Below are 57671 nucleotides of genomic sequence, written 5' to 3' on the forward strand. Positions count from 1 at the left end.
AGACGCCTCCCTATCCCTTGGCGAGCGTGCCGCACAGCTGTAGCCGCTCGCCGCTGATGTCGATGTCGAAGACCTCCGCGATTACCTGTGTCCAGCCGTGGATGAAGTAGATCCAGCCGTCCTCGATGACCAGGTTGCGCTCGGCCTTCTGCGCCTCGGCCTGGCGCATGAACTCGAGCGTGCCGCGGTAGTTGAATTCCCACGCGATGCCGCCGGTTGGGAAGCGGCAGCCGTCGGTCAGCGGCGAGCCGGGCCGATCCTTGCCGAGGCCGGTGGCGTTGACCACCAGCGAGCCCGCGGGCAGCGATCCGACGATCCGATCGTTGAGCTCGGGCGACGGGCACAGGTGGAAGCTCAGCGGCACGCGCGAATCTTTCAGCACATTGACCGCCTCCGAAAGCCGGGGCGCGCTGCGGTTGGTCAGGTGGAGGCGCGCCGGGATGTTCTCCCCGTGCTTATGCTCGGATACGTACGCGCCGATCGACAGCGCGCTGCCGCCCGCGCCCAGCACGCACACCTCGGCCTGCGGGTGGTCGAGCCAGTAGTTCTTCGGCAAAAACGCGTCGAGCGCCAGCCCCGCGGTGATCGGGTCCTTGGCATGGCCGCAGAGCCGGCCGTCGCGCTTTGAGATCGACGACAGCTCGCCGAACATTCGCGCGTAGGGATCGAGGTAGTCGAACATGTCCCGGCAGGCGGCGTACAGGTCGATCTTGTGCGTCGTGACCAGCGTGCCCAGGCTCAGCGGATCGCCCTTGATGAAGGAGACCACCGCGCGATAGTCCTCGGCCGGGGCGTGGATCGCGATATCGATGCCCACGATGCGGGCGTCGAGCCCAAGCGCCTCGGCCCACTTGGGAAACACCCTCATGATCGAGGACTGGCCGGTGGTGACGCCGATAAAGTACATCGTGGGGTGTTCGGCCTTGGGGGGGAGTTTGACCATGATAATCACTCCTAGTTGTATGATTCATGAACGCCTAGGTCAAGCCTCGAACAGGCGGCGCGCGTTGCCGGTCGTCATCAAATCGATGTCCTCCGCCCGGATGCCGCCTGCGCGCAGCAGCGGCAGAAAGGTTTCAAGCAGGTACGTCAGGCCGATCGAGCCACCGTAGCTCGACAGCCGCTCGCGCGTGGTGTCGAGTGACAGCAGCAGGCGGCCCGCGTAGCCCAAGCCGATCATGTGGCGGATCAGCGTAAGCTCCGCCGCGTCACCGTGGTACTTGAACCGGCCGATCGTGTCGTAGCCGAGCATCGCGCCGGCGCGCGCAATCGCCTCGTGCGGGGCGCGGTCTCCCGCCTGGCGGTCGGCGTGACACACCACCACCCGGCGCTCCGGCAGGCCGCACGCCGCGCACAGCGTAAGCGCCTCGGGCGCGCCCGCGCCCCTGTCGGTGTGCAAAATCAGCGGCACGCCCTTATGTGCGGCCGCCGCGCGCGCCGCCGCGCGCAGCAACACAGCCGTCCGCCCCGCGCAGCCCTTGGCGCCGAGCGCCGCCTTCACCGCGCCCGCGCGCACCTTTTCCGAACCCGGCTCGTCTTGGATGCCCTCGTTCAGCTCGCGCGCAAACCGCTCATACAGCGCGTCTTCATCCGCCTGAAAGAAGAAGCTGTCCGCGCGGTAGAACATCGGCAAATGAAAGCCGGTGACTGCGATGATCTTGACGCACGACGCCGCGCTCATCCGCCGAAGCGCCTGGGCATTGCGGCCGGCGCCGCCCGGCTGCGCGTCGAGCAGGGCATCCCCGCCCGCCGCGCGGTAGCGCGCAAGCTCCGCGGTCGATCGGGCCTCGTCGTCGATCAGCAGCGCGGGAAAGGCGTCGGTGGCCGGGCCGCGCGACACGAACAGGTGCTCGTGCAGCTGGCAGTGGCCGAGCGCCTCCGCGCCGATCGCTCCGGTAACGGTCATAACCCGCGCCATGTCGGTCCTCCTCGCGCTTATGGTATCTACATACGATTGTCGTAACATTTATGGATAAAAACCCCCACGGGACGGCCCTTCCCATTCCCCTCCTTGGAGGGGAATAGAAAGGGGCCCTTTGGCGGGACGATCCCTACCGCCCGCCGACGCCGGTGTCGATCAGCAGATCGACCTCGAAGCGGTTGCGGTCGCCGCGGTAGCGGGCGATCGAGTACTCGATCGGCTGGTCGTGCCGGTTATAGCCCACGGTGGTGGCCAGTTGGATGGGCTTGCCGCGCGCAATGTTCAGGTATTCGACGTCCTTGCCCACGGCAGCCACCGCTTCCAGGATGCGGGTTACGCGGCAGATACGGGTGGCGTCGCGGGTGGCCAGCGCGTTGTAGAGCGACTCGCGTTCGAAGTCGCGGTTCAGGATGAACGAGCACAGTTCGTAGGGCAGCCAGGTCTCGACCGTGACGATCGGATCGGCGTCGGCAAAGCGACGCCGGGCCAGGAAGATGTACTCGCCGCCCGCCGGGATGTTGAAGTGCGCGGCGGCCTGCTCGCTCAGGCGCACCTTCTCGAATGTGAGCAGTTGGGTGCTGGGCTTGCAGCCGGTGCGCGCGATCTGCTCGTCAAACGTCTCCAGCCGCTTGATGAAGTCCTGCTTGAGTTTGATACGGGCGACAAAGGTGCCCTTGCTCTTGACGCGATACAGCCAACCCTCCTGCACCAATTCGCTGATCGCCTGGCGCACGGTGGTCCGGCTGATCTCAAACATCTTGGAGAGCTCTTTTTCGGTCGGGATCAGCGCGTCCACCTCGTAGTTGCCGCTCTTGATCTCTTCGAGCAGCATGGTCTTGAGCTGAAAATACAGCGGAATGGGCACCCGCTTGTCCAGCTTTGTCGGATCGAGCATCACCGTCACTCCTTGTCGCATGGGCGCTTGTGTAACCACAGCGCTTCTATGTCCCAATGTCATTATATCATACTTTTCAAAATATGCAACCAGAGCCGTGCCGTTTTACGCACAAAATAATTTTGTCGCCAAGTTGACAAAGCGTGTACGGTCGATTACACTGCACTTGGTCATAACATTGGTATATTGTAATTTCATTGCATGAGAGGGCATACGAAGGGCACATGTTTCCGCGCCGGTACGCGCCTGGGGTTCGCCCAGCCGCTACATTCAGGGGCCGAATCTGCTTCGAGACATCGAGAAGTACACCCGGGCCTACGGCAAACGCGTTGCCGCGGTCATCGACCAGTTCTTCTTTGACTCGCTGACCCGAGAGCTCGGCACATGTTACGCGGACACCGGCTCGGCGTTTACGTCGGTGGTGTTCAACTCCGAGGTCACGCTCGCCCGGATTGAGGCGACGACCGAGTCGCTGCGCGCGTTTGCGCCCGACGTCGTCGTCGGCATCGGCGCCGGCAAGACGCTCGACACCGCCAAGGCGGTGGCCGACAACTTCTCAGTGCCGGTGGTGATCTGCCCGACGCCGGCGTCCACCGACGCGCTGTCGGTGATTTACAAGGACAACGGCGAGCACGCTCACGCCCGCAATTACCTGAGCAACCCCAACCTCGTGCTGATGGACAGCGCGATCATCGCCAAGGCCCCGATCCGGTTCCCGGTGTCGGGCATGGGCGACGCGCTGGCGACCGTGTTCGAGGCGAAGGCAAACGAGCTGTCCGACCACGGCAACTACATCAACGAAAAGCAGGGCCCGTTCCGGCGGCCGCGCACGGCGATGATCGTCTCCGAGGCCTGCTACGAGACGCTGCTCGAGTACGGCTTGCAGGCCAAGCTCGCGGCCGAGCGCGGCCTCGTCACCGAGGCGGTCGAGCACATCATCGAGTGCAACACGCTGATGAGCGGCCTGGGCTTTGAGAACACCGGCTGCGCGGGCGCGCACTACAAGTCTCTGCGCGGCTAAAGGCCCCCGACCCAAGGGGCTGCGGCGCCTTGCAGGCGTCACAGCCCCTCGCACAAGATGCCCGATCGCGCCGCCATCGCTTTCCGGCCATGATTGAGATCGATGGCGGCGTTCATCCTGATTTCAACCATGGTCATCGGCATCCCCGTCATCTGTGTCTGAAACGACGCCCGTCAACGCGCGGCGAGGAGGAAGGCCCGCCTCGTCGCTTGCCAGACAGATGATCTCCTTTGTCTTCTCCAGCGGGTACGGCGTATCGTCCCAACGGCAAAACTCCACCGTCTCGACGGTTGCCTTCCGTTCGTGATTGTTTTCCCCGACAGGCACAATAACCTCGTCGCCCACGTCAATGCGCAAATCGGTGGTACGGTAGTGATAGACCTTGCCGCCGTCCGAAAATTCGACGCCGCAGTATTTGACTTCGCCCTTTTTCAAGGCAAACGCAAAACCGGAAAGTCCGACGATACCGCCGAACCCGTAAGTCTGGATGATGACGCGGACGGTTTCTATGAACATCCCGAACTGCTTCTCGGGGATATGGGCGCGGTCGAAAACACCCCTGTGGACGATGGTGCTCCCATCCTCGCGTTCAGCTTCCAGTTCGTAAAGGTTGATCGCAAAGTCGATTTCCTGATAGAGCGGCGAATCATGCCAGCCATCCGCGTCAAGGCAGTCGGTCATCAAATCGAGGCAGGCTTCGCCAAGGCCGGAGACCGCCCCAATCTCATACTGGTGGGCGACGCTGCCGCCCTCAAGCGTACTGCTCCTTATCGTCACCTGATGCTCGGTCAGGAGCAATTCGCTCGTGTTGCCCTCGCGGAACGGTCTCAGACCAATCCTGACCCGCCTCAAGGCAGGTCTGTCCGGCTCCGGTTTGCGCTCGTCGTCTATCGCTTTCAGTCGAGCAAGCCATCTTTCAATGAAGCCTTTGGCGACGAATGTCTCAAATATGCCGTCCGTATAGTGTTCGGCGCGAAGCACACCGAGTATCAAGGCGAGCGCCGTCTGCTCATCGAGCGCATCCGCATCGGCGGCTTTCATGGACTCCTCGCTCCAATTCAAGCCGTGCTTTGCGAGAATCGCCTGATAGTCCTGCAAGCCGTATTTGGGATTCGACCAGGCAAAGGTGCAGAACTCCTGACAAAAGTCCCGCCAGTTAACCTTATCGGCCAGTTTGTCGAGGTGCTTCGTGATGAAGTCGAACTTGCGATTCGGCTTTCCCGCCTTCGCCGCCTTCTCCCATTCGCGGAAGATGCCGCGCAGTTCGCCGTCCAGGTAGGTCAATGCCTTGCGCTTTAGGGGGAGCGGAACGCCGTAGTAGGCTTCGGCCACGGCGCAAGCGATCGCGGCGAGCGTATCGCTGTCGCCGCCGATGCTGATGGCGTTTCGGACCGCGTCCTCGAAGGTTGTGGATTCGAGGAACGCCACGATCGCCTGGGGCACGGTTTCCTGGCAGGTCTCATTGAAGGCGTAAACGTCGCGTATGCCGTCGAGGGTGAAGCCGAGCTTGTAGTAATCCCGCTCGATCCGCTCGCGGATCTCCCGCTTCGTCGCGCCGCTGCGGGCCATGAAGATGGCAACCGCGGTTGCCTCCGCACCCTTCACGCCCTCCTCGTGGTTGTGCGTCACCTCTGTGACCTTTCGGGCGAGCGACCTTGCCTCTTCCTCGGTCTTGGCGATAAAGCCGCACGGCGACACGCGCATGGCGGCTCCGTTACCGAAGCTGTTATAGGGCCGCGGGTGGTCGCTGAATATCCACCGGTGGAACATGCCGCCGAATCCGCAGTCAGGGTGCTTGCGGCCGATGGCCTGCATATGCCGGACGGCCTGATCGCCCAGCCGTTCCCAGTCGCCCTCGCAAACGAGAATGGCCTTCGCTACGGCAAGGGTCATGATGCTGTCGTCGGTGGCGAAACAGCCTTCGGCGAACAGGTCAAACTCCTTGCTCCGGTGGTTATCGAATTCAAAACGCGAACCCACGATGTCGCCGATGATTGCGCCGAGCATAATTGAATCCCCCTGCCTTCATGATGTCGGCTGGACGCTTCGCAAAAGATAGGAGCGGGCGTCAAGGCCGCGGTGTGCCGTGCCGCCTATTGCGCCGATCCGGCGATCCGGATGGGATCAAGGATCAGCGCGCGGGGGAGGGCCGGTTCGCCTTTCAGGATGCGCAGCGCGTACTCGATCGCCTGTTCGCCGCCGGTGGGGCAGCTGAAGGTGGCGTCCAATAGGCCCTTTTGCACCATTTCGCGTCCGCCGCCCGGCCCGTCGAGGCCGTCCACGCCCACATAGCGCACGCCGGGCACGCGCAGCTTGTCGATGGCCAGGCGCGCGCCGTAGGCCATGGCGTCGTTTTGAGCGAACACCACGTCGATCTTGCCGGGGTGCTCCACCATGTATTCCTTGGTGCGGTCCTCGGCCTGATCCTGCATCCAGTTGCCGACCAGTTGCGCGGCCGACACCACGTCCCGCTTGCCCGCGAGCGCGTCCGCGAAGCCCTTGGAGCGCTCGGCCACCGGCGGGGAGCCGTGCACGCCCTGAATCTCGAGCACCCTGCCGCCGCCCTCGCCCAGCAGCCGCGCCACCTCCGCGCCCGCGAGCTGGCCGATCATGTAGTTGTTCGGCCCGATGAACAGCGTGTACTCCTCGCCGCGCACGCCGCGGTCGAGCACGATCACCGGAATCTGAGAAAATACCTCGCTGATTACGGGCATCAGCGCCTCGCCGTCGATCGGCGACACCACGAGCAGGTCGATGCCGTACCCCATCAGCCGCCGGATGTCCTGAATCTGGCGTCGGATGTCGTCCTGATGCCGCTCGTTGTCCTGGCGCTGTATCTCCTGGCTGGCGTTGGTGAAGATCACGCGCAGGTTGTCGTGGCGCGAAGCTTTGCGCTCGATGTCCTGGTTCATCGTGATGCGCCAGGGCTCGGTCAGGTTGGCCTGGCTCATGCCGATCAGAAACTCGATCTGCGCGGGCGATTCGCCGTTTCGGGGCCAAAAAAGCCAGGCGCAAACCGCCGCGCACAGCAGCGCCAGCGCGAGCGCGCCGCCGACGAACCATGCGCGCCGCCTCATGGGTTTTTCTCCTCGCCGCGGTATTCGATCGGCGGCGCGCCCAGCACCTTCTTGAACGCGGTGCTGAAGTAGTGCGGCGTACTGTAGCCCACTTTCTCGGCGATCAACTTGATCTTGGTCTCGCCGCGGCGCATCAGCGCGACGGCGGCGCCCAGCCGCACGGTGGTCAGGTATTTCGAGAAGGCCATGCCCAACTCCTGCTTCATCAGCCGGCTCAGATAGGACGGGTTCACGCCCACCGCCTCCGCCACGTCCATCAGCCCCAGGTCCACGCGGCCGTAATGCCGGGCGATGTAGGCGACGGCCTGATCCACGGCGGCGGGGCGCGCCGCGTCGCGCTCCAGGTCCTCCAGCAGTTGGTCGTAGGCTTCCTCCAGCCCCGCGAGGCCCGCGGCGGGCCGCGCACGAAGGCTCACGCCCACATTAAGCGCCGCGCCCGCCTGGCGCGCGGCCTGCGCGAGCGCCTCGTCCATGGCCTCGTCGGCGTCGTACAGCAGCATCACGTGGTCGCGTTCGTCGCCGAACACGCAGGAGAACCGGCAGCGCGCAAGCGCGTCTCTGAGCGCGTCCGAGAACGCGTATTGCAGCATCCGGGGCCGCCAGAGGGTCGCCTGGCGGTCGTCTGAACGCGCCCGGATCATCATCAGCACCGCCCGGCGCAGCGCCGGCAGCTTGAGGTGGCCCATCTGCTCCTCGATCTCGCCCGGCGACAGCCGCCCCTGAATCGCCTCCGACAGCAGCTCCTCGCGCAGCAATTCCGCCCGCTTGTCAAGCTGTGCGACCGCCCAGGCGAAATGCCGCCCGCGCTCGCGCTCGGCGTTAAGCGCCTGGATCGCGCCGTCGAGCGCAGAGCGCAATTCGCTGAGCTCCACCGGCTTGAGCAGGTAGGCGTGCACGCCCAAGTCCAGCGCGCGGCGGGCGTAGTCGAACGCTTCGAACCCGGTGATTATGATGATGCGCGCGTCGCTCCTCGTCTCGCGCAGCCGCTCGATAAAGTCGAGCCCGGTCAAAAACGGCATGTTGATGTCCACCAGCAGGATGTCCGGGCGGGTGGCTGTGGCCATCTCGAGCGCATGCTCGCCGTCATCGGCCTGCGCGACCACCTCGAGGTCCAGCCCCATGTGCTCGATCTGCGCGCGCAGCCCGCGCCGGATCTTGGGCTCGTCGTCCGCGATCAACAACTTCCACACGCTCATCCCACCCCTTCCTCGTCCCGGATGATCGGGTGCGCGATGGTGACGGTCACGCCGCCCGACTCGTTGATTGCGTAATGCAGAGCGTATTCGTCGCCGTGGCTGAGCCGGATGCGGTCGTTCACGTTGAAGATGCCGTAGCCGTGGCCCGCGTCCCGCGCGCCGCCGGGCGTGCGCAGCGCCGCGTTTAGCTGGTCGCACAGCTCGCCCGTCATGCCCGCGCCGTTGTCCCGCACGGTGAGGATCAGCTTGCCGTCCCGTTCGCATGCGCCCACCGCGATGTGCCCGGCGCCGCGCTTTTGCTTGATGCCGTGATAGATGGCATTCTCCACCAACGGCTGCAGGATCAGCTTGTTCACGCGATCCGACAGGCAATCTTCGTCCGCGTGGATTTCGTAATCCAGCTTGTCCTCATAGCGCACCTGCTGAATGAACAGGTAGCAGCGCACATGCTCGATCTCCTCGGAAAGCGGGATGACCTCCTTGCCGCGCGACAGCCCTATGCGGAACAGCTTGGTGAGCGCGCTCACCATCTGCACGATCTCGATCGCGCCGCGCTCCTCGGCCATCCAGCGGATCGTGTCCAGCGTGTTGTAGAGAAAGTGCGGTTTGATTTGCGCCTGCAGCGTCTTGACCTCGGCCTCGCGCTTGTTCTTCTGCTCGACGTATACGAGCTGCAAGAGCGAGCGGATCTTCTCCATCATGTTGTTGAAGCTGGCGGCCAACTGCGCGATCTCGCCGTGGTCGCGCCTGGGCGTGAAGCTCACGTCCAAATTGCCGCGCTCGGTCTCGGCCATCAGCATTCGCAGCTTCGAAATGGGCCTGGTAAACGAGGCGGAGAAGGTGATCGCCGTCAGCGACGCCACGAGCACCCCCAGCAGCGCGAGCATCAGCGTGTAGCCCCTGAGCTGCTGCACGGGGCCCAGCACCTCGCCGCTCTTGAACGCGCCCACCGTGCGCCAGCCGGCCAGCCGGGAACGTGTGCTGAACAGCTGGTAGCGCTCGCCCTTCAGCGTGTGGACGCTGCCCTCCGGCGACTCATCCTCCACCCAGTCGTGCTGGATGCGGTACACGGTGGGGTTGACGGGCGCGTACACCACCTGGCCCGCGTCGTCCATCACGAACACATAGCCCGACTTGCCCAGCGTCAAATCTTGGATGTGGTTCTCGATCGCGGACAGGCACATGTCCACCATGATGACGCCCAGCACCTCGCCAGTCTCGGGGCCCAATACCGCGCGGGCCACCGACACGATGTCGTCGGCGGACGGGTTGTGGATGTTGCGGATGTTGCGCCCGATGGGCTTGGAGAGCAGCACGCGCTCGCCGCCCCTTGCGCGCGCGGCCTGATACCAGCCGTCCTGCACCATCGGGTAGCGCGCGATGCGGAACATCTCGCTCGAGACGTAGAGGTTGCGCTCGTTGGCGATCAGGATGCCCGAGATCAGCCCCCGGTTCTCTTGGACGAACGGCTGCATCTTGAGCCGGGACGCGGTCTCGACTTCCACGCGGCTTGGGGCGTAGAAGTCGCTCAGGCACAAGAACTTAAGCACGTCTTCGTCGAGCGAGAGATACGTGATGATCTGATCGACCGCGCGCAGATTGGCATCGATGTTGGTCTGCACCTGTCGAAGCATCTGGCGCGCGTAGGAGGTGGCCTGCTCGTCAAACGCCTGCGCGTAGAAGTAGTTGCCGAAGAGGGTGATCGCGATCAGCGGAATGGTGATGAGCAGCACCATCGAAAAGAGCAGCTGCACGCGCAGGCTGCGGAAGACGCCGTGCCTAATCAAGCCGCGCATGATGCCGCCCTCCTTTTCATTCCCATGATAACCCCGCCGTCCGGCCGCGTCAAGCCAATGCGGGCCGCGGCGCCCAGGAGAATGCGTTGCGGTCCCGGGCCATTGACAAAGTAAGACGCAGACAACAACGCAGTCCGACGAGCTCACACGCCCACGGGCATGTACCGGGGGCGTGAATGCGATTCCGACAAAGGGCGGGTCCGCAGACCCGCCCTCAATTCGCAATAGTCGCCCCGGCTCTTCGAGACCGGTGCTCGTTTGCTCATTGGGCTGGCGCCCTCCCTTCCTCGCCCACTGAGCGCGGTCGGGCGCGCCCCGACTCATCGTTTCCCGTCCGCCTGCCGCCCGGGAGGCCCTCAGGCCGAGAGGCAGGCGGTCCCTCGGCTCGGAGCATTTTTGCCCGCAGGCAAAAAGGGTTCGAGCCTAATCTTACTTCCCGCCCATGCGCGCGTAGATTTCGGGCGCGGTCTCGGGCGTGATGGCTTCGGTGCCCAGCGTGACGATCTTTTCGAGTTCCTTGCCCTCGACCAGCAGCTTGTACGCGCTCTCGATGGCTTCCTTGCCGCCGGTCGGGTAGATCATCGACAGGCTCAGGCGGCCGTCCATGACCGACTTGATGCCGCCGTCCGGGGTGGGCAGGCCGTCCACGCCCACGAACAGGATGTCCTTCTCGCGGCCGGCATTTTTGGCGGCGATGTACGCGCCTTCGGCCATCGGGTCGTTGAGCGCGAAGAACAGGTCGATCTCGTCGTTGGACTGCAGCATCTGCTCGGCGACGGTAATCGCCTTTTCGCGCAGCCAGTCGGCGTTGTCGGCGGCGATGATTTCAAGCTTCGGGTTGTCTTTGATGCCCTCGCGAAAGCCGTTGTCGCGGTCGATGCCGCCGGACGTGCCCTCGAGGCCCTTGATCTCGCAGATCTTGCCGCCGTCCTTGAGCAGCACATTCGCCACGTACTTGCCGCACTCGCGGCCGATCAGCACGTTGTCCGCGCCGATGAACTGGGTGTAGCTGTCGCCCTCGATCTTGCGGTCGAGCAGGATGACCGGGATGCCCGCCTCGTAGGCCTTCTTGACCACGGCGGTCAGCGGCACCGCCTCGTTGGGCGAGGTAATCAAGAGGTCAACGCCCATCTGGATGAAGTTCTCGATGTCGGCGATCTGCTTGTTGTTGTCCTGCGCGGCGTCCGAATAGATGACCTCGAACATCGGGTAGTCCTTGGCGGCGGCGGCGATCTGGTCGTTCATGGCCACGCGCCAAGGCTCGCCCAGGTTGCACTGCGCCATGCCGATCACGTACTTATCCTTCTGCTCGGCCGCGCCCGCGACCGCGCAGACGCCGAGCGCCAGAACCAGAACCAACAGGATCGATAGAGCCTTCCTCATGTTGCTGCCTCCCTTTTTGATTATGAAAACCCCCGTACGCAGGGTCGTCATTCCTTTTTCCGGTCGGCCTGCGCGAATACGGCCACGATGATAAGTAGGCCCTTGACCACGAGCTGCAAGTTCGAATTCACGCCCTTGAGGCCCAGCATGTTGTCGAGCAGGCCCATGATCAGCGCGCCGACCAGCGTGCCGATGATCGTGCCCTTGCCGCCCGCGAGCGAGGTGCCGCCGATGGCGACCGCCGCGACGGCGTTCAGCTCGTAGCCGATGCCGTCGTTGGGCCCGCCCTGGTAGGTCTGCGCGGCGTGAATCATGCCGGCCAGTGCCGCCAGCATCCCGCACAGCATGAACGCGATGGTCTTGACGCGGTTTACGCTGATGCCAGACAGGTGAGCCGCGGTGGCGTTGCCGCCGATGGCGTAGATCTGCCGCCCGAAGCGCGTCTTGCCCATGACGATGTAGAACACGACGATCAGCACGAGGAAGATGACCGCCGGAACCGGCACCACGTCCCACAACCGGGCCTGCAACCACTCGAACTCAGGCGCGGCCCGGCCCTCGCCGTAGCCGTAGGACAGCGGGATGCCGATGCCGTTCGCCCAGAACCGCGCAAGCCCGCGCGCGATGTTCATCGAGGCCAGCGTCGCGATGAACGCCTGAATCTTCATGCGCGTGGTGACCGTGCCGTTGAAGAGGCCGTATACCGCGCCAATGCCGAGGCTTACAAGCACCGCGGGCACGAACGGCAATCCGTTCTGCACCAGCAGCGCGGCACTGCCGGTGCTGACCAGGCCCAGGACCGAACCCACCGACAGATCGATGTCGCCGAGCAGCACGATCATCGTCATGCCGATGGCGATGATGCCGTTTTCCGAGACCGCGCGCAGCACGTTCATGAAGTTGCTGATGTCCAGGAAGGTGTTGCGGCCCTTGTTGTTCACGCAGATGATCGACGCGATGACGAAGATCGCGATCAGCGCGATGTAGCTCTGGAACCGCTTCAGGAACTTGCCCATACGCGTCTAAGCACCTTCCTCTCTCCGGGTGGCGGCGCTGAGCAGCCTCTCCTGCGTCGCCTGGTTTTTCGTGAATTCGCCGGTGATCCGCCCTTCGCAGATCGTGAGGATCCGGTCGGAAATGCCGATCAGCTCGGGCAGTTCCGAGGAGATCACCACGATGCCCATGCCGCCCGCGGCCAGATGGTTGATTAGCTGGTAGATTTCCGCCTTCGCGCCCACGTCGATGCCGCGCGTGGGCTCGTCCAGCAGCAGCACCTTGGGATTCGTAATCAGCCAGCGCCCGAGCACCACCTTTTGCTGGTTGCCGCCGGACAGCGTCTCGCAGAGCGCGTTGTAGCCGGGCGCCTTGATGCGCATGCCCCGCATCTGCCCGTCCCAGTCCCGCTTCTCACTCGCATTGTCCATGAACCCGAGGATTGAATACCGCTTTAAGAGCGGCAGCGACATGTTCTCGCCGATCGAGCGCGGCAGCACCAGCCCCTTGCCCTTTCGGTCCTCGGTGGCGAACGAGATGCCCTGCGCGATGGCGTCCCTGGGCGAGCGCACGGCGGCCTTCCTGCCCTCGATGTACACCTCGCCCGTCATATCGGCGGGGTGCAGGCCGAACAGCGACTCGAACAGCTCGCTGCGGCCCGACCCTAACAGGCCCGCGATGCCCAGCACCTCGCCGCGCCTGAGCGCAAATGAGATGTCCTTCAGCGTGCGGCGGAACCCGCCGCCGTTTCTCAGGCACAGGTTCTCGACGCGCAGCACCTCATCGCCGAGGGCCGAGTGCTGCTTGGGGTACACGTCCTTGATCTCGCGCCCGACCATCATGGAAATGACCTGGTCGCGGCTCGCCGCCCGCGCGTCGACGGTGCCGATGAACCGGCCGTCGCGCAGCACGGTCAGCCGGTCGGCGACGGCGAATACCTCTTCCATGCGGTGGGTGATGTAGATGATGCCGACGCCCTCCGCGGTTAGGCGGCGGATCACGGAAAACAGTTTTTCGGACTCCTGCTCGGAGATGGCCGACGTCGGCTCGTCCATGATAAGAATCCGCGCGTTCAGCGACAGCGCCTTGGCGATCTCCACCATCTGCTGCTCGCCCACGCGCAGCGACATGACCTTTGCGCCGGGCCGTATGTCGAGATGCAGCATGTCCAGATAGGTTTGCGCCATCCGCTCCATGCGCCTTTTTTGGATGAAGCCCGCTTTATTCGTTACTTCCCGGCCGATGAACATGTTCTCGGCCACGCTCATCTCCCTGACCAACTGCAATTCCTGATGGATTTTGGCGATGCCCGCCTCGCGCGCCTGCAAGGGGCTTGAAAAGACCCTGCGCTCGCCGCCGATGCGTATCTCGCCGTCGTAGTGAAGCAGCGCGCCGCTGAGCACGTTCATCAGCGTGGACTTGCCCGCCCCGTTTTCGCCCATCAGCGCCAGCACTTCGCCCGCGCGCAGTTCGATGCTCACGTCCTCAAGCGCCCGCACCGCCCCGAAACGCTTGCCGATCCGCGTCATGCGCAGGAGCGGTTCCATAGCGCCACCTCCAATCTTGCCGTCATTATACCATTTCCCGAATGGGGAAGGACGTTCGATTTTCCTGAAAAACCTTTCAAATTTGGCACCAAAAAGGAAAAGGGTGCGACGGATGCCGCACCCTTCCCTGCAAACCCGCCTCTTTACGCCGCCCTGGGAAGCGCCGCCGGGATGATGTCCTGTTCGCGCAGGCCGTCGGCGTTGATGGACCGGATGTTGGGCGTGCGCACGCCCTCGCCCGGATCCTGCACGTACACGCGGATCGGGTCGCGCACGGCCGGGGTCGGCGGGATATCGGCGGCCGCGAATCTATCGCGGTTGTACGGCCGGCGAGACGGGGTACGCATGCCGATCCCTCCTTTTAGTTAAGCCGCGGTGCGCGTCGCGCGTTTGGCCGGCGATACCATGCCATTTTGCGCGGAGAAAATATGCGCAGGTTCACCTTATGTCGTAGACGCTTCGGACCGAGAACCGCGTGGGCGCGCCGCGCAGGATTTTCACGGTCCGGCTGTCGGCGTTCAGGTCGAAGAAGTTGTCGGAGAACAGGCAGTCGCCGTCGTCGCAGAGGATCTCGACGCCCTTCGCGTAGGCGCGGGCGGCGACCGTGATTTCGTCGCCGTTCACCGACAGGGTAAGCCGCGGGTCGAGAAACTCGAAGTGTTTGGGCGGGCAGAACAGCGCCGTGCCGCCCGAGACCCACGCCCCGTCCAGGAACAGGTCGTAGGAGACGTAGCCGGCCCTAAGCGGAGCTTCCGGGAACGCCCGCTCGTCGAGCCACCGGGCGGAAAGGGCGGGCACAAAGACCGCCTGCTCGCCCGACTCGATCACCGAGGCGTCCGGCGCGCGCAGCGCCCACCTAACGTGCGCGCGCACGGCGTCCATCGTCTCGTTGGAAACGTTCAGCCGCATGGACTTCACAACCTCGTTGGGCTCGGCGTTGACATTGGCGTTCTGGGTCGAAACGCCCTCCTCCTGGCAGGACAGGAGCACCGGCGCGAAGAAGCGCTTCGCCGCGTAGTGCAGCGCCTTCCAGCGGCCGAAGTAGTCGATCGACGCCCAGGAAGCCACCGGCCAGCAGTCGTTGAGCTGCCAGTAGATCGCGCCCATGCAGCGGCCGCGGTGCCGCCGCCAGTGCTCGACGCCGCAGCGGATCGCTTCCATTTGTAAAAGCTGCGAGGCGTACGAAAGCAGATCCAGCGTGCCCGGGTACAGGAAGGTCTGCGCAAGGTAGGCGAGGATCTTGCCGTTGGCGGCGTCGTTGCGCTGATGCTTCTCCATCACGTAGGAGAAGGCGTTGCGGTCTCCGGGCAGCGTGAAGGACTCGATCGTCTTCATCGAAGGGAACGACTGGAAGCCGAACTCCGACGCGTAGCGGAAGAAGAACTTGCGGTACTCGGTGAACGGCTTGCCGCCGTGCCACACGTCCCAGTAGTGCACGTCGCCCCGGTTCTCGTCGTTGGGATTGTCGAAGCCGCCGCCCGAGGAGGGCGAGGCCGGCCAGTAGAAGGTGTCGGGGTCGACCGTCCGGAGCGCCTTCGGGATGATGTACTCGAACATGCGGATATAGTCGGCCTTTTGCTTCGGGGTATTGACCCATAGGCCCTGGGCTACGAATTGCTCCATCTCGTTGTTGCCGCACCACAGCCCCAGCGAGGCGTGGTGGCGCAGCCGGCGCGCATTATCGAACACCTCATGGCGGATGTTGTCCTCAAACGCGTCGGTCAGCTCGTACACGGCGCAGGCGAACATAAAGTCCTGCCAGACGACGAGGCCCAGCTCGTCGCAGATGTCGTAGAACCAGTCGTCCGGATAGTAGCCGCCGCCCCACACGCGAATGGCGTTGAAGTGGGCGAGCGCCGCGTCCGTAAGCAGCAGCCGGGTGCGCTCCGGCGTCACGCGGCCGAGCAGGTTGTCCTCGGGGATGTAGTCCGCGCCCATCGCGAAGATTTGCACCCCGTTGACCTCGGTGGCAAACGATTCGCCCCATTGATCCTTCTCGCGGCGCATGGTCAGGGTGCGCAGGCCGATGCGCCCTCTCCAGCGATCCACTTCCCGCCCGCCCGCGCAGAGCGCCGCCGACACCTCGTACAGCGGCTGCGCGCCATAGCCGTTCGGCCACCAAAGCGCGGGTTCGTCGATCAGGATGGGGGAGCCGTCGGAAACGTAGGCGCGCCCGTCCGGCGCGGTCACGCTGATCTTGACGGAGAAATCGTCCTCGCCGCAGGCGCACAGCCCGGTGAAGCTGTTGATTTCCGGCGTGAAGTCAAGCGTCACCCGCCCGTCCGCGTGCGCCTGATGGACCCGTACCGATGAAAGCCGGGCCCGGTCCACCACATGCACCTTCACGCCGCGGAAGATGCCCGCGTCGGGCAGCCGCGCTCCCCAGTCCCAGCCGAACATGTAGTGGGCCTTGCGCAGGTGCGGGAAACCCTCGGTCGCGTCCGAGGAGCCGTCGGCCCTGACCTGCCGGTAGGCCTCGCGGATATACTTGAGCGGCGAAGAGAGCCGAACCTCGAGCGTGTTGGGGCCCTCCTTCGCCAGGTGCTTAACGTCGAAGGTCCAACTGCGGTGCATGTTGTCGCACCGGCCCACGAATGCTTCGTTCAGCGTGACGGCGGCCAGCGTGTCCAGGCCCTCGAACTCGAGCAGCAGCGCGTCGCCCCGCAAATCCTCGGCCGTAAGCGGAAAGTGCCTGCGGTAAATGTAGTCGTCGTTCATCAACTCGAACGCGTTCAACTCGTTGTCCCGGTAAAACGGGTCGTCCATCCGGCCTTCATTCATCAGCGTCTGGTAGACGGTGCCGGGTACGACGGCATGGAACCAGCCGTCGCCTTGGGCGGCGCGCATCGTCCACGCGCCGTTTAATGAGATCGTCCTCATGCTTTTCTCCTTTTACGCGTTGCTGCCTTTCAGTTTACCACTTTACCCCCCCTTTTGTCACCTGCCCGCACAAATGTCCTGAAAATCTGGTAAAAAACGTTGACAGTAGTTGGGGACGGTGTTATACTGGGGTAAATAATCCTACAACGCGCTGTCGGCGCGAGATTTTTTGGCGGAACCGAAACCGTTTTCGCTCTGGCGGCGGCGCATTGGGCCCGGCTCGGCATTTGGATGGGTTTTTGGCCCGTTGGGTCATAAGATCATTTCATTGATGGAGGGATTGGATCATGAATACTCGCAGGCTCCTGGTTCTCCTGTTCGCGCTGATGTTGGCGCTGCCGATGGCGGCCGGCGCGCAGACGGTCGCGGAACTGCCCCGCAACGAGACGATGTACTTCGGCGGTCAGCAGTGGGGTTCGATCAACGGCTGGAATCCGTTGTCGGACGACATGAACAACGCCATGGCCCTTGCCCGCTCCGCCAGCGGCAGCCGCATCATCATGTACGAGGCGCTGTACATGTACAACATGCTGGACGCCTCGATGAGGCCGTTGATTGCGGACGGCGACTATGAGTGGAACGCCGACCAGACCCAGATGACCATCAAGATCAAGCCCGCCGCCAAGTGGTCGGACGGTACGCCGATCACCTCCGCCGACGTGGTCGCCACCTTTGATACCGGCGTTGCGGTCGGCAACGCCATGGGCAACACCTACAAGCCCTACATCGACGCCATCGTGCCGGTGGACGAGCATACCTTCATCATCAAGGCCAAGCTGAACGACGAAGGCAAGGCTGTCAACCCGCTGCAGCTGATCTGCTTTTTGGGCGACGCCTACATCGTGCAGAAGGCCTGGATTGACCAGCTGAGCGCGCGCACGGGCGGTGATCCCACCGCCATGAAGAACGACCCGGCCGACGACGTGGTCTGGAGCGGCCCCTACACCAAGTACTTCGCCGACGACCAGAAGGTCGTGTACGTGCGCGACGACAACTACTGGGGACAGGACGCCTCCATGTGGGGCAAGCTGCCGGTGCCCAAGTACCTGGCCCACGGCATCTACGCCGACAACCCCTCCGTCGCGACCGCGTTCAAGGCCGGGCAGATCGACGTCAACCAGCAGTTCATCTCCAACATCGAGGAATTGTGGCTGAAGGAGGGCCTGCCGATCTCCACCTACATGAACGAGGCGCCCTGGGGCATCTGCGTCAACATGCCCACCGCCTGGTATAACCTGGATGTCCCGGCGCTTAAAAACGTTGCCATCCGCAGGGCCATTGCGATGGCGGTGGACTACGACGCCATCAACCAGAACGCCATGACCGGCCAGAGCCCGACCTTTGTCGACGTGCCGCGCTCTTGCATGAACCCCACCGAGGGCGAGCAGGCCACGTTTGACCACGACGCGGTCAAGGATCTGCAGTGGGCCGGCAAGGACGTCGAAGGCGCCAAGAAGCTGCTGGACGAGGCCGGCATCGTCGACACCGACGGCGACGGCATCCGCGAGCTGGACGGCGAGAAGCTGTCCTTCAACTCCTGCTGCCCGAACGGCTGGACCGACTGGATGGCCGCGATGGAGATCGTCGCCGCCGCCGGCAAGGAGATCGGCATCGAGCTGACCACCGAGTTCCCCGAGTGGAGCGTGTACCAGACCGTGGTCACCGCCGCCAAGCAGACCGACTACGACATCTTCATGATGTGGACCTCCTCCGCCACCCCGGCGCAGCCCTGGGACCGCATCCGCTGGCTGATGTCCAGTGAATTCAACGGCGTGGAGGGCAACTGGTCGGGCAACTTCGGCCACTACGCCAACCCGGCGCTGGACGAGCTGGTCAAGCTCATCCCCTCCACCACCGACGCGGCCAAGCTCAAGGAGATGTACACCGAGGCGGTCAAGATCTACCTGACCGACGTGCCCTCCTTCTCGCTGATGTACCGCCCGGACAAGTTCCACGCCGTGAACGAGTCCGTGTGGACCAACTTCCCGGATTCCGAGGACGGCCGCAACATCCCGCCGATGGACTGCACCGACGGCTACGGCATTGCGGCGCTCTATGACGTGGAGCTGGTGAACCCCTAGGATAGGCTGACGAAGCGGCTGTAGCGTCAAGGATGATCCATTCCCCATTCCCCTCTTCGGAGGGGAATGGGAGGGGCCATCCCCTGACGGTACAGCTGCTTCCGATTGAGAGTAGGGGGGCGTATTATGAAGGGCTATCGCAGGTACTTCGGCAAGAAGATCCTCTGGTTTGCGATCACATTCATCGCGGCCGTGCTCGTGAACTTCATCCTGCCCCGACTGATGCCGGGCGATCCGGTGGCCGCGATCACGGGCAAGGTGGTGCGGGGCCTGTCCGACACCTCTGCCGTCAAGGCGATCTATGCGCAGTACGCCGAGGCCTTCGGCACGCAAAAGCCGATGGCCGAGCAGTTTGTCATCTACATTCGGAACGTGCTGCGCGGCGACTTCGGCCTGTCCTTCAGCCAATATCCGCGCCCGGTCGCGGACATCATCCGCTCAGCCGTCGGCTGGACGGTCGCGCTGCAGCTGCCGGCGATCATCATCGGCTGGCTGCTGGGCAACATCCTGGGCGCGCTGGCCGCCTACATCCGCAAGGGTTTTGACAAGTTCATCATGCCGGTCACGCTGTTTGTCAGCAACATTCCCGCCTTCGGCATGGCGGTGATTCTGCTGGTGGTGTTTGCCGTCAACCTGAAAATTGCGCCGGTTTCCGGCGGATACAGCTACGATATGCTCCCCAACCTGAGCTGGGATTTTGTCATATCGGTCATCCGGCACTATCAACTGCCCTTCTGGTCCATCGTGCTGGTGGCGATCGGCGGGCAGGCCGTCGGCATGCGCTCGATGTCCATCTACGAGCTGAACGCCGACTATGTCAAGTACGCAAGGTTCTTGGGGGTAAAGGATCGCAAGATCGCCTCTTACGTATTCCGAAACGCGATGCTGCCGCAGGTGACCGGCTTGGCGCTGTCGATCGGCACGATGATCGGCGGCGCGCTGGTCTCGGAGATCATCTTCAGCTATCCGGGCCTGGGTACGGCGATGCTGCACGGCGTCACCATGGCAGACTATCCGCTGATCTCCGCCACGACCTTGATCGTCAGCGTGATGGTGCTGATGGCCACGTTCGTGCTCGACATCGTCTACGGTTTCATCGACCCGCGCGTCAAGGCCGCGCAATTCGATTGAGGGGGGGAGGCACATGAAACACACCCTGCGTCAAATCTTCCGCTCCCCGAAATTCCTGGTAGGCTTTGTGATCCTTGCGTGCATCCTGCTGACGATGCTGATCTACCCGCTGATCGATCCCGGCGACCCGCTCAGGATGATTGGTCTGGGCACCTTCGCGAGGCCGGGCACCTACGTATCGCTGTACGACAGCGCGGGCGCCCCGGCCGCAACCTTCAAACTGCCGGGCGCCGACGCCAACCGCCTCGCCAAGACGCTGAGCGACGAGGACCGGGTCAGCATGGTCAATTGGTTCGCCGCCGCCGGCGTGGACGTGGGCGGGCTCGACTTTCAGGACACGGCGGCGCTGCTCAAGCTGTGGAAGGCCAACTATTCCCCCTCGGTCCGCCCCAAGGGCATGACCAAGGCCATGCGCAACTACTACGAGCGGCTGAACGGCGCGATCCAATCGGCCAACGATGCGGACGCGCTGGCCGTCTGCGAAAAGGACCCGGACACCGGGGAGTTTGTGCAAAAGCGCGCGATCACAAAGACCGACTACGTCCATGTAAACGACGTGGCCAACGTCAAGGTCTTGCCGCTGGGCACCGACAACTTCGGCCGCGACACGCTCAAGGAGCTGGTCTCCGCCTGCGGCACGTCGATCCGGATCGGCCTGCTCGCGGGCGCGATCGCCACGGCGATCGGCCTCGTCCTGGGCCTGCTCGCGGGGTACCTGGGCGGCATTGTGGACGAAGTCATCATGTTCTTCACCAACATCTTCACGGTCATACCCGCCTTCGTGCTGCTGATCCTGATTTCCTACTCGATCGGCCAGGAGCAGCGGGGATCGGAGACCGTGGCGCTGGTGATCGGCTTCACCTCCTGGAATTGGACGACGCGCTCGGTGCGCTCCCAGGTCATGTCGCTCAGGAACCGCGACCATGTGAACCTGTCGAAGCTGTCCGGGCACAGCCTCATTCGGATCATCATGACCGACATCCTGCCCTACATCGCCTCCTACGTGGTCATGGCGTTCATCCTTCAAATTTCGTCGGCCATCCTGGCGGAAGCGCAGCTGTCGCTGCTGGGCCTGGGCCCCAAGACCACCGAGATCCCGACGCTGGGCCTGATGATGAACTGGGCGATGCTGTACGCGGCGCACCTCAACGGCTCATGGTGGGCGTACTTCCCCGTGATCCTGACCATCGCGCTCATCTCGTTCTCGCTGAACCTGATGAACACGGGGCTCGATCAGGTGTTCAACCCCACCTTGAGGGATTAGGTCACGCGCATCCGGCTGCGGCCGTATGCGCGTGAGAGGGGCTACGGGGGACGGCACCTGAAAACTCTGCGGAGTTTTCCGGCGGGGGGCAACCTTTGCCCGGTGCCGGGATCGGGTGAGCATTTTGTCCGCAAAATGCCGCCCGCCCCGGCGTACACGCCGCCGGTACGATCGAACTTGGAGGGTCTCGACCCTCCAAACCTCCCGGGGCAGTTCGTAAGCGATTGACCTGGGCATTAGGAGGCGGGCTATGGCCACGATACTGGAAGTGAGGGACCTGACCACCAAGTACATCACCCGCTTCCGCGAGAACGTGTACGCGGTGGATCACGTGTCCCTGACGATCGAAGAGGGCAAGTCGCTGGGTATCGCGGGCGAGAGCGGCTGCGGCAAGTCCACGCTGGCGCTGAGCCTGATGGGCTACTACTTCCCGCCGCTGCACTACACAAGCGGCGAGATCATCCTGGACGGCAAGAAAATTTCGGGCATGAACCCGGACGATGTCCGCAGGTCCGTGCTCGGCACCGAGATCGCCTACATCCCGCAAGCGGCCATGAACGCGCTCAACCCCACCCGGCGCATCATCCGCTTCATCGAGGACGTGATCCGCGCCCACGACCCGAAGGTGGGCCGCAAGGAGATTTTCGAGCTGGCCCGAGACCGATTTCACGAGCTGGGGCTGCCGCCCGAGGTGCTGAACCGCCACCCGGTGGAGCTGTCCGGCGGTATGAAGCAGCGCACCGTCATCGCGATCTCCACGATCCTCAAGCCCAAGGTGCTGATTGCGGATGAGCCCTCGTCCGCGCTCGACGTGACCAGTCAGAAGATGGTCATCAAGATGCTCAAGAACCTGATGGAGAAGCAGTACATCAAGGGCATGATCTTCATCACCCACGAGCTGCCGCTGCTCTACAATGTGACGGACGACATCATGGTCATGTACGCGGGGCAGATCGTGGAGAAGGGCACCGCGAAGCAGATGGTGTTCGATCCGCTGCACCCCTATTCGAGGGGGCTGATGGGCTCGATCATCGTGCCCGAGGAGGGAACGCGCGGCCATGCGCTGACCGCCATACCGGGCACGCCGCCCAACCTCAAGAACCCGCCTTCGGGCTGCCGCTTCGCCGATCGCTGCAAGCACGTGGTGCCTGCCTGCCGGGTGCATGAAATCCCCATGATTAGCCTCGCCGGCGGCCGCTGCTACCGTTGCGGCCACGCCGAGAGCACGCTGAGGGAGGCGTACGAGCATGAGCGAGAATAGGGGGCCGCTGTGCCTGAGCGGAGAAGGCGTGACCAAGGTCTTCGGCATCGGCCCCAAGGCCGTCCGAGCCGTGGACAACGTGGATTTTGAATTCCGCGAGGGGGAACTGGTGTCGATCGTGGGCGAGTCGGGCAGCGGCAAGACCACGCTGGCCAAGCTGCTGCTGGGGTTAAGCTCGGTCACGAAGGGCGAGATCCTGTTCCAGGGCGCGCCCCGGGACATCTCCACCCAGCGCAAGAAGCGCGAATATTGGAAGGGCATCCAGGCCATCTTTCAGGATCCGTTCTCCTCTTTTAACGTGTTCACCAAGATCGACACGGTGCTGCTTGACTGCATCAACATGCGCGGCGGGCGCGCATTGTCCCGGAAGAAGAAGTATGATATGATGGAGGAGGCCTGCTCCTTTGTCAATTTGAAGTTCGCGGAGCTCACCAACAAGTACCCGTTCGAGCTGTCCGGCGGCCAGATGCAGCGGCTGATGATCGCGCGCATCTTCCTGCTGAAACCCAAAATCCTGCTGGCCGACGAGCCCACCTCGATGATCGACGCCTGCTCGCGCGCCACCATCCTGGACATGCTGCTGAACCTGCGCAACGAGACGGGCATGACCATCATCTTCATCACCCACGATATCGGGCTGGCCTACTACATCTCCGACAGCGTGTACATCATGGAGCACGGCCGGTTTGTCGAGCGCGGCACCGCCGACGAGGTGATCCTGAATCCCAAGGCCGCGTATACCCGCCGGTTAATCAGCGACGTTCCGAAGATCTACGAGCCCTGGGATTTGAGCACGGTTTGAAGGTCGCGCGAATCCGCCTGCGGGGTTTTCCGGGCGCAATCCGGCTGGCGGAATCCATTGGCGCCGGCTGGGCCGGCACGAATGATTGTATGGAGGGTCTCGGCCCTGCATACCTCCCGGGGGTTGTGCAAGCGACTGCCCATAAGAGCGGGCGGAGGAAAGGAATGAAATACAACATGGACGTGAAAAAGCTGGTAGCCCAAATGACGCTGGAGGAGAAGGCATCGCTGCTCTCCGGCGCGGACTTCTGGCACACCAAGGCGGTAGAGCGGCTGGGCGTGCCCGGCGTGATGGTGTCCGACGGTCCCCACGGCCTGCGCAAGCAGCGCCAGGAGGGCGACCACCTGGGCATCAACGAGAGCATCGAGGCGGTCTGCCTGCCCGCAGGCTGCGCCAGCGCCGCTTCGTTCGACCGGGCGCTGCTGCGCAGGATCGGCGAGGCGGTGGGCGACGCCTGCCAGCACGAGCGCGTGTCGGTGGTGCTGGGCCCGGCGGTCAACATCAAGCGCTCGCCGCTGTGCGGCCGCAACTTCGAATATTTCAGCGAGGACCCATACCTGGCGGGCGAAGCGGCGGTCGGCCTGATCGAGGGCGTGCAGAGCCGGAATATCGGCACCTCGGTCAAGCACTTCGCCGCCAACAGCCAGGAGCATCGGCGCTTGTCCAGCGATGCCCAAATCGACGAGCGCACACTGCGCGAAATCTATCTGCCCGCCTTCGAGGCGGCGGTGAAGCGCGCCAAACCCTGGACGGTCATGTGCGCCTACAACCGGCTGAACGGCATTTACGCGTCGGAGCACCCCTGGCTGCTCACCGAGTTGCTCCGGGGCGAGTGGGGTTTTGACGGCTACGTGGTCAGCGACTGGGGCGCGGTCAACGACCGGGTGGCCGGCGTGGCCGCGGGGCTGGACCTCGAGATGCCCGCCTCGGGCGGCGTCAACGACCGGCGCATCGTGGAGGCGGTGCGCGCGGGCAAACTGGACGAAGCATTGGTGGATCGGGCGGCCGAGCGGGTGCTGGCGGTGAACTACCGCTACCTCGAGAACGCCAGGCCGGACACTCCTTGGGACATGGAGGCCCAGCACCAACTGGCGCGCGAGCTGGCCGCGGAGTGCATGGTGCTGCTGAAGAACGACGGGGGCCTTCTGCCGCTGACGGAGGGAGAAACCGTCGCGGTGGTGGGCCGCTTCGCCAAGGAGCCCCGGTTCCAGGGCGGCGGCAGTTCCCACATCAACAGCTTCAAGGTGACATCCCTGATGGACGCGCTTACCGGCGTGCCCGGCGTGACCTACGCCGACGGCTACAAGATCCATGACCCCGAGCCCGACGAGGCGCTGATTGGGCAGGCCGTGGACCTCGCGCGCGCCGCCCGGGTGGCGGTGGTCGCAGTGGGCCTGCCCGACGCGTTTGAGTCCGAGGGCTACGACCGTACCCACATGCGCATGCCCGCCTGTCAGGAGGCGCTGATCGAGCGCGTGGCACAGGTCAACCCGAACACCCTCGTGGTGCTGCACAACGGCTCGCCGATCGAGATGCCCTGGATCGGCAAGGTGCGCGCGGTGCTCGAGGCGTACCTGGGCGGCCAGGCGGTGGGCGGCGCGACGGCGGACGTGCTGTATGGCCGGAAGAACCCCTGCGGCAGGCTGCCGGAGACCTTCCCGCTCAAGCTGGAGCATAACCCGTCGCACATCAGCTACGGCGGCGAGGGCGACGCGGCGCCCTACCGGGAGGGCGTGTTCGTCGGCTACCGCTACTACGACAGGAAGGCGATGGACGTGCTGTTCCCGTTCGGGTTCGGCCTGTCCTACACCAGATTTGAATACAGCGGCCTCACGCTGAGCGCCGACGCCATCCGCGATACGGATGCGCTGACCGCCAGCGTGACCGTGAAGAACGTCGGCTCCGTGCCCGGCAAGGAAGTGGTGCAGCTGTACGTGGCCGACGTCCAAAGCAGCGTGTTCCGCCCCGTGCGGGAGCTCAAGGGCTTCGAGAAGGTGTTGCTCGAGCCGGGCGAGCAGAAAACGGTGTCGTTTGCGCTCGACAAGCGCGCCTTCGCCTACTGGAACGACGCGATCCACGACTGGCATGTGGAGAGCGGCGACTTCCTGATCCAGATCGGCCGGTCCTCCCGCGACATCGCGCTGGAGAAGCGGGTCTTCGTCGAGTCCACGGTGGAGATACCGGCGACCTGGACGGTCAACTCCATCTTCATGGACGTGATGAAGTCGGAAAGGGCCGAGACCATCCTGAAGCCGCTCGTGGACAGCATGACGATCTCGATCGCCGGCGGGGAAGAGACCAGCGACGTGGCCCAGAGCGCCATTTCACCCGATATGCTCCGAGCGATGCTGGCCTATTCGCCGCTGCGCAGCGCCGTCAGCTTCTCCGACGGCCGGATCACCCACGAGCAGGTCGAGCAGTTGGTCGAGATGCTGAACATGGGTTAAACGCACTAGCGACAGGCCCGGCTCGTCCGGGCCTGTCGCTTTACGTCGCGGTCGGCGGTTCAGGGAGGGCTGCGGCCGTTCAGCCGAGCCTGTCCTGATGCTCCTTGAACCAGCACACGACCAGGTGCATCAGGATCAGGTGGAGGTCTTCGATGCGCTCATAGCTGCGCATGTCGGTGATGAGGGAGGCGGACGCGCCGTCACAAATCTTGCCGCCGCCAAAACCGGACAGCGCGACGACCTTCGCGCCGTGCTCCTTGGCAAAGCTGCAGGCGTTAACCAGGTCGGGCGAATTGCCGCTGGCGCTGATGACGATCAGCACGTCGCCCTCGCGCATCAGGTTGCCGAGCTGAAAGCGGAAAATCTCGTCAAAGCTGATGTCGTTGCCGAGCGCGGTGATCTTCTCGATGTTGTCGCAGACCGACAGGATGCGAAAGCGCCGGCGATCGCCTTTCACCGCGTTCTTGCCAAAGTCGCAGACAAAGTGGTTGGCGGTGGCCGCGCTGCCGCCGTTGCCCGCGATGAACACCTGGCGGTCGTGGCGGTAGACGTCCAGCAGGATGTCGATGAATTTCTGGAATTCCGCCGGATCGATTAAGTTCATGGCGTCGATCAGTTCGGTCCGGTAGGCGGTAAGAAAAGCGTTCATAATAATGTGTTCCCCTTTCGTTCATGGCCCAGCGCCGCGATCGACGCCGCGCCGTACAGGCCGGCCAGGTAGCCGAGCGGTGTGGGCAGGATCTCGAGGTCGGGATTGGCCGCGCGGTATATGCGCGACCCAATCGCCCGGGTGAGCGATGGGCCGAACAGGTCGAAGGCCAGCGATACGCCGCCGCCGATGACCAGCTTGCGCGGGTTGAGCAGGTTGACGGCGGTCGCGGCCACCCGGCCCAGCAGCTCGCCCTCGAGCGCGAAGGTGTCGCGCGCGATCTGGTCGCCTGAGCGCGCGCGCTCGGCGATCAGGCTCGCGTCGGCGGGCCCGCCGCGCTCGTCGGGCGCGCCGCCCATTTCCGCATAGTTGCGCGCGATGCCCGGCCCCGCGGCATGCATCTCCAGACAGCCGTGCAGGCCGCACTTGCAGGCCCGGCCGCCCTCGACCGCCACGCAGTGGCCGAACTCGCCCGCGCTGCCGCGCGAACCATTGACCAGGCGACCGCCTGAGACGATCGCGCCGCCGATGCCGTTGGAGATGTTCATGAACAGGAAATCGCGCGCGTCGCGGCAGGCGCCGAAGCGCATCTCAGCCAGGGCGTAGGCTTGGCCGTCGTTTTCGCAGTACACCGGCATCGACAGCGCCTGCGACAGCGCCGCGCAGATCGGAAAATCGCGGATGCCGGAGAACGAAGCTTCCACCCACAGCCCCCGCTCCGGGTCGGCCAGGCCGGGGATGGTGACGCCCGCGGCGGCCGGGGTGGCGCCGGTGGATTTTAGCAGTGCGCGCGAGGCTTCAAGCACCTGCTCGAGTACGCATTCCGCCGTGAGCGCGCGCCAGTGGTCCCTGGTCTGCGCGAGCACCTCGCCCGCCGCGCTGACCAAGGCGACGATGTACTTGGAACCGCCGATGTCGACGGCGAGATAGCTGTCCATTCAGTCGCCCCCAAACTGCTCGTCGTAGAGCGCGAGCATGGCCGCCTGGCTGGCCGTGCCCGTGCGGCCGATCTGGCGCACGGTGACGCCCGCGCTCAGGTTGCCCACAAACGCCGCCTCGGCATAGCTGCCGCCCGCGCACAGCGCGCTGACGATGCCCGCCGAGCAGGCGTCGCCCGCGCCGCACACGTCGATCTCGCCTATCTGGCGCACGGCGGGCACCAGCAGCCGCTCGCCGTCCTGCATGACCGCCACGCCGTGCGCGTTGCAGCTGACCACCACCGGCTTTAAGGTGCGCGCGGCCAGTTCGTCCATGCTCTCAAACACCTGCCGCGCGTCGAACGCATCCGGGTCGGAGATGCGACCGGTCATGCGCGCCGCCTCGAAGTTGTTGCACTTGATTACCACGTCCCGGTACAGGTGGATGAACGCGCGCGAATCGGCGAAGATCAGCTTATCGGGGTACTTGCGCGCAAGCGCGGGCAGCGCCTCGCGCACCCGCGCGGTGAGCACGCCGGTGTCGGGCTCGGTCACCTGCTCGAGCAGCACCAGCGCATCGGCACGGCCGAGCGCGCCGTCCAGCCGCTCGATCAAAAGGTCCTCGAGGTCGGGCGGCGTGGGGCGGAAGTTCTTGATGTCCAGCCGGTTGCCCTCGCGCGGGAACAGCGGCTTAATGTAGGAGGGGGTGACCACGCGGTCGCTGACCAGCACCTGGCCTACGTCGACCCCCCGGCGCTTCAGCAACTCGAGCATCTCCCAGCCGTCGCCGTCCTCGCCCACGAGCGACACCACCGACAGGTGGCCCACGCCCATCTCGGACAGGTTGCCCACCACCGTGCCCGCCGCGCCCGCCGCGGCGCGCTTGCGCACCACCTGCCAGGCCGTAAGCCCGGTCTCAACAGAGGGCTCGTCCAGTCGCTCGTCGATTTCGTACCAGCGGTCGAGGAACAGGTCGCCCGCCACCGCGATGCGCAGGTCACGGAAGCGCCGAAACAGGGAAAGCAGCCGCGCCCTATCCATCTTGGGCCCCCAGCAGCGCGTAGGCCAGCGCCGGGACGGTGTCCCGGTGGACGCCTTGCACGTAGTAGCTCTCGCCGCCGTCGGCCACCGTGCGCGCCATGATGGTCTTCCAGGGGCGGAAGTAGTAGCGCGGATCGGACTTGGGCGGTTCCTCCTGGACGTCCTTGCCCTCGAGGTCGAGCAGATCGAACACCGCCGTGGTGAAGTGGGCGATGCGCCTCCCCTCTTGATGGGCCACGTTGCGCGCCATCGACAGCGCCTTGAGGTAGACCTCGGGGCCGATGACCGCCGAGCCGAAGTCCATGAACACGCCGTGCTCGAGCCGCTCGATGCGCCGCGCGTAGATCAGGAAATCGCGGTAGCTGGCCTCGCCGAGCAGCGCGCCGTCTGCGTTGGGCTGCTCGTGCACGATGTCGCAGCCGATGCCCACGTGCACGGTGACCGGGACCTGGTGGCGGTAACCGGCAGCCAGCAGGCTGTAACGCTTATGGGGAAAGTCGTGCTCTTCGATGAACTTGCCCAGCGCCTCGCCGAAGCCGAGTCCCTGCTTCGCGCCCTCGTTGACCGCTCGATTGTACAGGCCGTCCTCCTCCCACAGGCCGAATTGCCCCTCGGAGATGTACTTGGCGACGCTTTCGGTGGTTTGGCCGATCAGCGCGAGCTCGAAGTCGTGGATGGCCGACGCGCCGTTGAGCGCGAAGTGGTTGATGTAGCCCGCCTCCATCATGGCGTTCATGCAGGGGGCGACGCCCGCTCGAATCACGTGCCCGCCCAGCATCATGGTGACGTTGGCGTTATGCGCCTTGGCCACGCGGATGCGTTCGGCCAACAAATCGATGGTCGCGTGGCGGTAGCCGTTGTCGGCGACCGGCGGCATCATGATCGACAGATCGAGGTCGTGGATGCGCTCGCTCAGCGGCAAGAGCCTGAGCCGCGACCGGTCGAATAGCTCAAATGGCATATAAAATCCCCCTCGCGTGATTATGCGTCAAACAGCGCGCGCTCGAGCGCCTCGGTGTCGCGGTAGTCCGGGATAATCAGGTTTGCGCCCGCGCGGATCAGCCGCTCGCGCTTCCATTCGTCGATGCCGCGTTTCTCCGATTCATTGGAAGCCACGCCCACGGCGAAGCCGCCCGCCCCGCGCACGTTTTCGATTTCGACATAGCCGTCGCCGAAGCCCAGCAGCCGCTCGCCGGTCAGCTGGTTTTCGCGCATCAGCCGCTCGATGACCATCTTCTTGGAGAAGGTCTTGTAGTCGCGCTGCGCGCCGTGTATGCGTTTGCCGAAATAGCGGTCAAAGCCCAGCAACCGCGCCTCCTCGAGCACATAGGCCTCGTCGGTGCCCGACGCCAGGTAGGGCACGACGCCCCGGCGCTCGAGCATGTCCATCAACGCGTAGCTGCCGGGCACGGTCAGCGTCTCGGGGTCGATCGAGCCGTCGCGCAGGCCCTTCAGCCGGTGGTCGATCTTCTCAAGCAGCCGCCGATGGTACTCGTCCTTGTAGGCCTGCGGGTCGAGCGGCTTACCGCCGAGCGCCGTTACTTCCTCGGCCAGCCGGATGCACTGGTAGATCGTCTGCTTGCCGGTGAGCAGCGTGATGAATTCCCGAGCCGTCAGCGCAAGCGCCTCGTCGGGCAAATGCCTGCCCTCGGGCGTGGCCTTAAGCTCGCCCGCGAAATAGGGGATCATGACATCCTGCCAGCCCTCGCGCACCAGCGAGAGCGTGCCGTCGAAGTCCAGTACCGCGTAGGCAAAGTCGCCGGTATGTCCCGGAATGACCCGTTCTATGTCGCCTGCCATGGAAGTCCTCCTCGGTGAATCAATCGTTCGCCGATAATATATCATAATAAGATATAAATAGCAAGCGCAATCACCCGCGTAAATCTCGCGGGTTCGGAGGGCCGCGGCCCTCGTAAAACAGCGCGCCCGCCGGCGCGTACGAAGGCCCCAAATCACGCGCATATGGCCGCAGCAGATGCGCGTGACGCTATTGCGCCAATGATCGGAACAAATCGCCCAGCGAGTGGGGGATGTGGCCGCCGAGCGCCTGCTGCACGAGCAGCAGCGTCGCGCCGATCGCGGCGGCGTCGGGGTTCAGATCCGAGATCACCACGTCGATCGGGCCGCCGGTCCACACGTTGCGCTTGAGCACGGCGTTGACCCGATCGAGGTAGAGGCGGCTATGCCGGGCCAGATCGCCGCCGATGACCACCATCTCCGGGTTCATCATGATGACGTAGTTCGAGATGCCCACGCCCAGATACATGCCCATGGTCTCGAACAGGTCGCGCTCGAAGGCGGAGCCCGCGTCCGCGGCCTCGGCCACCAAGTCGAGATCCCGGTCGTAGCGGCCGGTCAGCTTAAGCGCGCAGCAGCCGGTATTGATGCCCTCTCGCACCCTTTGCAGGATGCTGCGCCCGGAGGCGTAAGCCTCGAGGCAGCCGTAGTTGCCGCAGGTGCAGCGCGGGCCGCCGGGATTGATGACCATGTGCCCGAGCTCGCCCGCGATGCCGCTCGCGCCGGTGTACAGCCGGTCGTCGATCACGACCGCCATGCCGATGCCCATGTCCAGCCGGACGAAGACCAGGTTGCGCGCGCCCGAAGCTCTGCCGCTCCACAGTTCGGCCATCATGACGGCGTTGGTGTCGTGCGACAGCGTCGCGGGCAGACCCAGCCGCCCGCCGATCAACTCGGTCAGCGGCACGTTTCTCCAGTCGGGCAGGTGGGGGGAGTGCAGCGACACGCCCCGCTCGGCGTCCACCGCGCCCTGTACCGACAGGCCCGCGCCGATGTAGCGCGATTTTTCCACGCCGACCCGCTCGATTGCCTCCTCCGCCATCGAGACCGCCTGATCCAGCACGCCCTGCCGGCTCGGCAGCCGCACGCCCTCGCGCGTGGTGTACAGCGTGCGAGCGCGCATGTCGGTCACCACGCAGTGCAGGCCCTGCGCGTGGATGTCCAGCCCCACGCACAGATGATCGCGCGCGTTGATGTCCAGCGCCACCGGCGTCCGCCCGGCGTGCGTATTCTGGATGGGCATCTCGGTCAGTATACCGAGCGCCAGGAATTCCGACACGATGCTGGATACCGCGCCCCAGCTCAGTCCGGTTCTGTGCTGCAGCTCGTGGCGCGTGAGCGGCGCTTGCTTGCGCACACAGTTGAGCAGTACCGACGCGTTCAGGCTGCGCATGGTTTCGTGTTTGGCCGTCCGCATGTCCGTCCTCCAAGTAAATCTTTGAATGGCTTCATTATACCCGCTCAGGCGCGCGGGCGCAACCGCTTTGCGCACGCCGCTTTTCCGGGAGGGTTACAACATAAGTACATAGAGTTGGTGCAGGATGCGGAAATTTAAGGATTGCCATTGACAATTATGACGGCTATGTCTATAATATCATCATAAGATGAAATGCAGAGCTGATTTCTGCGCCGATCTTTCCAACGGTGGTTTTGTGTGCGGCGGTCGTCGGATCGCCGGGCACTCAATCAAATATTAAAGGGGGAAATTGATTACCATGAAGAAACTCGTCACCGTCGTCCTGACCGTCGTTATGCTGCTGAGCCTGGTCTCGGGCGCCGGCGCGCTGACCATCGGCGCCTCGATCCGCAAGTATGACGACACCTTCCTCACCGAGATGCGCAACCACATGCAGAACAAGGCCGACGAGCTGGGCGTGTCGGTGGACTTCACCGACTCCAAGGCCGATCAGACCACCCAGAACAACAACATCGACCTCTACCTGACCAAGGGCTACGAGGCGCTGGCCATCAACATGCAGGAGCGCTCCGCCGCCGACGTGGTCATCAAAAAGGCGATGGAAGACAGCGTTCCCGCCGTGTTCTTCAACACCGAGCCCTTCGCCGAGGCGATGGGTCTGTGGGACAAGGTGTACTACGTGGGCGCGCGCGCCGAGGAATCGGGCACCATGCAGGGCGTCGCGCTGGCCGAGTACTGGAAGGCGAATCCCGAAGCCGACAAGAACGGCGACGGCGTGATTCAGTACGTCATGCTGATGGGCGAGCCGGGTCACCAGGACGCCGAGCTGCGCACCGAGTATTCGATCAAGTACCTGACCGACAACGACTTCAAGGTGGAGTGCCTGGCGCAGGATACCGCCATGTGGGACCGCGTCAAGGGGCAGGACAAGATGGCTACCTTCCTGGCCGCGCACCCCGATAAGATCGAAGCGGTGTTCGCCAACAACGACGACATGGCGCTGGGCGCGATCGAAGCGCTGAAGGCGCAGGGCTACTTCGCCGAAGGCAAGTTCATGCCTGTGCTGGGCGTGGACGCCACCGAGGCGGGCAAGATCGCCATCCGTGACGGCTCCATGCTGGCCACCTCGCTCAACGACGCCAAGAACCAGGCCTACGCCACCGTCGAGCTGGCCGCCTTGCTGGCCAAGGGCGAAACGCCCACGGCCGACAACTTCCCCTACACCGTGTCCGAGGGCAACTACGTGTGGATCCCCTACGTCGCGGTGAACGCAGCGAACGTCGAGGAATTCTAAGCGGTTTACATTTTAAGACAGCGCGCCATCGGGAGGGGGGATCCCCCCTCCCGATGGTCAATATCCAGGAAGGAACGTGGATCATGAGCCAGAGGGAATATGTGCTCGAGATGCGGGGCATCACCAAGGAATTCCCGGGCGTGCGCGCGCTGAGCGACGTCAGCTTCAACCTGCGTCCGGGCACGGTGCACGCGCTGATGGGCGAGAACGGCGCGGGCAAGTCGACGCTGATGAAGTGTCTGTTCGGGATATACGCCCGCGACGCGGGGGAGGTCCTGCTCGACGGGAAGGCGGTGTCCTACACCTGCACGCTGGACGCGATCAGGGACGGCGTGGCGATGATTCATCAGGAGCTTTATCCGGAGCCGCACCTGAGCGTCATGGAGAACATCTGGCTTGGACGGCTGCCCGTAAAGCACGGTATTGTGGACCGCCAGCGGCTCTACCGCGACACCAGGGAGCTGCTGGACAGGCTGAACATCGACCTTGATCCGCGCGCCATCGTGCGCACGCTGTCGGTGTCGAAGATCCAGTCGATCGAGATCGCCAAGGCGGTCTCCTTAAATGCCCGGGTCATCATCATGGACGAGCCCACCTCCTCGCTGACATCGGCCGAGGTGGAGCATTTCTTCTCGATCATCAACGATCTGCGCGCAAAGGGCGTGGCCATCGTCTACATCTCGCACAAGATCGAGGAGATCAAGGTCATCGCCGATGAGATCAGCATCATGCGCGACGGCCAGATGATCGGCACATGGGCGACCCGCGAGCTGACCACCGACGACATCATCAGCCGCATGGTGGGGCGCGACATGAGCATGCGTTTCCCGCCCAAGACCAACGTTTGCGGCGAGAACTATCTGGAAGTTACCGACCTGTGCTCGGCCAACGAGCGCAGCTTCCAGCACATCTCCTTCACCTTGCGCAAGGGCGAGATCCTGGGCATCGGCGGTCTCGTGGGCGCGCAGCGCACGGAGCTGGTCGAGAGCATCTTCGGTCTGCGCGCGCTCAAATCCGGCGAGATCAGGATAAACGGCAAGCCCGTCAAGATCCGCAACGCCAGCGACGCCATGCAGAACGGCCTCGCGCTCTTGACCGAGGATCGCAAGCGCACGGGCCTGTTCCCGGTGCTCGGCGTGGGCGAAAACGTGTACGTGACCATCTACCGCAAGATCGTGCGCTTCTTCGGCTACATCAGCGCGCGCACCTGCAACCGGCTGGCGGCGGAGAGCATCAAGAAGCTTGACATCAAGACGCCCTCGCAGCGCACGCCGATCAACAGCCTGTCCGGCGGCAACCAACAAAAGGCGCTCTTCGCCCGGTGGCTGCTGACCGAGCCTACGCGCGGCATCGACGTGGGCGCGAAGTACGAAATCTACAAGATCATGGACTCGCTCGCCGCCGAGGGCAAGTGCGTCATCATGATCTCCAGCGAAATGCCCGAACTGCTGGGCATGGCCGACCGGATCATGGTCATGTGCGAGGGCAAGCTGTCCGGCATCATCGAGGGCGAGGACATGCAGGAAGAGAACATCATGCGCCTGGCCGCCAAATACATGGTTTGATGTGAGGTGTGAACACAATGAATGCAAGCTTCTCCCAAGATAGCGCGGGCAAGAAGGTCAGGCAGTTCCTGACGGACAGGGCGATTCTCCTGTGCCTGCTCGTCATGGTCGTCGTCATCGGTATCATCAACCCCCGGTTCCTGTCGGTGCGGGTGCTGCGCGACGTGGCGCTGCAAAACTCCACCAAGTTGATTATGGCCTGCGGCATGGCGTTCGTGCTGATCGTGGGCGGCGTGGACCTGTCCGCCGGCCGCGTGATGGGTTTTGCCGCCGTCATGACCGCCTCGCTCGGCCAGACGATGAGCTACGCGCGCCGCTTCTACCCCAACCTGTCGGACGTGCCGATCATCGTGCCGCTGTTGGCGGCGATGGCGGTGGGCGCGCTGTTCGGGGCGCTCAACGGCTTCGTCATATCGCGTTACAAGATCACCGCGTTCATCGTGACGCTGGGCACCCAGGTCATCGCCTGGGGCGCGAACCTTTTGTACTTTGACATCGAGCCCAACTCCTCCCAGCCGATCGGCGGCGTCAAGGACGGCATCACCTATCTGGGCTCGGGCCTCCTGGGGCCGGGCAAGTTCCCGGTGATCGTGATTATCGCCGTCGTCGTGGTGCTTTTGTGCTGGTTCATCCTGACCAAGACGCGTTTTGGCCGCAACACCTACGCGATCGGCGGCAACCCCGAGGCCGCGATGGTGTCCGGCATCCACGTGCAGCAGGTTCAGGTGGGCGTCTACGCGCTGGCGGGCGTGCTCTACGGCCTGGCGGGCTTCCTCGAGAGCGCGCGCACGGGCGGGGCCACCTCGGCCTACGGCCTGAACTACGAATTCGACGCGATCTCCGCCTGCGTCGTGGGCGGCATCTCCAACACCGGCGGCATCGGCACCGTGCCCGGCATGGTGGTGGGCGTGCTGGTCTTCGGCATCATCAACTACGGGCTGACCTTCATCGGCGTCAACCCCTATTGGCAGCAGATCATCAAGGGCATCATCATCATCGCCGCCGTCGGCGTCGATATGAGCAAGAACAGAAAGCGCAAGTAACCGATGGCGTTTGCGCCGGCCTCTCGCACCCGATTGGGCGCGGGGCTGGCGTAGCCGCGCGGTTTTTCGAAGAAAAGGGGTTTGCTCATGAAGGCAATCGTCACGGAAAAGGTGGGCAGCTGGGGGTTGCGCGAGGTGCCCGTGCCGCCTCCGCCGCCCGGCTGGGCGCTTATCAAGGTGCGCGCGGCGGCGTTTTGCGCGACCGACATCGAGGTGCTGGACGGGGGCATCCCCGCCAAGTACCCGCTGATCCAGGGGCATGAGTGGTGCGGCGAGGTCGTTACGATCAACGGGTCGGATCAGGCGCTGGTGGGCAAGCGGGTCGTGGGCTCGAACGACGTGTGCTGCCTGACCTGCCCGGCCTGCCGCCGCGGCCTGTGGCGGCAATGCCCCTCGTTCGGCGAGATCGGCTTTAAGCACGACGGCGCGTACGCCGAGTACATGCTGGCGCCCGCCTACGCGCTGATCGCGCTGCCCGATTCCATCGGCGACATTCAGGCCGCCATGCTCGAGCCGCTGGGCGTCGCGCTGGGCACGCTCGACAAGGCGGACGTGCGGCTGGGCGAGACGCTGCTCATTTTGGGCAGCGGCTCGATCGGGCTGAACGTGCTGGCCGCGGCGAAGGCCGCGGGCATGCGGCGCATCGCGGTGGTGGAGCGCACGGGTGGACGGCTGAAGATCGCCCGCGACATGGGCGCGTCCTATGCGCTGGCCAGCGCGCACTGCGACATCGAACAGGCGCTGCGCGAAATCTACCCGGCCGGCCCGGACGTGATCGTCGATTGCACCGGCGCGCAATCCTGCGTGCGGCTGGCGCTGTCGATCGCGCCCAAGGGCGGGCGCGTCGCGCTGGCCGGGTACGGCGGCGGGCGCGAGACCACTTGGCGCATGGACGATGTGCACGTGAAGAATTTGCGTGTGGTCGGCGCGGGCAACAACTGGGACGTGCTGGGCCGCGCGGTCGAGCTGGTGGCCGACGGCCTGGTATCAACCGAGCGGCTGTGCACGCTGACGATGCCGATCGAGCGCTTCGACGACGCGGTGCGCGCCGCGCGCGCGCGCGAGCCGGGCTTCGTCAAGGCCGTGTTCACCTTCGGGAGCGGCGCATGAAGGTGGTGTTGGGGATCGACCTGGGCACCTCATCGGCCAAGCTGGTGGTCACCGGCTATGGGCCGCCGCGCGTGATGGGCATCGCGTATCCCGAGGACGCGCCGCTGGGCGCCATCGGCCGGGCGGTTGCCCAGTTGTGCGACCCGCGCGAGATCGAGGCGGTGGGGCTGTCCGGGCAGACCGGCACCTTCCTGATTTCGGACGCGGGCGGCCGGGTGCGCGCGCGGCTGCCCTGGTACGCGCCCGGACGGGCCGAGCCGCTAAAGCGGCTGCTGGCCGCGTTCAGCGAAAGCGAGTTCGTCGAAATGACCGGCATGGTTCACCCGGCGCTGGCGTCCTACCCGCTGCCGACGGCGCTGGCTATCCGGGAGGACGCCGCGCTTTCCCGACTGCTTGAAGACGCTCTGCTGCTGCAGCCCAAGGATCAGCTGTGCCTTACGCTGTGCGGCCGGGCCGCCAGCGACGTCGGCTCGTGGCGTGGGCTGGTCCATCCCGGGACGCGCGCCTACCCCGAGCGGCTGCTGGCCTTCGCGGGGCTGGAAGCCGCGCAGCTGCCGCCGATGGAAGACTGGCTGGCGGTGAGCGCGGAAGGGGCGGCCCAAACCGGGCTAAGGCCGGGCACGCCGGTGGCGGTCGGGGCCAACGACTTCTACGCCGCGCTTAACGGCATGGGCGTCGACGGGCCGGGCGCCTGCTTCGACGTGACCGGCACCAGCGAGCACTTCGGCGTGGTGGTCGGGCGGCGCGAGGGCACGAAGCTGATCGAAAGCCCCTACAAGAACGGCTTCGCGCGCTACGGCGTCACCGCCTGCGCGGGCGTGTCGCTCGATTGGGCGAGGCGGCTGTTCGGGCCCGACGCGCCCGAGATCCACGCACGCGCGCCCATCTTCCTGCCCTACCTGCGCGGCGAGCGCGCGCCGGTGTTCGACGAGCGCGCGCGCGGGCTGTTCGTCGGGCTGACCGATCAGACCTCGACCGACGCGCTGAAGTACGCCGTCTACGAGGGCGTGGTGTTTTCCATCTACAGCGTGTGGGAGGCGCTGGGACGGCCTAAGGTCCGCGAAATACGCGCGACCGGCGGCGCGTCGACGGTTAAGCTGCTCAACGAGCTCAAGGCGTCCGTCTTCGGCGTGAGCGTGGTTTCGGAATCGCCCGCCTGCGGCTCGGCGCTGGGGGCGGCGCGCTATGCGGGCGGCGAATGGGCGAAGGATCAAAGTGTGACGCAGCCCGACGCGGCGCTGGGCGAGCGGCTGCGCGGGCGCTACGCGGTCTACGCGCGCATGGTTCGGGCGTCGCGCGACATGCTGGACGGCGTGGACACGGCGGATATGTTTGGAGGATAGACATGGCACAGGTTGTGATCTTCGGCGCGGGCAAGATCGCGCGCGGTTTTCTTTCGCAGATTTGTTTTTCGGCGGGCGTTTCGTTCGCGCTTGTCGAGGCCAACGCGGACCTGGTCAAGGCCCTGAATGAAGCGGGCCGCTACACCGTGCACTTCTTGGGCGACAAGGCGCGCGACCTCGTGGTGGAAGGCTTCGAGGCGGTGTCGATCGACGATGGCGCGGGCATCGCGCGCGTGGCCGCCGACGCGAGCTGCTTCTTCACCTCGGTGGGCGGCAAGAACCTGGGCGCGGTCGCCCCGGCGATCGAGTGGGCGCTTCACCACGTGCGCAAGGGCGCGGTCAATGTCGTCACCTGCGAGAATTGGAAGAGGCCGGCGGCCATCCTCGCGCAGGCGGTGCGCCCGCCCGAGGGGCTTGCGGTGGGCTTTGCCGAGGCGGTGGTCATGCGCTCGGCGATGGAGCCCACGAAAGAGCAGCTCGCGCGCGATGCGCTGACCGTGTGCGTGCAGGACTACCACACGCTGCCGGTGGACGCGCAGCCGCTCGTCTGCCCGCTGCCCGCCATCCCGGAAATCGCGCCCACCGAGGGCTTCAAGGGCTTCCTCGAGCGCAAGTTCTACACCTACAACGCCGCCAACGGCACCGCCTCGTTCGTGGGGGCGTTCCTGGGCCATACGGTATTGGCCGAGGCCGCGCGCGACGAGCGCGTCGACGCGCTGCTCACGCGCGTCTACCGCGAGACCGGGCAGGCGCTGTCGAAGCGGCACGGCATCCCGCTCGACGAGCAATTGGCCTTCAGCGAGACTTCGCGCGCCAAGCTGCGCGACCGGGGCCTGCCCGACACGGTGGAGCGCAACGCGCGCGACCCGCTGCGCAAGCTGGGCCGCGACGACCGGCTGGTCGGTTCGGCGCTGCTGGCCGAGGGGTACGGCATTGTGCCCGAGGGGCTGGCCACCGCGATCGCCGCCGCCCTCCACTACGAAAACCCGGACGACCCCTCGGCGGTTAAGCTTGCCGCCATGCTGCGTGAGCAGGGCAGCGGCTACGTGCTCGACCAGGTGTGTGGCCTTCAAGGCGATCCGCTGCGCGCGCTGGTGCTCGAAAAGGAAAAGGAGCTCTTGTCATGGCGACGCTGACGATCACCTACCTGGGGCAGTGCGGGTTCCTGCTGGACTTCGGCGCGGTGCGCATCGTCACCGATCCCTACCTGAGCGATTCGGTGGACCGGCTGTATGCCACGCCCGAAACGCCCTGGCGGCGCGCCTACCCCGCGCCCCGCGCGCTTTTTGACCTCATGCCCGACGCCGTGCTGATCTCGCACGACCATGGCGACCACCTGGACCCCGACACGCTGATCCCCTATGTGCGTGCCGGCGGGCGCGCGGTCATCGCCGCGCCCGCGCCGGTGTGCGCGGCACTCGGGGAGATGTTGCCGCCGGATGCGCCGCCCATCGCGCCCGCCCGCGCCGAGCGGCCGTTCGACATCGGGCCGGCCCGGATCACGCCGGTCGCCTGCGCGCACACGCAGCTGCACACCGACGACATGGGCCGCTTTTACGAGCTAAGCTACATCATCCGCGTCGGTGACCGGGCGGTATTTTTCGGCGGCGACATGAGCCTGTACGACGGGCTGACCGAGCGGCTGCGGGCGGAAGGTTGCCGCGTGCTGCTGCTGCCGGCCAACGGGCGCGACGAGGCGCGCACCGCGGCCGGCATTGTGGGCAACACCGACTGCGCCGAGGCGGCCGAGCTGGCGGCGGCGCTCGACGCGCCGCTCTACATCCCGATGCACCACGACCTGTACGCAATCAACGGCTGCGCGGATGAAGATATCCTCGCCGCCGCCGCGCGGGCCGGTGCGCGGGTCAAAATCCTCAAGCCGATGGAGGCGATCGAAGTATGAAAATCGCAATTGTGGGCGCGGGCCAGACCGGGCGCGGCTTCCTGGCGCGCCTGTTCGCCCCGCAGGCGGAACTGACCCTGATCGACCGCGACGCCGCGCTGATCGACCGGCTGCGCGCGGCGGGCGGCTACCGGGTGCGCTTTTTCGACGGCACGCAGCCCATGCGCATCGAGGGATATGCGGCGCTGCATACGGACGATGCGGCCTGCCGCGCGGCGCTTAAAGCCGCGGATGCCGTGTTCGTCAGCGTGCGCCCGGAAAACCTGCGCGAGGCGGGCGAATGGCTGGCCGCGCGCGTGCCCGAGGCGACGAGCGTCGTGGCCTGCGAAAACGCGCCGCTGCCGGCGGCCGGGCTGGGCGGTGGCCTCGATGCGCGCGCGGCCTCGGGCGCGATCTTCTGCACCACGGTCAACGACGGCGATATCGACATCGCGGGCGAGAACTACCCCTCGCTGTTCGTCAGCGTGCAGGGCTCAAATGGGGCGCTTGGCCTTTCGCACATCGAGTACGTGGACGACTTCGCGGTGCTGATGCAGCGCAAGCTCTACACCTACAACGCCGCCTCCGCGATCATCGCCTACCTCGGGATCGAGAAGGGCTTCCTCGAATACGCCGACGCGGCCAACGACCCGGTGATCGACGGCCTGCTCGACATCTTCTACGGGGAGGTCAATCGGGCCGTATGCGCGCGCTACGGTGTGGACGAGGCGGCGCAGCGGGATTTCGCCGCGCTGTCCAAGCGGAAATTCCAAAACCGCGCCATTGCCGACAGCATCGAGCGCAACGCGGCCTCGCCCGCGCGCAAGCTCGGGCGCGACGAGCGCATCATCGCGCCCGCGCTGCTGATTCGCGCGCACGGCGGTACCGCCCGTCCGCTGATCGAGACCGCCGCCGCCGCGCTATCCTACCTGGGCGCGCGCGACGAAGCCTGCGCAAGCGCGCTGCTCGAAACGCACAGCGACCTACCGCCCGACGACGCGCTGCATCAGGACATCATCAAAGCGTGGACTGGTCGCTGAAAATGTGGTATCATGGCGGTGAATATGGCAAGGGGAGGAACGCCGATGAGCCGTATATGGGAGACATTTTCCGCGCTCACCGCGATCGACAGCCCGTCCTTCGGGGAGCGGAATCTTTGCGACGCGCTGAAGGCGCGGCTGGTGGAACTGGGCGCGGCGACCTATGAGGACGACGCGGGCGCGAAAATCGGCGGGGACTGCGGCAATCTGTACGGCTTCGTGCCGGGGGAACTGCCGCTGGCCCCGCTGCTGCTGTCCGCCCACATGGACACGGTGGAGCCGGGGCGCGGCAAGCGGGCGGTTTTGCACGCGGACGGGCGCATCACCTCCGCGGGCGACACCATCCTGGGCGCGGACGACGTGGCCGGCATCGCCATCATCCTGGAAGCGCTGACGCGACTGAAGGAAGAGGGAACGCCTCATCGCCCGGTGGAGTTGATCTTCCCCGTGGCGGAGGAGCGTTACGGCTTGGGTTCGGCGGCGGCGGATTACGATCGGATTCGCGCGAAAGAAGCCTACACGCTGGACCTGAGCGGCGCGATCGGCGAGGCGGCGGGCGCCGCGCCGACCATCCTGTCCTTTTCCGTGACGGTAGAGGGCCGGGCGTCCCACGCCGGCTTCGCGCCGCGCGAGGGCATCCACGCCATCGCGGCGGCGGCGAAGGCAATCGCGCGGATTCCGCAGGGCGAGCCGACGCCCGGCGTTACCTGCAACATCGGCGTGATCGAGGGCGGGGAGGCGACCAACATCGTGCCCGCGCGCTGCCGGGTGACGGGGGAGATTCGCAGCCTGTCCCACGAGGCGGTCCTCAAGCAGTGGGAGCAGGTCATGACGGCCTTCGAGCAGGAAGCGAGCGCGGTCGGGGCGACCGCGACCGCCGACCGCCGCGTCGAAATCACGGCCTATGAGACGCCCATCTTAAGCCCGGTCGTTCGCCGCTTTGAGAAGGCCTGCGCCGAGGTCGGCGTGCCGGCGAACATCCACGCTACCATGGGCGGTAGCGACCAAAACAGCTTCGCGCTCCGCGGCATCCAGGGCCTGGTGCTCGCCTGTTCCATGCACGAGGTGCACAGCACGCGCGAATACAGCCGCGTGGAGGAGATGGAGCAGGGGGTCAAGTTGGTGATGGCGCTGATCGCGGGGGAATGATCGGTGAACGGGGCGTAGGGGAGACCCCATTCCCCTCTTTGGAGGGGTGCCCGCAGGCGGGGTGGTGGCCCGTCGCTCGTGCCGATAAGGCTTGATCCATGCGATCAAAAAAGGCCGGGGTGATGCACCCTGGCCTTTGATGTTCTGCAATCAGGTCACCACCCCGCCCCTCGGGGCACCCCTCCAAAGAGGGGAATGGGCGGGCTGACGCCGGCTTAATGCGTCAGCGCCCCCGCGAACGCCTCGATGTCGCTTGCGATCTCCGCCTCGTCCTTGAATCCCTTCACCGACCGCTTCAAATCCTCGGCATACGCCAGCAATCCGTCCACGTCCAGTTTCGCGGGCTGCTTGGGCAGGTAGCGGAAGAAGTTGTCGTAGTAAATCTTCCTGAGCGGCGCTTCGGGCAGATCGAGCCCCTTGCATTTCTCCTCAAACGCCCAGAACTCCTCGTCGGTCTCCATCGCCCGGCGCAGGCAGGCAATGGTCTCGCGCCAGTGGTCGGACACCGTGTCCGAGCCGAACAAAATCCGGTCGGCATGCTCGATGAAGAAGGGCCGCCATTCGTCATACTTTTCCTGGAAGCTCTCAAACATCTCCCAGCCGGGGGTGATGTCGTAGCTCATGTTGGGGTAATCGCAAAACAACTGCTCGGTGCGCGCGATATCGGTGGACGTGAAGAACCAGTGGGCGAAGATCAGCTTGAGCCTCGGGTGCTTCTTCAAGATGTTCTCCGCCTCGCGCTCGATCTGCTCCTTGCCGGGGTTGCCTGTCTCGCCGTAGAAGAGGGCCCGGCCGTGCGCCTTGGCCCAGTCGGGCATGGCGTCCCAGTGCCAGAACTCCCAGGGGTCGTTCACATGGTACAGCACCGGAAGGCCGGTTTCTTCCAGGTAGTCGAACATCGCGTCGTAGCGCGCGTCGTCGAGCGCGACGCCCGTACGCAAGCGCATCGTGGGCTTGCCGTCCATCATCTTGATGCCGTCGAAGCCCAGCGCGCGAAACAGCCGCGCCTGGCGCAGAAGCTCGTCCGAGTCGGGCACGCCCCGCTCGGGGTAATTGAACGACGCGAACGCGTAGGCGCGGCCCGGGGCCAACTGCTTGATGCGCGCGCACAGCAGGTTGTTCGCCGTCCAGCGCGGCATGTAGTTGCTGCCCGACAGCATGTTGAAATGTTCGTAGCCCAGCTCGTCCGCCATCCGGACGACTTCGTCCGCCATCTCGAGCGTGAACGCGTGAATGTGCGCGTCGTTGATCGGATATCTGAAGTACATTCGCCCCATGCCTCCTTAACAAAACATCTGTCTTCATTATATAGGAAAAGCCTTTCCTGTCAATTGGATTGAGAAATACCGACAAATTTGCCGGAATACCCAACGAGAATTGCGGTTGAATAGGAGAAGTGGCGCAAATAGTTGTAATTTGCATATTGACAGGAAAAGCTTTTCCTGTATACTGAATCCATGGATCACAACATCAAGTTCATCGCGCAGCGCGCCGGGGTGTCGCCCGCGACGGTCTCGCGCGTGCTCAACGGCACCAAGCGCGTATCCGCCGAGGTGACGGAGCGCGTGCTGCGCGAGGTGCAGAAGTACAACTACCGCCCGAACTTCCACGCCCGCGGGCTGATTACCAGGAAGTCGAACCTGATCGCGGTCATCGCGCCCAACGTCAGCGACGCGTTCCACGCCCGGATCATCTCGGCGATTACGAGGCGCGCGGCGGAGCGGGACTACAACGTGATCGTGGCCAACATCTACGGCGACTTCCAGCGACAGCTGCGCTCCTGCGCGCTGCTCGCGGAGCGCTCGATCGACGGGCTGGTGATCTTGCACGAAAACACCGAGGAAGAGCTCGCCGCGCTCGTGCGCGAGGTGGACGTGCCGATGGTGCTGGCGAGCGTAAACGTGCCGGGCTCGTTGCTGCCGAGCGTGGGGATCGACGACGAGCAGGCGGCCTGCGACGCGGTGAACTACCTGCTGCGCATCGGGCACCGGAAAATTGCCGGCGTGTTCTGCGCGGGGCAGACGATGGGCGTGCTGCGCAAGGCGGGCTACCTGCGCGCGCTGCGCGAGGCCGGGATCAAAAAGGCCGACGAGCTGATCGTGGAGAGCGAGACCAGCATGGGCTTCGGCGAGGAGGCGATTCGCGCCTTGCTGCGGCTTGAGGCGCGGCCGACGGCGGTGTTCTGCGCGGCGGACGAGCTGGCCGTGGACATGATTAACCTGCTGACCGATCACGGCTACCGGGTGCCCGGCGACATATCGGTGTTCGGCTTTGACGATGTCAACGCCACGCAGCTGCGCCCGCGGCTGAGCACGATCGCCCAGCCCATCGAGGCGATCGGCGGCGCGGCCTGCGATCTGCTGCTCGACCGCATCGAGGGGAAGTGCGTGCCGCTGGTAAAGCAGATCCTGCCCCACCGGCTCACGGTGCGCGACAGCTGCCGCGCGATGGACTGACGGCATGATATGCGGCGGGCGTCGCATCTCATAGAAAATCAATCGATGATGGAGGTATGACGGATGCATAGGAAGCTTAAGGCCCTGATCCTCGCGGTGCTTACGCTGTTCGCGGTTGCCGCACCGGCCCTCGCCGAGACGACCATTACCTTTGGCATGTGGGACGAGAACCAGTACCCCTACTACCAGGAACTCATGAAGATGTTCATGGCGCAAAACCCGGACATCAAGGTGGAAATTCAGCTGACGCCCTGGAATGAGTACTGGACAAAGCTCGACGCCGCCGCCGGCGCGAAGAACGACCCGGACACCTACTGGATGAACATCAACATGCCCAAGTACGCCGAAGCCGGCGTGCTCGAGAGGCTGGATGGCTGGATCGAGAAGGACGGCGTGAACATGGCCGACTGGAGCGAAGGCGCGGTCTCGATGTACAACTACAAGGGCACCCAGTGGGCGCTGCCCATCAATGCCGACAGCGTGGTGGTGGCCTTCAACAAGGCGCTGTTCGACAAGTACGGCGTGGCCCATCCCGCAGAAGGCTGGACCTGGGGCGATATGGTGGCGACCGGCGCGCAACTGCGCGACGCGATCGCAAAGGCGGGCGGCGGGGAGTACCCGCTGGTCATGGAGCTGGACGGCCAGCCGTCCTACTACCAGTTCATCACCCAGGAGGGCGTGAACCTGTTCGGCACCGAGGGCAAGAAGAGCGGCTGGGCCGAGCCGGGCACCGTCAAGGCCTTCGAGGACGTACTGGGGCTCATGGACGAGAAGATCATGCCCGAGAACATGGTGCTCTCCGACACCAAGGGCACGGACCTCTTCATCAGCGCCAAGGCCTGCATGGTCTACATCGGCAGCTGGAAGGCGACCGTGCTCGAGAACAGCTCGATCGCGGGGGACATCGGCCTTGTGCCCATGCCCGCCAAGCAGAACAACAAGTGCGCCGTGGGCGGCATCGCCTATGCGCTGTCCGCCAACAGCCAGAACAAGGAAGAGGGATGGCAGCTGCTCAAGTACCTGGGCGGCCAGGAAGCCATGGAGTACCTGTCTTCCAACGGCGTCTGCCTGCCCACCTTCATCGCGGCGCAGAAGAGCTATGCGCCCCAGTTCAAGAACATCCCGGGCGAGGTGTTCGTCCAGCAGGCCAACATCTCCGCGCCCTATCCCTGGGTGCCGCTCAGCAGCCAGTGGAACAGCGACGAGACCGAGATCGTGACCGGCATCTTCAACCGCGACATCACCCCCGAAGAGGGCTGCAACCGGATCGCGGGGATCATTGAAGAGGTCATGGCGGAGAACCAGTAGTTTTTTTGAACGGCAGGGGAATGGGATTGCGGACGCGTCCCATTCCCCTCCAGCGAGGGGAATGGAGAAGGGCCTTCGACCGATGCCTTCAGCCGTTCGGCGCACCGCCGGTTTTACCATTTCCGCAATGAGGTGATTTACGTGTTGCGCAGCCGCATGGCCCGCCGGGAGGCGTGGACCGCCTACTTGTTCATCTCGCCGCTCGTGGCCGGGCTCTTCGTGTTCTACGTATATTCGTTCTTCGTCAACATCTACTACTCGTTCACCGACAAGGGCTCGTTCGGCGATCCTAAATGGATGGGACTTAAGAACTACGCAAAGCTGCTGGGCACCGCCAGGTTCTACGGCGCGGTGCAAAACACGCTTTCTTACGTCGCGATCTGCGTGCCCTTCGTCGTCGTGCTCGCCATATTGATGGCGGCGCTGCTCAACAGCAAAATACGCGGAACCGGCGCGTACCGCACGATGATCTTCCTGCCCGCGGTCACCATGCCGGCCGCGATCGGCCTACTGTGGAAGTGGGTGTTCAACTACGAATTCGGCATCCTGAACGCCGCCCTCCGGCTGCTCGGCATCCCGGCGGTCGCCTGGCTGTCGGACCCCGGCGTGGCGCTGATCAGCGTATCGATCGTGCTGATCTGGTCGGACATCTCCACCCGCATGATTATTCTGCTCGCGGGTTTGCAGGGCATCCCGGGCGTCTACTACGAGGCCGCCGAGATCGACGGCGCGAGGCCGCTCGACAGGTTCTTTCGCATCACGCTGCCGCTTTTGTCCCCGTCGATCTTCTTCGTGACGATCATGGAGGTCATCGGCGTGTTCCAGATCTTCGACTTCATCTACCTGATGATCCCGCAAAACAGCAGCGGCCAGGCGGCCACGCGCAGCCTCGTCAGCTACTTCTACGAATCGGCCTTTATCCAGTTCAAGAAGGGCTACGGCGCGTCGGTCACCGTGGTGCTGTTCGCGATCATTTTGGTGGTCACCATATTCCAGATGGCGATGCAAAAGAAATGGGTGCATTACGAATAGGAAGGGGGCCGTTTTATGCAAGGGCGCAGGGGCAGGTGGCTGATCCACTTGAGTTTGATCTTCGCGGCCTTCTTCACGGTGGGCCCGTTTTTGTGGATGGGTCTCACCGCGTTCAAGAGCTACGACGAGTCGATCCGCATCCCGCTGACGATCTGGCCGGAGGTGTGGCGCTTTGACAACTTCGTCACCGTGTGGAACAAGTTCCCGTTTCCGGCGTTCTACTTCAACACCTTCTTCGTGATGGCCGTGATCGTTATCTGCCAGATCGCCATCTGCTCGATCGCGGCCTACGCGTTCGCGCGGCTCAGGTTTCCGCTCAGCAATGTGATCTTCCTTTTGTGCCTGTCGATCATGATGGTGCCGGGGCAGATCTTCATCATCCCGCACTATGAGATCATGATGGGGCTCAACCTGGTCAATACGATCACGGCGCTGTGGCTGCCGCGCATCTTCTCGGTGTTCGGCGTGTTTATGCTCAAGCAGTTCTTCATGACGCTGCCCAAGGAGCTCGACGAGGCCGCGAAGATCGACGGCTGCGGCTACTTCACGATCTACGCCCGCATCCTGATGCCGCTGATTAAGCCGGCGCTGATAAGCCTTGCGATCCTGACGGGCCTGGGCGCATGGAAGGACCTGATGTGGCCGCTGATCGTCAACACCTCGATGGACAAGTACACGCTGTCGGCGGGGCTCGCGCTGCTGATCGGCGAGCATACCACGATCTATCCGCTGGTGATGGCGGGCGGCATCATGGCCGTGTGGCCGATGATTTTGCTGTTCCTGTTTTTCCAGAAGTACTTCATCGAAGGCATCGCACTGAGCGGCACCAAGGCTTGACAGAGGGGTGGAAGCGTGTCCTATGTAGCCGGATTCGGCGTGGCCAACTGCGATTTGTTCTTCACCGGGGTGCCCCGCGTGCCGCGCGAGGGCGAGGAGGTATACTCCGGCGGCTTCGCGATGCGGCCCGGCGGCGGCGTGCCCGCTACGATGACGATCCTCGGACGCCTGGGTGTGCGCGCGCACCTGGAGACCTTTCTGGGCGGCGATCCGTTCTCGCGGCTGGTGGAGGACGAGCTCAAGCGCGGGGGCGTCGAGTACCACAACTTATACCGGGGCGCTGCAGGTGGACTCGACGGGCGCGGGCGACGCGTTCCTCGCCGGGCTGATGTACGGCCTGTACCACGCAAAGCCCATCACCCAAAGCATCGCCTACGGCAATGTGACCGGCGGCGCCTGCGTTCAGCAGCTCGGCTGCCTCACGGCGTTCGTCGACGAACCCACGCTGCTCAGGGAGGCGGCGCTGCTCAGACCCGAGGGGTAGTGTTCTGACACGGCCAACCCTTAGGCTTCGCTGTGTCAGAGCACTAACGCACCGTCAGTACAAACCGGAACCGCATGTCGCCCTCGATCCACTGCGGGAAGTTCGTGCCCCACTGGTTGTTGAACAGGTTGAAAACGAGCGTCGGTTCGCGGCGCTCGTACCGCCGGCGGTAGGTATAGATGCCCGTCTCGCCGATCGCCACGAGCGGCGAGTCCACGGCCTCCACGCGCACGGTCGCGCCGTTTTCGCTCGCCTCGACGTATCGCTCCAGGCAGTACAGCGCGTGGTTCGCGCCGTCCGCGATGTCGGTCGCCGGGTCGAGCCAGTCGCCGTTCTTGTTGATCCGGTAGGCCGGGTCCGCCATCGAAAGTTTCATCACCAGGCTGCCCGACTCGACGCAGGGCGTGGCCTGCTTGGCGTACAGCCGCAGTTCGATGGGCAGTTCATCCCCCGCCTCTTTAAGCGTCAGCCGCAGCTCGATCCGCTCGGCGTCGCCGTACTCGGCGCAGGCGCGAGCGCGGTAGCGCAGCGTAAGCACGCGCCCCTCGACCGCCCAGCCGTCGAAGGCGGGCTCGAACGTCGCGTGGCGCAAGTCCGGATACCCCTCGCGCCCGTTGTCCTGCTCGCCCCACTTCGAGGGCACCGAGCAGTAATCGCTCAGATATTTGTCCACCTCGTCCTTGCCGTAGACGTCGTAGCGGTACGAAAGGCCCTTGAGCAGCACCCGCCCCGTGCGCGCGTCGGCCGCCGAGATTTGCCCGCTGTCGCCAAACGACAGCCGGAACCGGCCGTTGCTCAGCGCATACAGACCCGGGCCCGTTTCGATTGCCGTCAGCGCGGGCCCCGCGTCGCCCGCTTCGCGCGGCGCGACCCCGTGCGCCTGCTCGAGCGCCGCCAGCAGCCGGTCCGCCGTGCGCGCCCGCGCGCGCTGCTCGTCCCACGAGCGCTCCATGTAGCGGTAGTCGGCGTCGCCGCGCACGGCCTGAAAGGCCGCCTTTTCATAGACCCGCCGCGCCTCGGGCAGCCAGGTCTTTACGTCCAGCCCCCAGGTGTGCTCCGCGAACAGCAGCAGTTGGTCGTACACGGGCATCAACTCGGCTTCGGCCGCCACGCCCGCGAGTGCCGCCGCCCTGCGTCGGCACTCGCGCACCAGCGCCACTTCCGCGGGGTAGCTGCCCACGCCGTGAATCCAGCTGTCGGCGAGGTCCAGCGTCACCACGGGCACGCCCGACAGGTCGTACTGCGCGAGATCATGATAGAAGTCGTCGAGCGTGCCGCTGACGATCTCGGCGCCGGGATATCGCTCGCCCATCTTTTGCGCGATCTCGCGGATGCCGTCGGGGGTCTGCGGGCCCAGGTTGTCGCTCGTGTGCTGGAACGACAGCCACACCGGGAACGGCCAATCCGCCGGCGGCTCCGCGGCGCCGTAGCCGTGCTCCGAGTACATCGTCAGCACGCGCGCGCCGTCCGGCCCCTGCCAGAAGAACAGCGGCGGCACCTCGGGCGAGCGGGCAAACTCGTTGCTGCCCAGGTGCAAGAACCGCACCCCCTGCTCGACCAGCACGCTGGGCAGGATGCGCCCGTGGCCGGGCACGTCGCTCATCTTGGCCGAAACCGGCATCGGCCTGTGATAGCGCGCACACAGCTCGCGCGCGTAGTGGAAGCCGGAGCGCAGCTCGGCAAGAGCGCAAAAATCGGTGTGGACCGTGTACGGCAGCGCGTGCCAGGCGATGCGGCCCGCGCCAATCAGCGCCTCCAGCCGGGGCCGCGCCGCGTCCGAACAGCGGATAAGCATCTCGCAAAGCGGCATGGCGGGCATGGTCCAGATGAACTGCCTGTCGCCGAGCGCCGCCGTCTGTTCGCAGGTGGTCAAAAGCGCCTCCAGCATGCCGCCCGCGTATTGGTCGAGCACCGCCTCGGAGAGATCGGTGAAGCCGATGTCGAAGTGGGTCTTGAAGGTCAGGATGATCTTTTGAATCATAGGACGACTGCTCCTTACGATGAGCGCATCATTCGAAATAGATCGGATTGCTGATCAGGCGCGGCAGGCATGCCATCGACGGCGGTTCCGTCTTCCACACCTCGAACCGGACGAACCGCGCGCCCGGCAGCTCGCGCTCGACGGCAAACGCCGCCATCGCGCAGGGTGCCGCGATGTTTTCTTCGCCAAGGTCGGTGATTACCCTGACGACATCCCCGGCGGAAAGAGCGCCAAACTCGGCCCGCACGCGGCGGCCCCGCGCCGCCTCGCCCAGCCCGGCCTCACCCACATGCGCGTCGATCGTCGGCCCTTTGTGGCCGAGCGTCACGAACCCGCGCCCGGCCTTGAGCGCCTCCAGGATGTCGCCCGGCTCGCGCGAATCGGCGTAGACCCAGGTGGCGGGGCAGGCCAGCGTGCGCATCGGCTCGGTAGCGTGGAAGTCGCTGCCGCTCACGATGGGCAGCCGCCGGCCCCGGCACAGCTCCCCGTGCCACCACTTGAGCGCGGGCAGGTTCTGTTCGGGCGGCGTGCCACCGTTCCAGATCTCCACGCAGTCCATCGCCAGATCCAGCCCGAACCGCCAGGCGCAGTCGGAAAACGGGTGGTTGACCGACACCAGCGCGCCGTTTGAGCGCGCCTCGTCCAGCCGGCCCAGCAGCGCTTCTTTTCCATTCACCGGGAACGGACAGCGGATCGGCCGGCGCGCGCCCATCAGGTTCACATGGCCGTCGTAGTGGGTCAGCTCCATGCCGGGGAGCATCGTCAGCCCCGCCGGCGGCGCCGCCATCTCGTCGTTTTGCGAGAATGCGTTGTGGTCGCTGACGCACAGGAAGTCCAGACCCATCTTCGCGGCGTCTTGCATCAGCTCGGCCGTGGTCAGGTTGCCGTCGGAGGCGGTCGAGTGGCAGTGCAGATCGCCTTTGAGCAATTGGCGGCGCTTCATCGTAAACTCAATGTCGTAGCGCACGTCGACGCCGCCGTCCTCCACGTGGTACGCGCCCGCGACGATCGTCCAGATGCCGGGCACGGCCTCGGTGGGCACATAGCCGCGCGCGGCGTGGGCCTTCGAGACGAAGATGTGCGTGCGGTTCGAGCCGGACGCGCCCACGAAATCGCTCGGGCCGATCAGCGCCAGGTCGATGATGTTGACCTCGCGCCGGGCGCGCTGGCCGTTTGCAACTTCCTCGCGCAAGCGCGTATAGTCGTACCGGATGTCGATCCGCTCAACGCCGGCGGGCACCTCGAACGGAATTTCGAGGTAGAGATTCTGCTCCGATTTTTCGATGCGGCGCGTGAAGGACAGGTTCATCGCATTTTTACTCCTTGCTGGAACCCAGCGTCATGCCCGAGAGCAGGAACTGCTGGGCGAAGATGTAGATCAAGAGCAGCGGGATCGTGCTGATGGCGACCGCCGCCATGATCGCGTTATCGGGCACGAGCATGCTGCTGCCCGACGTGGACACGTCCTTCTGCACGATCAGCGAGCGCAGGATCAGCGGCAGCGTGAACTTCGACTGGTCGGTCAGCAGCGTCGCGGGGATCATGATGTTGTTCCACTTGCTGACGAACTCCATGAAGAACACCGTGGCCAGACCCGGCAGCGATACCGGCAGGTAGATGCCGAAGAAGATCCGGTATTCGCTGGCCCCGTCCAGCCGCGCCGACTCGGCCAGGCTGTAGGGCACCGACAGGAAGTAGTTGCGCATCAGCAGGATCGAGAAGCCCGAAATCAGTCCGTTCGCGATCAGGCCGGCGTAGGTGTTGAGCAGGCCCAACTGCTTGTTCAGCGCGTAGATCGAGATCAGCGTCAGGTCGGCGGGGATCATCATCGTCAGCAGGATGAACGAGGTGATCGCCTGCTTGCCGGGTAGGTCGCGCTGGATCAGCACATAGCCCGCGAACGCCGACAGCAGCACCTGGATCACCACGCCGGTCAGCGACACAAACAGCGAGTTCAAAAAAGGCACGCCCAGCTTGGTCACCCTGAACACATAGTCATAGCCTTCCAGCGAGAACCTCGTCCACCACAGCTTGACGCCGCTTGCGCCGGCGTCGAGCGCGGTGCTGGTCGAGATCACGATCACGTTCCACATCGGCACGACCATCGCGACAAAGCACAGCGCCAGCAGCAGGTGGCAGACGATCCGCTGCGGCGGGGTGAGCACATTGCCGCGCTTGCCGCGCTTGCCGGCTGCGGTGGGTTGGATGTTGGGCTGCATGCGCTCCCTCCTATTCATAGGTTTCGTCGTAGCGGATCAGCTTGCGCACCGCCGCCGACAGCAGCAGCGTGGCGAGCAGCACCACCGTGGCCGCGGCGGTCGCGGGGCCGATTTGGAACTTGGCGATGCCCTGCTCGTAGATCAGCGCCAGCAGGTTGCGCACCTTGTCGTTGATGGCCGAGTTGCCCATGACGTAGATCTGGTCGAAGTTGCGCAAAAGGCCCATCACGCCCAGCATGAAGATGACCTTGATCGTCGGCACGATGTTGGGCACGGTAATCAGGATCAGCTGCTTAAGGCGCGACGCGCCGTCGATCGCGGCCGCCTCGTACAGGCTCGGGTCGATCGACACGATCCCCGCCAGCAGCAGCACGGCGTAGTAGCCCGCGTTCTTCCACGCGCCCGACACGATCATGATCGCGCGCGCGAGGCGCGGCTCGGCCATGAAGATCGTGGGCCGGAAGTCCGCGCCGGCGAAGCTGCGCATGACGCCGTTGACCAGCCCCGTCGGCGACAGGATCGACATCCAGATGCCGCCCACCACGGCCCAGCTCAAGAGATACGGCAGGTAGGTGACAGACTGCACGGCGCTTTTCAGCGGCTTGTGCCGGATCTCATTGATCATCAGCGCGAGCAGCAGCGCCACGCAAAACGTCAGCGCGAACGACAGCGCGCCGACGATCAGGGTGTTGACGAACGCCTGCCGGTACAGCGGGTGCGCGAGGATGTCCCGGTAATTTGTAAGGCCGATGAACTGCGACCCGCCCAGCAGCTTGACCTTGCGCAGCGAGTTGTAGATGCCCAGCGCGAGCGGGTAGTAGTTGAACACGATAAAGTACGCGGCGATCGGCAGCAGCATCAGGTAGAAGAACCGGTTCTTGCGCAGCCGGGCCGCGAGCGTGGCGCCTCGCATAGGGGTCACATCCTTTTCAAAAGCCCGGGTGTTGTAGCCGTTAAGGGCGAACCCTCCCCATTCTCCTCCAAGGAAGGGAATGGAATTGGCCGCCCTTAACGCCACAGCCCCCGGCTCAGATAGAATTATTTCTCCGTAACCCCCAGCGCCACGAGCTCGGCGCGCAGGCCCGCCAGGCCCTCGGGGATGCCGACTTCGCCCTTTATCATCTGGATGCCCCACTTGCCGACGGTGTTCTTGTAGTCGCCCTCGTTGGGGATCGGGCGGTCGATCGAGGCGTACTGCACGTAGGTAAGCGCCTCGGCCACGCCGCGGTTGTAGCCCACCGGATGCACAAAGTCCTTGCAGATCGGCACCGGCGCGCCGTGGTCGGAGGCGTGGGTCGCGCCGAGCTCGGTCAGCACGACCGCATCGCCCTCGCGGTTCCAGTCATTGCCCTCGATGCCGATCGACAGCAGCTCGCCGCCCTGCTGGGTGGCGAAGTACTCCAGCACGCGCTTGGCGCCGTCGGGGTTTAAGGCGTTGGCCGGGATCGCGAACAGCGACGCCGCGCCCTTCACCAGCATGTAGCCGCCGTCCGGCGTCTTCGTGCCGGGCAGGGACACGATCTCATATTCCGCCTCGGGCACGCCGGCGGCGGTCGCCTGCTGGTTGTGCAGGCCCACCCACATGGCCCAGTCCACGCAGACGCCGGTCAGATGGCTGGCCGCGCCCATCTTGGCGCGCATGTCCTTGGTCTTGTCCACAAAGGAGCCGGGGTCGAGCAACTGTTCGTCATACAGCTTCTTCAGCCACGCCCACACCGGCGCGGCCTCGTCCGAGGCGTAGGCGGCGTAGGTCTTGCCGTCCGCCGGGTCCAAGCTGACACCGTTCTTGAGGCCCAACGTCGCGAACCAGGGCTGCAGGTCGTATGTCTCGGAAATGACGGCGTTGAACGGGTAGAAGTCCTGGGTGTCCACGCCTTCCTTGAGCTTCTTCATCACTTCATAGTAGCCGTCCAGCGTGGGCTCGATCGCCTTGTAATCGACGCCGACCTGCGAAAGCAGCGCCTTGTTGAGCGCAACCACGCGGTGCAGTTCCTTCTTGTTGAAGCCCGCGTAGACCTTGCCGTCCACGGTGATGTCGAGCAGCTCCTGCGCTTCGACATTGGCGCTGTAGATCGGGCTGGTCGTCGCCCAATCGGTGATGTCGGTCAGCGCGTCCTGGGCGATCAGGTTCATGTAGTCGCTCATGTTCAGGTAGATCAGGTCGTATTGCTCGCCGCCCTGCAGCTTCTGCATCATGACCTGATTGTAGTCGGACGGCGGCTTCTCCATGCTGACCTCGAGGCCTACGGCCGCGGAAAGCGCCTCGGCGAACTTCGCCATCTCCTCTTCGTCCTTGCCTCCGGTCACGCTGACCAGCATCTTCACCGCGCCGCTGGCCGGTGACAGGGTCGGTTCGGCGACGGCCGTAGCCGCCGTCATGAGCAACGCCAGCAACAGGCAGAGCATTCTGGAAACCTTCTTCATCGGATCGTGACACTCCCTTCCATTCGCGTGCATATTGGGTATATAGAATATATCATGCGTGGCGGACTTTGTAAACGGTTATCCTGAAGAATTGTGAATAATAACTAGAAATTGATAACGGATTGATATATTGTGCGGACTATTTCCGAAAACGCGTCGGATTTGGCAATGTATCAATTCGGAGGACGCCATAAATCCATACTAAATATGTTTATTGACCGAGGCGGCTCAGACGTTGACACGCGACCGGCGGAGGTCTATAATGACAAAAGTATGTTTGATATACGCATTCCATTCAAAAGGGAGCAGTCGCCATGTCCACCGCCTTCCTGTACCACCGGGTGTACAATGCGCTGAAGGCGCGCATCGCGTCGGGGGAGCTTAAGCCGGGCGGCAAATTGCCGGGCGAGAAGGAGCTGACGGACGCGTTTTCGGTCAGCGGGATCACCGTGAAAAAGGCCCTGAACATGCTCGCCGAGCAGGGGCTGGTGGTTCGCATCCCCGGCCGCGGCACCTTTGTGCGCGATCAGGACGCCGCCGCGTCGGCGCAGGCGAAGCCTCAGCTGGTGGGCGTGATCCTGGAGCACGTCGCCAGCCCCTTCGGGCTCACGATGATGTACGAGCTGGATCGGCTGCTGGGGCAGGCGGGCCTTCGCATGGTCGTGCGGTTCTCCTACTGCGACCGCGCGCGCGAGACCGAGGAGATCGCGTTTTTGCGCACGCTCGGCGTACGCGGGCTGATCGTCATGCCCAGCCACGGCCAGAACTACAACCCCGAGATCCTGAAGCTGGTGCTGAACGGCTTCCCGATGATTTTGATCGACAAGAAGCTCGACGGCATCGACGTGCCCTCGGTGCGCACCGACAACCAGGCGGCGCTGCGCGACCTGGTGATGCACCTGGCCCGGTCGGGCAGGCGGCGCATCGGGCTGATCGCCACGGCCGAGGGCAACGCGACCAGCACCGTGGAGCGCCGGCGCGGCTTCCGCCAGGGGCTGCGCGAGGTGGGCCTTGCGGATGGTCCCGAGTGCGCGCTGCCCTTCGAGCGCGCGCCCGAGACGCCCGAGGCGTATGAAGACGCCGTCCGGCGCATCGCGCAGTACCTTGTGCGTTACCAGGCGGAGCTCGACGCCATCGTGTGCACCGAGTACAGCATCGTGCCCAAACTGGTGCGCGCGGCGGCGGACCTCAAGCTGGAACTCACGAAGCGCGTCGAGGTCTGCTCGGTCGATGAGGACGACATGGCCCCCGCGGGCTACACCTTCACCCACATGAAGCAGGACGAAGCCGCCATCGCCGAGCGCGCCGTGGCGCTGCTGCTTGAGAGGCTGAACGCGCCCGCGCATGGGCCCGCGCAGGATGTGCTGGTGCCCGCCGTGTTTCATCAAAAACGAGGCTGACCCGCGATTTCGTCCGAGGGGGGTTGTCGATGACGGAACGCCTATACCTGGTGCCGGACTACTACCCGCGCTTTCAGTGCAAGGGAGGGGACTGCCGCGCCTGCTGCTGCGTGGGCTGGGGTGTGTCGATCTCTATGCGGGAATACTTTACGCTGCTGGGACTCGACTGCGGCCCGGAATTGCGCCGGCGGCTCGACTGCGCGTTCCACATCGTGGAGCAGCCCAGCCCCGAGCGCTACGCGCAGCTGAACCACCGCTTTGACGGAGATTGTCCGCTGCGCCGGGAGGACGGGCTGTGCCGGCTGCACGCCGAGTGCGGCGAGGGCGCGCTGCCCGCCATCTGCCGGTATTACCCGCGCGGCGCGCACACCGCCCGGGCGGCCGAATGCTCGTGTGCCAACAGCTGCGAGGCGACGCTGGAATTGTTGATCGCGCAAAGAGAGCCGATCCGATTCGAGCGCATGCCGCTGGCGTTCAACCTGCCGGAGCTTCACGCCCAAGCGGACGAGCTTACGACGCAGTGTTACGAGCCCGCGCGGTCGGCCTGCCTCGGCGCGCTGCAGCGGCGCGCCCACGCGCTGCCCGCGCGGCTGACGCGGCTGTCGCGCTCGGTGGCGGCGCTGGGCGAGGGACTGGTGCGCCACGACCCGGCGTCGGTGGGCGCGGCGCTTCGGGCGCTCGCCGACCGCGATATGGGACCGCCGCACGTCCGGCCCAACCCTGCGCTGAGCCTCCGTGTGCAGCAGCGGCTGGCGCACTTCTGCATGCAGCGGGAGAGCGGCGTCTCGGGTCGATGCCGCGCGGCGCAGGCCGTGCTGGGCCTGGGCGAGGGGCCCGACATCGAGGCGGGCCAGCTGTCGGTCGCCGCGTCCCGCTACCGCGCGGCGTCCGCCCGGTTTGCGGCGTCGCACCCGGACTGGGAGCTGTGGTTCGAGCAACTGCTCGTGAACCACGCGTTCTACGCGGGCTACCCGTTCGAGAACCACCGGGGCAACCTGTGGGAGGCCCACGTGGCGCTGTGCGCGGTGTACGCGCTGATGCGGCTGCTGGCCGTGGGCACGCTTCATGATACCCCGGGCGAAGCGCCGTTCGTCGACCTGATGGCCTCGGCGTTCCGGCTGATCGAGCACTCGGGCTTTGACTGGAACGCCACGCTGCTGCTGCGCTCGATGGGCTGCGACAACATGCGCCGGCTGGACGGCGTGCTGATGGGCTGCGGGTGAGATGCCTGCGTACAATGTGATTTCCCGCTTGACAGCATTGGGCGACTTGGGTATAATGTATTCAATGCAACCGGTTGCCCGACATCGCATGGAGGGGGGGATCAACCTTGGCGGCGACCATTCACGATGTGGCACGGCTTGCCGGGGTCAATTCCTCCACCGTATCCCGCGTGCTCAACGGCAAGGCCAGCATCACCGAGGAGACGCGGGACAAGATTTATGCGGCCATGCGCGAGCTCGACTACCACCCCAACAGCGTGGCGCGCAGCCTGGCCAGCGGGCTCAGCGGCTCGATTGGCGTGGTGGTGGACGCGCAGGATGCCGATGCCTTCAGCAATGTCTACTTCAGCCGGAGCCTGTTTGCC

Annotated in this window: 48 protein-coding genes (1 of these 48 running past the window's edge); 24 read left to right on the forward strand and 24 right to left on the reverse strand. The window is 64.7% G+C overall.

Annotation, left to right across the window (positions count from 1 at the left end):
* Positions 1–10: 10 nt before the first annotated feature.
* From ACH6CV_RS05340 to ACH6CV_RS05350, 3 genes are all read right to left on the reverse strand, one after another.
* Positions 11–943 (reverse strand): shikimate dehydrogenase family protein, encoded by a 933-nt coding sequence (locus ACH6CV_RS05340; protein WP_456357138.1) that lies wholly within the window; start codon positions 941–943, stop codon positions 11–13.
* Between the two features lie 39 nt (positions 944–982).
* Positions 983–1918: a phosphotriesterase family protein gene (locus ACH6CV_RS05345; protein WP_456357139.1), complete on the reverse strand. Its 936-nt coding sequence runs from the start codon at positions 1916–1918 to the stop codon at positions 983–985.
* A gap of 133 nt (positions 1919–2051) precedes the next feature.
* On the reverse strand, positions 2052–2816 hold the full coding sequence (locus ACH6CV_RS05350; RefSeq protein ID WP_456357140.1) for a GntR family transcriptional regulator: 765 nt from the start codon (positions 2814–2816) through the stop codon (positions 2052–2054).
* A 268-nt stretch (positions 2817–3084) separates the two neighbouring features.
* Here ACH6CV_RS05350 and ACH6CV_RS05355 point away from each other — a divergent pair, with 268 nt between their 5' ends.
* The gene (locus ACH6CV_RS05355; RefSeq protein WP_456357234.1) at positions 3085–3837 is read left to right on the forward strand and encodes an iron-containing alcohol dehydrogenase; all 753 of its coding nucleotides are present in this window, start codon (positions 3085–3087) and stop codon (positions 3835–3837) included.
* Between the two features lie 123 nt (positions 3838–3960).
* On the opposite strand, the gene ACH6CV_RS05360 is transcribed toward ACH6CV_RS05355, so the two are convergent.
* The 9 genes from ACH6CV_RS05360 to ACH6CV_RS05400 all read right to left on the reverse strand — a co-directional run bounded on the left by ACH6CV_RS05360 (position 3961) and on the right by ACH6CV_RS05400 (position 16709).
* Entirely contained in the window at positions 3961–5844 is a 1884-nt protein-coding gene (locus ACH6CV_RS05360) for an ADP-ribosylglycohydrolase family protein (protein WP_456357141.1), read from the reverse strand.
* 86 nt (positions 5845–5930) lie between these two features.
* Positions 5931–6914: a substrate-binding domain-containing protein gene (locus ACH6CV_RS05365; protein ID WP_456357142.1), complete on the reverse strand. Its 984-nt coding sequence runs from the start codon at positions 6912–6914 to the stop codon at positions 5931–5933.
* On the reverse strand, positions 6911–8110 hold the full coding sequence (locus ACH6CV_RS05370; protein WP_456357143.1) for a response regulator transcription factor: 1200 nt from the start codon (positions 8108–8110) through the stop codon (positions 6911–6913). Before ACH6CV_RS05370 ends, ACH6CV_RS05365 begins: the two co-directional genes overlap by 4 nt.
* The gene (locus ACH6CV_RS05375) at positions 8107–9906 is read right to left on the reverse strand and encodes a sensor histidine kinase (RefSeq protein WP_456357144.1); all 1800 of its coding nucleotides are present in this window, start codon (positions 9904–9906) and stop codon (positions 8107–8109) included. The genes ACH6CV_RS05370 and ACH6CV_RS05375 overlap by 4 nt, the downstream gene beginning before the upstream one ends.
* Positions 9907–10335: 429 nt before the next feature.
* Entirely contained in the window at positions 10336–11289 is a 954-nt protein-coding gene (locus tag ACH6CV_RS05380; RefSeq protein ID WP_456357145.1) for a substrate-binding domain-containing protein, read from the reverse strand.
* A gap of 47 nt (positions 11290–11336) precedes the next feature.
* The gene (locus ACH6CV_RS05385; protein WP_456357146.1) at positions 11337–12305 is read right to left on the reverse strand and encodes an ABC transporter permease; all 969 of its coding nucleotides are present in this window, start codon (positions 12303–12305) and stop codon (positions 11337–11339) included.
* A 6-nt stretch (positions 12306–12311) separates the two neighbouring features.
* Positions 12312–13829: a sugar ABC transporter ATP-binding protein gene (locus ACH6CV_RS05390; RefSeq protein WP_456357147.1), complete on the reverse strand. Its 1518-nt coding sequence runs from the start codon at positions 13827–13829 to the stop codon at positions 12312–12314.
* 143 nt (positions 13830–13972) lie between these two features.
* Positions 13973–14176: a hypothetical protein gene (locus ACH6CV_RS05395; protein ID WP_456357148.1), complete on the reverse strand. Its 204-nt coding sequence runs from the start codon at positions 14174–14176 to the stop codon at positions 13973–13975.
* Between the two features lie 91 nt (positions 14177–14267).
* Entirely contained in the window at positions 14268–16709 is a 2442-nt protein-coding gene (locus tag ACH6CV_RS05400; protein ID WP_456357149.1) for a beta-mannosidase, read from the reverse strand.
* A 287-nt stretch (positions 16710–16996) separates the two neighbouring features.
* On the opposite strand from ACH6CV_RS05400, the gene ACH6CV_RS05405 reads away from it, so the two are divergent.
* The 6 genes from ACH6CV_RS05405 to ACH6CV_RS05430 all read left to right on the forward strand — a co-directional run bounded on the left by ACH6CV_RS05405 (position 16997) and on the right by ACH6CV_RS05430 (position 25695).
* Entirely contained in the window at positions 16997–18790 is a 1794-nt protein-coding gene (locus tag ACH6CV_RS05405; RefSeq protein WP_456357150.1) for an ABC transporter substrate-binding protein, read from the forward strand.
* Positions 18791–18916: 126 nt separating this feature from the next.
* Positions 18917–19921 (forward strand): ABC transporter permease, encoded by a 1005-nt coding sequence (locus tag ACH6CV_RS05410; RefSeq protein ID WP_456357151.1) that lies wholly within the window; start codon positions 18917–18919, stop codon positions 19919–19921.
* 13 nt (positions 19922–19934) lie between these two features.
* Positions 19935–21185 (forward strand): ABC transporter permease, encoded by a 1251-nt coding sequence (locus ACH6CV_RS05415; protein ID WP_456357152.1) that lies wholly within the window; start codon positions 19935–19937, stop codon positions 21183–21185.
* A 250-nt stretch (positions 21186–21435) separates the two neighbouring features.
* The gene (locus ACH6CV_RS05420; protein ID WP_456357153.1) at positions 21436–22446 is read left to right on the forward strand and encodes an ABC transporter ATP-binding protein; all 1011 of its coding nucleotides are present in this window, start codon (positions 21436–21438) and stop codon (positions 22444–22446) included.
* The gene (locus ACH6CV_RS05425; protein WP_456357154.1) at positions 22433–23248 is read left to right on the forward strand and encodes an ABC transporter ATP-binding protein; all 816 of its coding nucleotides are present in this window, start codon (positions 22433–22435) and stop codon (positions 23246–23248) included. The genes ACH6CV_RS05420 and ACH6CV_RS05425 overlap by 14 nt, the downstream gene beginning before the upstream one ends.
* A gap of 176 nt (positions 23249–23424) precedes the next feature.
* A complete protein-coding gene (locus ACH6CV_RS05430; protein ID WP_456357235.1) occupies positions 23425–25695 on the forward strand; it encodes a glycoside hydrolase family 3 C-terminal domain-containing protein in 2271 nt (756 codons plus the stop codon).
* A gap of 79 nt (positions 25696–25774) precedes the next feature.
* Here ACH6CV_RS05430 and ACH6CV_RS05435 read toward each other — a convergent pair whose 3' ends face one another.
* From ACH6CV_RS05435 to ACH6CV_RS05460, 6 genes are all read right to left on the reverse strand, one after another.
* Positions 25775–26344 (reverse strand): SIS domain-containing protein, encoded by a 570-nt coding sequence (locus tag ACH6CV_RS05435; protein ID WP_456357155.1) that lies wholly within the window; start codon positions 26342–26344, stop codon positions 25775–25777.
* Positions 26341–27282: an ROK family protein gene (locus ACH6CV_RS05440; RefSeq protein ID WP_456357156.1), complete on the reverse strand. Its 942-nt coding sequence runs from the start codon at positions 27280–27282 to the stop codon at positions 26341–26343. Before ACH6CV_RS05440 ends, ACH6CV_RS05435 begins: the two co-directional genes overlap by 4 nt.
* Entirely contained in the window at positions 27283–28302 is a 1020-nt protein-coding gene (locus ACH6CV_RS05445) for a bifunctional heptose 7-phosphate kinase/heptose 1-phosphate adenyltransferase (RefSeq protein WP_456357157.1), read from the reverse strand.
* On the reverse strand, positions 28295–29263 hold the full coding sequence (locus tag ACH6CV_RS05450) for a hypothetical protein (RefSeq protein ID WP_456357158.1): 969 nt from the start codon (positions 29261–29263) through the stop codon (positions 28295–28297). Before ACH6CV_RS05450 ends, ACH6CV_RS05445 begins: the two co-directional genes overlap by 8 nt.
* A gap of 20 nt (positions 29264–29283) precedes the next feature.
* Positions 29284–30102 (reverse strand): HAD family hydrolase, encoded by an 819-nt coding sequence (locus ACH6CV_RS05455; protein ID WP_456357159.1) that lies wholly within the window; start codon positions 30100–30102, stop codon positions 29284–29286.
* A gap of 187 nt (positions 30103–30289) precedes the next feature.
* Entirely contained in the window at positions 30290–31516 is a 1227-nt protein-coding gene (locus ACH6CV_RS05460) for an ROK family protein (protein WP_456357160.1), read from the reverse strand.
* A gap of 298 nt (positions 31517–31814) precedes the next feature.
* Between ACH6CV_RS05460 and ACH6CV_RS05465 the strand changes: the two genes are divergently transcribed.
* From ACH6CV_RS05465 to ACH6CV_RS05505, 9 genes are all read left to right on the forward strand, one after another.
* A complete protein-coding gene (locus ACH6CV_RS05465) occupies positions 31815–32810 on the forward strand; it encodes a galactose ABC transporter substrate-binding protein (protein ID WP_456357161.1) in 996 nt (331 codons plus the stop codon).
* Positions 32811–32893: 83 nt separating this feature from the next.
* Positions 32894–34375, forward strand: coding sequence for a sugar ABC transporter ATP-binding protein (locus ACH6CV_RS05470; RefSeq protein WP_456357162.1), 1482 nt, complete (start codon positions 32894–32896; stop codon positions 34373–34375).
* A gap of 17 nt (positions 34376–34392) precedes the next feature.
* The gene (locus tag ACH6CV_RS05475; RefSeq protein ID WP_456357163.1) at positions 34393–35418 is read left to right on the forward strand and encodes an ABC transporter permease subunit; all 1026 of its coding nucleotides are present in this window, start codon (positions 34393–34395) and stop codon (positions 35416–35418) included.
* Between the two features lie 87 nt (positions 35419–35505).
* The gene (locus tag ACH6CV_RS05480; RefSeq protein WP_456357164.1) at positions 35506–36528 is read left to right on the forward strand and encodes a zinc-dependent alcohol dehydrogenase; all 1023 of its coding nucleotides are present in this window, start codon (positions 35506–35508) and stop codon (positions 36526–36528) included.
* Entirely contained in the window at positions 36525–37871 is a 1347-nt protein-coding gene (locus ACH6CV_RS05485) for a xylulokinase (RefSeq protein ID WP_456357165.1), read from the forward strand. The genes ACH6CV_RS05480 and ACH6CV_RS05485 overlap by 4 nt, the downstream gene beginning before the upstream one ends.
* Positions 37872–37873: 2 nt before the next feature.
* The gene (locus ACH6CV_RS05490) at positions 37874–39007 is read left to right on the forward strand and encodes a mannitol dehydrogenase family protein (protein ID WP_456357166.1); all 1134 of its coding nucleotides are present in this window, start codon (positions 37874–37876) and stop codon (positions 39005–39007) included.
* The gene (locus ACH6CV_RS05495) at positions 38995–39774 is read left to right on the forward strand and encodes an MBL fold metallo-hydrolase (RefSeq protein ID WP_456357167.1); all 780 of its coding nucleotides are present in this window, start codon (positions 38995–38997) and stop codon (positions 39772–39774) included. The genes ACH6CV_RS05490 and ACH6CV_RS05495 overlap by 13 nt, the downstream gene beginning before the upstream one ends.
* Positions 39771–40793 (forward strand): mannitol dehydrogenase family protein, encoded by a 1023-nt coding sequence (locus tag ACH6CV_RS05500; RefSeq protein ID WP_456357168.1) that lies wholly within the window; start codon positions 39771–39773, stop codon positions 40791–40793. The genes ACH6CV_RS05495 and ACH6CV_RS05500 overlap by 4 nt, the downstream gene beginning before the upstream one ends.
* Before the next feature lie 45 nt (positions 40794–40838).
* Positions 40839–41942 (forward strand): M20/M25/M40 family metallo-hydrolase, encoded by a 1104-nt coding sequence (locus ACH6CV_RS05505; RefSeq protein ID WP_456357169.1) that lies wholly within the window; start codon positions 40839–40841, stop codon positions 41940–41942.
* 215 nt (positions 41943–42157) lie between these two features.
* Here ACH6CV_RS05505 and ACH6CV_RS05510 read toward each other — a convergent pair whose 3' ends face one another.
* Positions 42158–43210 carry an amidohydrolase family protein gene (locus ACH6CV_RS05510; RefSeq protein WP_456357170.1) on the reverse strand — a complete coding sequence of 351 codons (1053 nt, stop codon included), beginning with the start codon at positions 43208–43210 and terminating at the stop codon, positions 42158–42160.
* A gap of 189 nt (positions 43211–43399) precedes the next feature.
* Here ACH6CV_RS05510 and ACH6CV_RS05515 point away from each other — a divergent pair, with 189 nt between their 5' ends.
* The 5 genes from ACH6CV_RS05515 (at position 43400) to ACH6CV_RS05535 (ending at position 48059) form a co-directional block, all read left to right on the forward strand.
* The gene (locus tag ACH6CV_RS05515; RefSeq protein WP_456357171.1) at positions 43400–44398 is read left to right on the forward strand and encodes a LacI family DNA-binding transcriptional regulator; all 999 of its coding nucleotides are present in this window, start codon (positions 43400–43402) and stop codon (positions 44396–44398) included.
* Between the two features lie 63 nt (positions 44399–44461).
* The gene (locus ACH6CV_RS05520; protein WP_456357172.1) at positions 44462–45706 is read left to right on the forward strand and encodes an ABC transporter substrate-binding protein; all 1245 of its coding nucleotides are present in this window, start codon (positions 44462–44464) and stop codon (positions 45704–45706) included.
* Between the two features lie 141 nt (positions 45707–45847).
* Positions 45848–46738 carry a carbohydrate ABC transporter permease gene (locus tag ACH6CV_RS05525; RefSeq protein ID WP_456357173.1) on the forward strand — a complete coding sequence of 297 codons (891 nt, stop codon included), beginning with the start codon at positions 45848–45850 and terminating at the stop codon, positions 46736–46738.
* Between the two features lie 15 nt (positions 46739–46753).
* The gene (locus ACH6CV_RS05530) at positions 46754–47575 is read left to right on the forward strand and encodes a carbohydrate ABC transporter permease (protein ID WP_456357174.1); all 822 of its coding nucleotides are present in this window, start codon (positions 46754–46756) and stop codon (positions 47573–47575) included.
* 286 nt (positions 47576–47861) lie between these two features.
* On the forward strand, positions 47862–48059 hold the full coding sequence (locus tag ACH6CV_RS05535; RefSeq protein WP_456357175.1) for a PfkB family carbohydrate kinase: 198 nt from the start codon (positions 47862–47864) through the stop codon (positions 48057–48059).
* 43 nt (positions 48060–48102) lie between these two features.
* Here ACH6CV_RS05535 and ACH6CV_RS05540 read toward each other — a convergent pair whose 3' ends face one another.
* The 5 genes from ACH6CV_RS05540 to ACH6CV_RS05560 all read right to left on the reverse strand — a co-directional run bounded on the left by ACH6CV_RS05540 (position 48103) and on the right by ACH6CV_RS05560 (position 54683).
* The gene (locus tag ACH6CV_RS05540; RefSeq protein WP_456357176.1) at positions 48103–50040 is read right to left on the reverse strand and encodes a DUF5054 domain-containing protein; all 1938 of its coding nucleotides are present in this window, start codon (positions 50038–50040) and stop codon (positions 48103–48105) included.
* Positions 50041–50068: 28 nt separating this feature from the next.
* A complete protein-coding gene (locus ACH6CV_RS05545) occupies positions 50069–51349 on the reverse strand; it encodes a CehA/McbA family metallohydrolase (protein ID WP_456357177.1) in 1281 nt (426 codons plus the stop codon).
* A 7-nt stretch (positions 51350–51356) separates the two neighbouring features.
* Positions 51357–52259, reverse strand: coding sequence for a carbohydrate ABC transporter permease (locus ACH6CV_RS05550; protein WP_456357178.1), 903 nt, complete (start codon positions 52257–52259; stop codon positions 51357–51359).
* A gap of 10 nt (positions 52260–52269) precedes the next feature.
* Positions 52270–53172: an ABC transporter permease subunit gene (locus ACH6CV_RS05555; RefSeq protein WP_456357179.1), complete on the reverse strand. Its 903-nt coding sequence runs from the start codon at positions 53170–53172 to the stop codon at positions 52270–52272.
* A gap of 125 nt (positions 53173–53297) precedes the next feature.
* On the reverse strand, positions 53298–54683 hold the full coding sequence (locus ACH6CV_RS05560; RefSeq protein WP_456357180.1) for an ABC transporter substrate-binding protein: 1386 nt from the start codon (positions 54681–54683) through the stop codon (positions 53298–53300).
* Positions 54684–54997: 314 nt separating this feature from the next.
* Here ACH6CV_RS05560 and ACH6CV_RS05565 point away from each other — a divergent pair, with 314 nt between their 5' ends.
* The 3 genes from ACH6CV_RS05565 to ACH6CV_RS05575 all read left to right on the forward strand — a co-directional run.
* The gene (locus tag ACH6CV_RS05565; protein ID WP_456357181.1) at positions 54998–56083 is read left to right on the forward strand and encodes a GntR family transcriptional regulator; all 1086 of its coding nucleotides are present in this window, start codon (positions 54998–55000) and stop codon (positions 56081–56083) included.
* Between the two features lie 29 nt (positions 56084–56112).
* Positions 56113–57306: a flagellin lysine-N-methylase gene (fliB, locus tag ACH6CV_RS05570; protein WP_456357182.1), complete on the forward strand. Its 1194-nt coding sequence runs from the start codon at positions 56113–56115 to the stop codon at positions 57304–57306.
* Positions 57307–57413: 107 nt separating this feature from the next.
* Positions 57414–57671, forward strand: the 5' portion of a protein-coding gene (locus ACH6CV_RS05575; RefSeq protein ID WP_456357183.1) for a LacI family DNA-binding transcriptional regulator. It continues 732 nt past the right edge of the window; only the first 258 of its 990 coding nucleotides appear in the window; its start codon is at positions 57414–57416; its stop codon lies beyond the right edge, outside the window.

This window comes from Anaerozeibacter quisquiliarum, from assembly GCF_051162045.1.
GTDB classification, from domain to species: Bacteria; Bacillota; Clostridia; order Christensenellales; family Aristaeellaceae; genus Anaerozeibacter; species Anaerozeibacter quisquiliarum.

Excerpts from the sequence above, each read along its gene's own strand:
- ACH6CV_RS05445 (WP_456357157.1), bottom strand. The coding sequence starts at position 28,302 with ATGGATAGGGCGCGGCTGCTTTCCCTGTTTCGGCGCTTCCGTGACCTG.
- ACH6CV_RS05500 (WP_456357168.1), top strand. The coding sequence starts at position 39,771 with ATGAAAATCGCAATTGTGGGCGCGGGCCAGACCGGGCGCGGCTTCCTG.
- ACH6CV_RS05490 (WP_456357166.1), top strand. The coding sequence starts at position 37,874 with ATGGCACAGGTTGTGATCTTCGGCGCGGGCAAGATCGCGCGCGGTTTT.
- ACH6CV_RS05440 (WP_456357156.1), bottom strand. The coding sequence starts at position 27,282 with ATGGACAGCTATCTCGCCGTCGACATCGGCGGTTCCAAGTACATCGTC.
- ACH6CV_RS05410 (WP_456357151.1), top strand. The coding sequence starts at position 18,917 with ATGAAGGGCTATCGCAGGTACTTCGGCAAGAAGATCCTCTGGTTTGCG.
- ACH6CV_RS05400 (WP_456357149.1), bottom strand. The coding sequence starts at position 16,709 with ATGAGGACGATCTCATTAAACGGCGCGTGGACGATGCGCGCCGCCCAA.
- ACH6CV_RS05540 (WP_456357176.1), bottom strand. The coding sequence starts at position 50,040 with ATGATTCAAAAGATCATCCTGACCTTCAAGACCCACTTCGACATCGGC.
- ACH6CV_RS05390 (WP_456357147.1), bottom strand. The coding sequence starts at position 13,829 with ATGGAACCGCTCCTGCGCATGACGCGGATCGGCAAGCGTTTCGGGGCG.
- ACH6CV_RS05555 (WP_456357179.1), bottom strand. The coding sequence starts at position 53,172 with ATGCGAGGCGCCACGCTCGCGGCCCGGCTGCGCAAGAACCGGTTCTTC.
- ACH6CV_RS05475 (WP_456357163.1), top strand. The coding sequence starts at position 34,393 with ATGAATGCAAGCTTCTCCCAAGATAGCGCGGGCAAGAAGGTCAGGCAG.
- ACH6CV_RS05435 (WP_456357155.1), bottom strand. The coding sequence starts at position 26,344 with ATGAACGCTTTTCTTACCGCCTACCGGACCGAACTGATCGACGCCATG.
- ACH6CV_RS05370 (WP_456357143.1), bottom strand. The coding sequence starts at position 8,110 with ATGAGCGTGTGGAAGTTGTTGATCGCGGACGACGAGCCCAAGATCCGG.
- ACH6CV_RS05450 (WP_456357158.1), bottom strand. The coding sequence starts at position 29,263 with ATGCCATTTGAGCTATTCGACCGGTCGCGGCTCAGGCTCTTGCCGCTG.
- ACH6CV_RS05465 (WP_456357161.1), top strand. The coding sequence starts at position 31,815 with ATGAAGAAACTCGTCACCGTCGTCCTGACCGTCGTTATGCTGCTGAGC.
- ACH6CV_RS05375 (WP_456357144.1), bottom strand. The coding sequence starts at position 9,906 with ATGCGCGGCTTGATTAGGCACGGCGTCTTCCGCAGCCTGCGCGTGCAG.
- ACH6CV_RS05380 (WP_456357145.1), bottom strand. The coding sequence starts at position 11,289 with ATGAGGAAGGCTCTATCGATCCTGTTGGTTCTGGTTCTGGCGCTCGGC.
- ACH6CV_RS05395 (WP_456357148.1), bottom strand. The coding sequence starts at position 14,176 with ATGCGTACCCCGTCTCGCCGGCCGTACAACCGCGATAGATTCGCGGCC.
- ACH6CV_RS05530 (WP_456357174.1), top strand. The coding sequence starts at position 46,754 with ATGCAAGGGCGCAGGGGCAGGTGGCTGATCCACTTGAGTTTGATCTTC.
- ACH6CV_RS05360 (WP_456357141.1), bottom strand. The coding sequence starts at position 5,844 with ATGCTCGGCGCAATCATCGGCGACATCGTGGGTTCGCGTTTTGAATTC.
- ACH6CV_RS05460 (WP_456357160.1), bottom strand. The coding sequence starts at position 31,516 with ATGCGGACGGCCAAACACGAAACCATGCGCAGCCTGAACGCGTCGGTA.
- ACH6CV_RS05340 (WP_456357138.1), bottom strand. The coding sequence starts at position 943 with ATGGTCAAACTCCCCCCCAAGGCCGAACACCCCACGATGTACTTTATC.
- ACH6CV_RS05565 (WP_456357181.1), top strand. The coding sequence starts at position 54,998 with ATGTCCACCGCCTTCCTGTACCACCGGGTGTACAATGCGCTGAAGGCG.
- ACH6CV_RS05515 (WP_456357171.1), top strand. The coding sequence starts at position 43,400 with ATGGATCACAACATCAAGTTCATCGCGCAGCGCGCCGGGGTGTCGCCC.
- ACH6CV_RS05405 (WP_456357150.1), top strand. The coding sequence starts at position 16,997 with ATGAATACTCGCAGGCTCCTGGTTCTCCTGTTCGCGCTGATGTTGGCG.
- ACH6CV_RS05455 (WP_456357159.1), bottom strand. The coding sequence starts at position 30,102 with ATGGCAGGCGACATAGAACGGGTCATTCCGGGACATACCGGCGACTTT.
- fliB (WP_456357182.1), top strand. The coding sequence starts at position 56,113 with ATGACGGAACGCCTATACCTGGTGCCGGACTACTACCCGCGCTTTCAG.
- ACH6CV_RS05385 (WP_456357146.1), bottom strand. The coding sequence starts at position 12,305 with ATGGGCAAGTTCCTGAAGCGGTTCCAGAGCTACATCGCGCTGATCGCG.
- ACH6CV_RS05510 (WP_456357170.1), bottom strand. The coding sequence starts at position 43,210 with ATGTACTTCAGATATCCGATCAACGACGCGCACATTCACGCGTTCACG.
- ACH6CV_RS05480 (WP_456357164.1), top strand. The coding sequence starts at position 35,506 with ATGAAGGCAATCGTCACGGAAAAGGTGGGCAGCTGGGGGTTGCGCGAG.
- ACH6CV_RS05545 (WP_456357177.1), bottom strand. The coding sequence starts at position 51,349 with ATGAACCTGTCCTTCACGCGCCGCATCGAAAAATCGGAGCAGAATCTC.
- ACH6CV_RS05345 (WP_456357139.1), bottom strand. The coding sequence starts at position 1,918 with ATGGCGCGGGTTATGACCGTTACCGGAGCGATCGGCGCGGAGGCGCTC.
- ACH6CV_RS05425 (WP_456357154.1), top strand. The coding sequence starts at position 22,433 with ATGAGCGAGAATAGGGGGCCGCTGTGCCTGAGCGGAGAAGGCGTGACC.
- ACH6CV_RS05420 (WP_456357153.1), top strand. The coding sequence starts at position 21,436 with ATGGCCACGATACTGGAAGTGAGGGACCTGACCACCAAGTACATCACC.
- ACH6CV_RS05350 (WP_456357140.1), bottom strand. The coding sequence starts at position 2,816 with ATGCTCGATCCGACAAAGCTGGACAAGCGGGTGCCCATTCCGCTGTAT.
- ACH6CV_RS05485 (WP_456357165.1), top strand. The coding sequence starts at position 36,525 with ATGAAGGTGGTGTTGGGGATCGACCTGGGCACCTCATCGGCCAAGCTG.
- ACH6CV_RS05550 (WP_456357178.1), bottom strand. The coding sequence starts at position 52,259 with ATGCAGCCCAACATCCAACCCACCGCAGCCGGCAAGCGCGGCAAGCGC.
- ACH6CV_RS05495 (WP_456357167.1), top strand. The coding sequence starts at position 38,995 with ATGGCGACGCTGACGATCACCTACCTGGGGCAGTGCGGGTTCCTGCTG.
- ACH6CV_RS05430 (WP_456357235.1), top strand. The coding sequence starts at position 23,425 with ATGGACGTGAAAAAGCTGGTAGCCCAAATGACGCTGGAGGAGAAGGCA.
- ACH6CV_RS05470 (WP_456357162.1), top strand. The coding sequence starts at position 32,894 with ATGAGCCAGAGGGAATATGTGCTCGAGATGCGGGGCATCACCAAGGAA.
- ACH6CV_RS05505 (WP_456357169.1), top strand. The coding sequence starts at position 40,839 with ATGAGCCGTATATGGGAGACATTTTCCGCGCTCACCGCGATCGACAGC.
- ACH6CV_RS05365 (WP_456357142.1), bottom strand. The coding sequence starts at position 6,914 with ATGAGGCGGCGCGCATGGTTCGTCGGCGGCGCGCTCGCGCTGGCGCTG.
- ACH6CV_RS05560 (WP_456357180.1), bottom strand. The coding sequence starts at position 54,683 with ATGAAGAAGGTTTCCAGAATGCTCTGCCTGTTGCTGGCGTTGCTCATG.
- ACH6CV_RS05520 (WP_456357172.1), top strand. The coding sequence starts at position 44,462 with ATGCATAGGAAGCTTAAGGCCCTGATCCTCGCGGTGCTTACGCTGTTC.
- ACH6CV_RS05415 (WP_456357152.1), top strand. The coding sequence starts at position 19,935 with ATGAAACACACCCTGCGTCAAATCTTCCGCTCCCCGAAATTCCTGGTA.